Source organism: Photobacterium sp. ABD4_091, from assembly GCF_056160145.1.
The window spans coordinates 2,682,368-2,740,038 of the sequence record NZ_JBSWWQ010000001.1 but is presented as its reverse complement, the minus strand read 5'-3'; the positions used below and the strand labels follow the sequence as shown (position 1 = coordinate 2,740,038).

Annotated in this window: 53 protein-coding genes (1 of these 53 cut by a window edge); 18 read left to right on the top strand and 35 right to left on the bottom strand. The window is 49.0% G+C overall.

Annotated features, from left to right (window positions below):
• On the bottom strand, positions 1-2,280 hold the 5' portion of the coding sequence (gene ygjK / locus ACXAGQ_RS12615) for an alpha-glucosidase (protein WP_475254176.1). Its footprint begins 297 nt before the window's first position; only the first 2,280 of its 2,577 coding nucleotides appear in the window; its start codon is at positions 2,278-2,280; its stop codon lies beyond the left edge, outside the window.
• A 643-nt stretch (positions 2,281-2,923) separates the two neighbouring features.
• Positions 2,924-3,691, bottom strand: a complete 768-nt coding sequence (gene udp, locus ACXAGQ_RS12610) for a uridine phosphorylase (protein WP_107300108.1) — start codon at positions 3,689-3,691, stop codon at positions 2,924-2,926.
• 387 nt (positions 3,692-4,078) lie between these two features.
• Between udp and ACXAGQ_RS12605 the strand changes: the two genes are divergently transcribed.
• A complete protein-coding gene (locus ACXAGQ_RS12605) occupies positions 4,079-4,702 on the top strand; it encodes a LysE family translocator (RefSeq protein ID WP_475254175.1) in 624 nt (207 codons plus the stop codon).
• A 52-nt stretch (positions 4,703-4,754) separates the two neighbouring features.
• Here ACXAGQ_RS12605 and ACXAGQ_RS12600 read toward each other — a convergent pair whose 3' ends face one another.
• From ACXAGQ_RS12600 to ACXAGQ_RS12570, 7 genes are all read right to left on the bottom strand, one after another.
• Positions 4,755-5,489 carry a glucose 1-dehydrogenase gene (locus ACXAGQ_RS12600; protein WP_475254174.1) on the bottom strand — a complete coding sequence of 245 codons (735 nt, stop codon included), beginning with the start codon at positions 5,487-5,489 and terminating at the stop codon, positions 4,755-4,757.
• A gap of 48 nt (positions 5,490-5,537) precedes the next feature.
• Positions 5,538-6,308: a GNAT family N-acetyltransferase gene (locus ACXAGQ_RS12595; protein ID WP_475254173.1), complete on the bottom strand. Its 771-nt coding sequence runs from the start codon at positions 6,306-6,308 to the stop codon at positions 5,538-5,540.
• Positions 6,309-6,474: 166 nt separating this feature from the next.
• Positions 6,475-6,993 carry a CPBP family glutamic-type intramembrane protease gene (locus ACXAGQ_RS12590; RefSeq protein WP_475254172.1) on the bottom strand — a complete coding sequence of 173 codons (519 nt, stop codon included), beginning with the start codon at positions 6,991-6,993 and terminating at the stop codon, positions 6,475-6,477.
• A 70-nt stretch (positions 6,994-7,063) separates the two neighbouring features.
• A complete protein-coding gene (locus ACXAGQ_RS12585; RefSeq protein ID WP_475254171.1) occupies positions 7,064-7,366 on the bottom strand; it encodes an antibiotic biosynthesis monooxygenase family protein in 303 nt (100 codons plus the stop codon).
• 54 nt (positions 7,367-7,420) lie between these two features.
• Entirely contained in the window at positions 7,421-7,870 is a 450-nt protein-coding gene (locus ACXAGQ_RS12580; protein ID WP_475254170.1) for a methyltransferase family protein, read from the bottom strand.
• 228 nt (positions 7,871-8,098) lie between these two features.
• On the bottom strand, positions 8,099-10,222 hold the full coding sequence (locus ACXAGQ_RS12575; RefSeq protein WP_475254747.1) for a methyl-accepting chemotaxis protein: 2,124 nt from the start codon (positions 10,220-10,222) through the stop codon (positions 8,099-8,101).
• Between the two features lie 225 nt (positions 10,223-10,447).
• Positions 10,448-12,796: a zinc/cadmium/mercury/lead-transporting ATPase gene (locus ACXAGQ_RS12570; RefSeq protein ID WP_475254746.1), complete on the bottom strand. Its 2,349-nt coding sequence runs from the start codon at positions 12,794-12,796 to the stop codon at positions 10,448-10,450.
• A gap of 322 nt (positions 12,797-13,118) precedes the next feature.
• Here ACXAGQ_RS12570 and ACXAGQ_RS12565 point away from each other — a divergent pair, with 322 nt between their 5' ends.
• Positions 13,119-13,400: a hypothetical protein gene (locus ACXAGQ_RS12565; RefSeq protein WP_475254169.1), complete on the top strand. Its 282-nt coding sequence runs from the start codon at positions 13,119-13,121 to the stop codon at positions 13,398-13,400.
• Between the two features lie 114 nt (positions 13,401-13,514).
• On the opposite strand, the gene ACXAGQ_RS12560 is transcribed toward ACXAGQ_RS12565, so the two are convergent.
• The 6 genes from ACXAGQ_RS12560 to ACXAGQ_RS12535 all read right to left on the bottom strand — a co-directional run bounded on the left by ACXAGQ_RS12560 (position 13,515) and on the right by ACXAGQ_RS12535 (position 20,607).
• On the bottom strand, positions 13,515-13,988 hold the full coding sequence (locus ACXAGQ_RS12560; RefSeq protein ID WP_475254168.1) for a response regulator: 474 nt from the start codon (positions 13,986-13,988) through the stop codon (positions 13,515-13,517).
• A 10-nt stretch (positions 13,989-13,998) separates the two neighbouring features.
• Positions 13,999-15,321: an ATP-binding protein gene (locus ACXAGQ_RS12555; RefSeq protein WP_475254167.1), complete on the bottom strand. Its 1,323-nt coding sequence runs from the start codon at positions 15,319-15,321 to the stop codon at positions 13,999-14,001.
• Positions 15,322-15,344: 23 nt separating this feature from the next.
• A complete protein-coding gene (locus ACXAGQ_RS12550; RefSeq protein ID WP_475254166.1) occupies positions 15,345-16,760 on the bottom strand; it encodes an SLC13 family permease in 1,416 nt (471 codons plus the stop codon).
• 230 nt (positions 16,761-16,990) lie between these two features.
• Complete coding sequence (locus ACXAGQ_RS12545) at positions 16,991-18,394, bottom strand: MATE family efflux transporter (RefSeq protein ID WP_475254744.1); 1,404 nt, start codon at positions 18,392-18,394, stop codon at positions 16,991-16,993.
• Between the two features lie 202 nt (positions 18,395-18,596).
• Complete coding sequence (locus tag ACXAGQ_RS12540) at positions 18,597-19,013, bottom strand: CBS domain-containing protein (protein ID WP_475254165.1); 417 nt, start codon at positions 19,011-19,013, stop codon at positions 18,597-18,599.
• Positions 19,014-19,293: 280 nt separating this feature from the next.
• Positions 19,294-20,607 (bottom strand): DUF945 family protein, encoded by a 1,314-nt coding sequence (locus tag ACXAGQ_RS12535; protein ID WP_475254164.1) that lies wholly within the window; start codon positions 20,605-20,607, stop codon positions 19,294-19,296.
• 267 nt (positions 20,608-20,874) lie between these two features.
• Between ACXAGQ_RS12535 and ACXAGQ_RS12530 the strand changes: the two genes are divergently transcribed.
• The 4 genes from ACXAGQ_RS12530 to ACXAGQ_RS12515 all read left to right on the top strand — a co-directional run bounded on the left by ACXAGQ_RS12530 (position 20,875) and on the right by ACXAGQ_RS12515 (position 25,198).
• Positions 20,875-22,827: an ATP-binding protein gene (locus ACXAGQ_RS12530; protein ID WP_475254163.1), complete on the top strand. Its 1,953-nt coding sequence runs from the start codon at positions 20,875-20,877 to the stop codon at positions 22,825-22,827.
• Positions 22,824-23,330: a response regulator gene (locus ACXAGQ_RS12525; RefSeq protein ID WP_475254162.1), complete on the top strand. Its 507-nt coding sequence runs from the start codon at positions 22,824-22,826 to the stop codon at positions 23,328-23,330. Before ACXAGQ_RS12530 ends, ACXAGQ_RS12525 begins: the two co-directional genes overlap by 4 nt.
• Before the next feature lie 132 nt (positions 23,331-23,462).
• The gene (locus ACXAGQ_RS12520) at positions 23,463-24,452 is read left to right on the top strand and encodes a 2-hydroxyacid dehydrogenase (RefSeq protein WP_475254161.1); all 990 of its coding nucleotides are present in this window, start codon (positions 23,463-23,465) and stop codon (positions 24,450-24,452) included.
• Positions 24,453-24,649: 197 nt separating this feature from the next.
• On the top strand, positions 24,650-25,198 hold the full coding sequence (locus ACXAGQ_RS12515; protein WP_475254160.1) for a hypothetical protein: 549 nt from the start codon (positions 24,650-24,652) through the stop codon (positions 25,196-25,198).
• A gap of 136 nt (positions 25,199-25,334) precedes the next feature.
• Here ACXAGQ_RS12515 and dsdC read toward each other — a convergent pair whose 3' ends face one another.
• Both dsdC and ACXAGQ_RS12505 read right to left on the bottom strand, forming a co-directional pair.
• Positions 25,335-26,237, bottom strand: coding sequence for a DNA-binding transcriptional regulator DsdC (dsdC, locus tag ACXAGQ_RS12510; RefSeq protein WP_475254159.1), 903 nt, complete (start codon positions 26,235-26,237; stop codon positions 25,335-25,337).
• Positions 26,238-26,379: 142 nt separating this feature from the next.
• Positions 26,380-27,006 (bottom strand): TfoX/Sxy family DNA transformation protein, encoded by a 627-nt coding sequence (locus ACXAGQ_RS12505; protein ID WP_475254158.1) that lies wholly within the window; start codon positions 27,004-27,006, stop codon positions 26,380-26,382.
• A gap of 250 nt (positions 27,007-27,256) precedes the next feature.
• Between ACXAGQ_RS12505 and ACXAGQ_RS12500 the strand changes: the two genes are divergently transcribed.
• From ACXAGQ_RS12500 to ACXAGQ_RS12485, 4 genes are all read left to right on the top strand, one after another.
• On the top strand, positions 27,257-27,838 hold the full coding sequence (locus tag ACXAGQ_RS12500) for an LON peptidase substrate-binding domain-containing protein (RefSeq protein ID WP_475254157.1): 582 nt from the start codon (positions 27,257-27,259) through the stop codon (positions 27,836-27,838).
• Positions 27,839-27,936: 98 nt separating this feature from the next.
• Positions 27,937-28,860, top strand: a complete 924-nt coding sequence (locus ACXAGQ_RS12495) for an HDOD domain-containing protein (RefSeq protein WP_475254156.1) — start codon at positions 27,937-27,939, stop codon at positions 28,858-28,860.
• 200 nt (positions 28,861-29,060) lie between these two features.
• Complete coding sequence (locus tag ACXAGQ_RS12490) at positions 29,061-29,960, top strand: LysO family transporter (protein ID WP_475254155.1); 900 nt, start codon at positions 29,061-29,063, stop codon at positions 29,958-29,960.
• Between the two features lie 247 nt (positions 29,961-30,207).
• A complete protein-coding gene (locus ACXAGQ_RS12485; RefSeq protein WP_475254154.1) occupies positions 30,208-31,242 on the top strand; it encodes an IS110 family RNA-guided transposase in 1,035 nt (344 codons plus the stop codon).
• Between the two features lie 311 nt (positions 31,243-31,553).
• On the opposite strand, the gene ptsG is transcribed toward ACXAGQ_RS12485, so the two are convergent.
• The 14 genes from ptsG to yceD all read right to left on the bottom strand — a co-directional run bounded on the left by ptsG (position 31,554) and on the right by yceD (position 43,985).
• Positions 31,554-32,984 carry a PTS glucose transporter subunit IIBC gene (gene ptsG / locus ACXAGQ_RS12480; protein WP_475254153.1) on the bottom strand — a complete coding sequence of 477 codons (1,431 nt, stop codon included), beginning with the start codon at positions 32,982-32,984 and terminating at the stop codon, positions 31,554-31,556.
• A gap of 454 nt (positions 32,985-33,438) precedes the next feature.
• Positions 33,439-34,218 (bottom strand): TatD family hydrolase, encoded by a 780-nt coding sequence (locus tag ACXAGQ_RS12475; protein WP_475254743.1) that lies wholly within the window; start codon positions 34,216-34,218, stop codon positions 33,439-33,441.
• A 51-nt stretch (positions 34,219-34,269) separates the two neighbouring features.
• Entirely contained in the window at positions 34,270-35,247 is a 978-nt protein-coding gene (holB, locus tag ACXAGQ_RS12470; protein WP_475254152.1) for a DNA polymerase III subunit delta', read from the bottom strand.
• Between the two features lies 1 nt (position 35,248).
• On the bottom strand, positions 35,249-35,878 hold the full coding sequence (gene tmk / locus ACXAGQ_RS12465) for a dTMP kinase (protein WP_475254151.1): 630 nt from the start codon (positions 35,876-35,878) through the stop codon (positions 35,249-35,251).
• On the bottom strand, positions 35,878-36,891 hold the full coding sequence (gene mltG, locus ACXAGQ_RS12460; protein WP_475254150.1) for an endolytic transglycosylase MltG: 1,014 nt from the start codon (positions 36,889-36,891) through the stop codon (positions 35,878-35,880). Before mltG ends, tmk begins: the two co-directional genes overlap by 1 nt.
• Positions 36,885-37,694, bottom strand: a complete 810-nt coding sequence (pabC, locus tag ACXAGQ_RS12455; RefSeq protein WP_475254149.1) for an aminodeoxychorismate lyase — start codon at positions 37,692-37,694, stop codon at positions 36,885-36,887. Before pabC ends, mltG begins: the two co-directional genes overlap by 7 nt.
• 88 nt (positions 37,695-37,782) lie before the next feature.
• Positions 37,783-39,021: a beta-ketoacyl-ACP synthase II gene (gene fabF, locus ACXAGQ_RS12450; RefSeq protein ID WP_475254148.1), complete on the bottom strand. Its 1,239-nt coding sequence runs from the start codon at positions 39,019-39,021 to the stop codon at positions 37,783-37,785.
• Between the two features lie 87 nt (positions 39,022-39,108).
• Entirely contained in the window at positions 39,109-39,345 is a 237-nt protein-coding gene (gene acpP, locus ACXAGQ_RS12445; RefSeq protein ID WP_007467184.1) for an acyl carrier protein, read from the bottom strand.
• 157 nt (positions 39,346-39,502) lie between these two features.
• Positions 39,503-40,237 (bottom strand): 3-oxoacyl-ACP reductase FabG, encoded by a 735-nt coding sequence (gene fabG, locus ACXAGQ_RS12440; protein WP_475241911.1) that lies wholly within the window; start codon positions 40,235-40,237, stop codon positions 39,503-39,505.
• A 25-nt stretch (positions 40,238-40,262) separates the two neighbouring features.
• The gene (gene fabD / locus ACXAGQ_RS12435; RefSeq protein ID WP_475254147.1) at positions 40,263-41,186 is read right to left on the bottom strand and encodes an ACP S-malonyltransferase; all 924 of its coding nucleotides are present in this window, start codon (positions 41,184-41,186) and stop codon (positions 40,263-40,265) included.
• A 96-nt stretch (positions 41,187-41,282) separates the two neighbouring features.
• On the bottom strand, positions 41,283-42,239 hold the full coding sequence (locus ACXAGQ_RS12430) for a beta-ketoacyl-ACP synthase III (protein ID WP_107300142.1): 957 nt from the start codon (positions 42,237-42,239) through the stop codon (positions 41,283-41,285).
• A gap of 5 nt (positions 42,240-42,244) precedes the next feature.
• Positions 42,245-43,270 (bottom strand): phosphate acyltransferase PlsX, encoded by a 1,026-nt coding sequence (gene plsX / locus ACXAGQ_RS12425; protein WP_475254146.1) that lies wholly within the window; start codon positions 43,268-43,270, stop codon positions 42,245-42,247.
• A 9-nt stretch (positions 43,271-43,279) separates the two neighbouring features.
• Complete coding sequence (gene rpmF / locus ACXAGQ_RS12420) at positions 43,280-43,450, bottom strand: 50S ribosomal protein L32 (RefSeq protein WP_006231206.1); 171 nt, start codon at positions 43,448-43,450, stop codon at positions 43,280-43,282.
• Positions 43,451-43,469: 19 nt separating this feature from the next.
• Positions 43,470-43,985, bottom strand: a complete 516-nt coding sequence (gene yceD / locus ACXAGQ_RS12415) for a 23S rRNA accumulation protein YceD (protein ID WP_039468813.1) — start codon at positions 43,983-43,985, stop codon at positions 43,470-43,472.
• 302 nt (positions 43,986-44,287) lie between these two features.
• Here yceD and ACXAGQ_RS12410 point away from each other — a divergent pair, with 302 nt between their 5' ends.
• The gene (locus ACXAGQ_RS12410; protein ID WP_475254742.1) at positions 44,288-44,869 is read left to right on the top strand and encodes a Maf family protein; all 582 of its coding nucleotides are present in this window, start codon (positions 44,288-44,290) and stop codon (positions 44,867-44,869) included.
• Between the two features lie 87 nt (positions 44,870-44,956).
• Here the strand turns inward: ACXAGQ_RS12410 and rluC are convergent, their stop codons facing one another.
• Positions 44,957-45,907: a 23S rRNA pseudouridine(955/2504/2580) synthase RluC gene (gene rluC, locus ACXAGQ_RS12405; protein WP_475254145.1), complete on the bottom strand. Its 951-nt coding sequence runs from the start codon at positions 45,905-45,907 to the stop codon at positions 44,957-44,959.
• Between the two features lie 446 nt (positions 45,908-46,353).
• On the opposite strand from rluC, the gene rne reads away from it, so the two are divergent.
• Positions 46,354-49,713: a ribonuclease E gene (gene rne, locus ACXAGQ_RS12400; protein WP_475254741.1), complete on the top strand. Its 3,360-nt coding sequence runs from the start codon at positions 46,354-46,356 to the stop codon at positions 49,711-49,713.
• 278 nt (positions 49,714-49,991) lie between these two features.
• The gene (locus ACXAGQ_RS12395; protein WP_475254144.1) at positions 49,992-51,548 is read left to right on the top strand and encodes a SulP family inorganic anion transporter; all 1,557 of its coding nucleotides are present in this window, start codon (positions 49,992-49,994) and stop codon (positions 51,546-51,548) included.
• A gap of 79 nt (positions 51,549-51,627) precedes the next feature.
• On the opposite strand, the gene ACXAGQ_RS12390 is transcribed toward ACXAGQ_RS12395, so the two are convergent.
• Together ACXAGQ_RS12390 and ACXAGQ_RS12385 are read right to left on the bottom strand one after the other, a co-directional pair.
• A complete protein-coding gene (locus ACXAGQ_RS12390; RefSeq protein WP_475254143.1) occupies positions 51,628-52,080 on the bottom strand; it encodes a low molecular weight protein-tyrosine-phosphatase in 453 nt (150 codons plus the stop codon).
• Positions 52,081-52,109: 29 nt separating this feature from the next.
• Complete coding sequence (locus ACXAGQ_RS12385) at positions 52,110-52,793, bottom strand: DUF3313 domain-containing protein (RefSeq protein WP_475254142.1); 684 nt, start codon at positions 52,791-52,793, stop codon at positions 52,110-52,112.
• A 166-nt stretch (positions 52,794-52,959) separates the two neighbouring features.
• Here ACXAGQ_RS12385 and ACXAGQ_RS12380 point away from each other — a divergent pair, with 166 nt between their 5' ends.
• The 3 genes from ACXAGQ_RS12380 to ACXAGQ_RS12370 all read left to right on the top strand — a co-directional run bounded on the left by ACXAGQ_RS12380 (position 52,960) and on the right by ACXAGQ_RS12370 (position 54,966).
• On the top strand, positions 52,960-53,751 hold the full coding sequence (locus ACXAGQ_RS12380; protein ID WP_475254141.1) for an adenosylcobinamide-GDP ribazoletransferase: 792 nt from the start codon (positions 52,960-52,962) through the stop codon (positions 53,749-53,751).
• A gap of 11 nt (positions 53,752-53,762) precedes the next feature.
• Positions 53,763-54,368 (top strand): cob(I)yrinic acid a,c-diamide adenosyltransferase, encoded by a 606-nt coding sequence (cobO, locus tag ACXAGQ_RS12375; protein ID WP_475254140.1) that lies wholly within the window; start codon positions 53,763-53,765, stop codon positions 54,366-54,368.
• A gap of 163 nt (positions 54,369-54,531) precedes the next feature.
• Positions 54,532-54,966, top strand: coding sequence for a phosphate-starvation-inducible protein PsiE (locus ACXAGQ_RS12370; RefSeq protein ID WP_475254139.1), 435 nt, complete (start codon positions 54,532-54,534; stop codon positions 54,964-54,966).
• A 414-nt stretch (positions 54,967-55,380) separates the two neighbouring features.
• Here the strand turns inward: ACXAGQ_RS12370 and ACXAGQ_RS12365 are convergent, their stop codons facing one another.
• Positions 55,381-56,421, bottom strand: coding sequence for a metal-dependent hydrolase (locus ACXAGQ_RS12365; protein ID WP_475254138.1), 1,041 nt, complete (start codon positions 56,419-56,421; stop codon positions 55,381-55,383).
• Between the two features lie 189 nt (positions 56,422-56,610).
• On the opposite strand from ACXAGQ_RS12365, the gene ACXAGQ_RS12360 reads away from it, so the two are divergent.
• Both ACXAGQ_RS12360 and ACXAGQ_RS12355 read left to right on the top strand, forming a co-directional pair.
• On the top strand, positions 56,611-57,063 hold the full coding sequence (locus ACXAGQ_RS12360; protein WP_475254137.1) for a CBS domain-containing protein: 453 nt from the start codon (positions 56,611-56,613) through the stop codon (positions 57,061-57,063).
• A gap of 97 nt (positions 57,064-57,160) precedes the next feature.
• A complete protein-coding gene (locus tag ACXAGQ_RS12355) occupies positions 57,161-57,595 on the top strand; it encodes an ester cyclase (protein WP_475254136.1) in 435 nt (144 codons plus the stop codon).
• Positions 57,596-57,671: the final 76 nt, after the last annotated feature.

The following is a 57,671-nucleotide window of genomic DNA, read 5'->3' as shown; positions in this document are numbered from 1 at the left end:
CCCCTCACCGATATATTTCTCAGACGTATTGAACTCGTCCGGATCCATCATGGTTAGCACCACTTTGTCCGCAAGCTCCTGCGTGGCAGCGCCATTGAATAACGGCCCCCAGCCTTCAGGCCCACGTCCACGCTCAACAATCGGCTCACCGGCACAGGCAATACCGTTTTTTATCACTGGTGTTGGCTTGCCATCTTGGTCAACATTCATGTGAATGTCGTAGAAGAACTGGGTATCAGCATCGAACATACAGGTATTGATGTAGTCCTTAATTGCTACTGCGCCGTCAAGGAATTCCTGACCTCGCTGTTTACCCGGTATATTGCCTGATACCAATGTTGCCATCTCTGCCAAGTACTTGTTGTCAGAATACATGTATGACGCTTGGTCCACAGACTCCTGCAGCATAGAGAAGCCTAGCAATTCGTCATTGTTACCGCGGTTTTCAGCAAAGCGCACTTCCCAGTCTTTCTTCGCCGCTTCAATATCGCCGCTATGGTTGGCATCGGCATAATCTTTCAGCTGCTCTGATGAGATGAAGCCAAAGCGGGCAGCGTTATCCATGCCAGATTCCCAGCCTGCAGCTTCCTGGGCACCGACATGCAGCGCTTGGTAAACCACTTCATCAAGAATGGTGTTGTAGTTATCCATTCCTTTGACGGTGTACTTATCACCGTCTTGCTCGATGATATTCTCAGGCCCAAACTTGGCAACTAGATCTTCTTTGGTTGTCACCACCACATACATGTGGCCATCTTCTGTATTATGGGCAGGATCCACGGCCGCACCATACTCAGGTACTCCATTGCCATTGTGGTCACGGTTGGTCAGCCACCAATCATGATAGGCCACCAGATTCGGGTACATCTCATCGATCCACGCCTGGGCATCTGCCGGGCGGTCAAACTCGTTTTTCAATGCGTTATACACTTCCATTACCGACCAAGCCGCCAAAGAAGGTTTGGTGTTGCGCTCATTCCAGTTCTCAGAGCCTGCACCGCCACGGCTCTCTGGCAATGTGTAGGTGACAACATCAAGCAAATAGCCCTTGTCCTGCGGGCGGATCGGATCACCTTCCTTCACCTGATATTCGAATACGGTACGGATATTGTCCATCGCTACGTCTGGGTTGAAATGCGCCATCGCATAGGCTTGTTTCCAGGTATCCCATGGCCAGGTCAGGTTGCCGGAGAACCAGCGAGCGGTAACCGATGGGGTGACCGTTGATTGGTGGACATCACCCGCCGCAGATCGCCAGTTACCATTAAGGGTCATGATAGCCTTTACACCTACCCTAGCCTGCTCTTTGGTCGCTTGATCATTGACCATTCCCGATGTCAGGTAGCCTGCCCAACGCTCATCAGCAGCCAGCATGTATTGCTGAGGGTTGTTGAAGATGTCGGTTATCTTGTTCTTTTCTTGGGTAACTTCCGCACTGTTGTGTAAGTGAGAGTATGTAGTGTAAATGCTCATGGTCCCCTTTGCCGATAACGGCTGCTGGGCAACAGAGGCAAACGAAATCTCGTTTGGCATCACGTGGGTTTGGGTGCTGACAGAACGGGCAATACGGAACTCACTGTCATCATCGTTACGGATAGCCCAGTTTCCTTTCATGTCACCAAAAGTAATGCTGATACCGTTCTCTGTGGTGTGGATCTGTCGGTTGTAATCTGGGTACATTTGCTCGACCGTGAGGTTCTCGTTACCTTCTGTCGAAAGTGCTTTTTGCAGCAGCTCGCCGTCCCACAGCAACTGCAAGTCCATGTCTTGGTTAGTCAGATTGGCTAGCTTGGTTTCAACCAGTGAGGTGCGATCCGTCACAAAGCGCAATACCATCTGCACTTCTAGCTTGTCAGTCGTGAGGATTTGTACCAATGCGCCAGGTGTGCTGTACACCTCAGCATCGGCTGATGAAAGGTCAAAAACTTCGCCACTGATGCTATCAGTAATATGGAGTTTGTCGAACGCCTGGCCAGACATGAAGTGGGCGTACTCCTGGGTCACCTGCATGATACCGCCAAACGAGCCATAGCCCTGCTCGTCAGCAGGCAGCAGATGGCCATGCCAAGCTCCATTGTCGACAAAAGCGTTGTATTTCAGGTTGCTGTACTGATCATAATCACGCAGGTACTGCGGTGAGCCAGTTCGGTCTATAACATTGATAAACTCGTTATTTGGCAAACCCGCTTCTTTTTCTGTAGAGCTACTGCTGCTGTTGCACCCTGCCAATACGACGACGGAACCAATCAACACGGCTAAACACGTTTTACGAAAAGTCATTCTATTATCCCCTAATGCCACCTGATGCCATGCTCTGATGAGTCTTATTTTGCGAGCAGGTGGTGTTTGTTTACTTCAATTAACAAGCTCGTTTCTTAGCGGGAAGGAGAATAATAGGTAAAACTTTAACTAAAATAGATCGCAGTCACAGTTAAAAATTTCAGTAAAATAAATAACAATTCAAAAATGAATAACCTCAATAAACCCTTGAAATTAAATTCAATATAGAGATTTTTCATGGAATTAATATCACAGTATGAGTTTTACTTTATTTTAGTATTTTGAAAGCAGATCACTGTATGTAAATAACTTTCTTTGTTACCTGAAGAAATGGAAATAATCGCTGGATAAAGGGGCTATTGGACTCAGTATCACGGTATCTGGTTTGACCATACTAGTCATATCCCGATTTCCAAGACCAAACGTAACGCTAGCTTCTCTTATGTAACAGTAAAATCCTGTTAATATCACCTTTAATAGAGCAAAAAACAGCCTGTATAATTATTCAAATCCCATTCACCATTTTAATCCCAATTTGCAGCCTATATTGCCCTATTTTCACTACAAAAGATCCGAGTAAAAAAGCAAAAAAACCAGCTCATTTGAGCTGGCTTCTATAAATTGGTTTGGTGCTTGGTGGTAATTACTCAGCAAGCATACGGCGAGCAGCGTCTACCACAACCTTGATTGAGCGTGCTTCTGTTTCTTTCAGTGTCGCGTGGTCTGGGATCTCTTTCTGGGTACGGTTGATGATTACACCCGCCACACAGCCAGCACGTAGGCCAGAGCTTGCACACATAGTTAGCAGTGTCGCAGACTCCATTTCGAAGTTCAGCACACCCATTTCCTGCCACTCTTTCATCGAGCCTTGGAAACGGCGTACAACTCGACCAGAGAATGTGTCGTAGCGCTCTTGGCCTGGGTAGAACGTATCGCTTGATGCTGTCACACCAGTGTGTACTTTCGCACCATCGGCATCACAAGCTGCTTTCATTGCTGTTGCCACATCAAAGTCAGCAACCGCTGGGAATTCCATTGGTGCAAAGTGCAGGCTCGCACCGTCTAGGCGCACAGAGCCAGTAGAAACGATCATGTCACCCACATTGATATGTGGCTGGATAGCACCTGTTGTACCAACGCGAAGGAAAGTACGTACACCCAGCTGAGCCAATTCTTCAACGGCGATTGAAGTAGACGGGCCACCGATACCAGTAGAACAAACAACAACAGACTTACCATCCAACTTAGCGCGGTATACCGTGTATTCACGAGAGCTTGCTAGGAACTCAGGGTTATCCATTAGGTTAGCGATTTTTTCTACACGCGCTGGATCACCCGGAATAATGGCAAGTTCTGCACCGTTAAGATCTGCTTTGTTCACACCCAAATGGAATACTGCGTTGTCAGACATAATCATATCCTTTCTATTGTTGCCGCCTGATAGGGAAATTGAGGCCAGCGGCTGATTCATTTTGTTTATACCCAAATGGCTTCAATACGAAGGCTCCAGCGTTGAAGCAACTCTCTGGTAATCATTTGGGTATAAACATATTCGTGCTCGTAAAACACATAATTACGATAGCTGATTAAAAACATCATTTGAGTGATCACAGTCACACAAAGTAAAATCAAGTTAATTTCATGTTGCATAAAAAAGTGATGCAGATCACTAAAAAACGTTTGCTCGTGCGGTTTATCACACTATTTTTTCTCATTGAGTTAGCAGATAATAGCAGCCTATTTTTACCAAAAACCTGCACTGCCCAGTCAGTATAGTTAACTGCAAGGACGTTACTTGATGATCGACTTCGCCATTTTGGCTGTATTTATTCCCACTTTCTTTTTCGTCTCAGTAACACCCGGCATGTGCATGACGCTGTCGATGACGCTCGGTATGACAATTGGGGTTCGCCGAAGCCTGCCGATGATGTGGGGGGAGCTTATCGGTGTGACATTGGTATCTATTGCTTCTGTCATTGGCGTGGCAGCGATTATGCTGAATTACCCTTCGGTATTTCTGTTTTTGAAATATGCCGGGGGCGGTTATTTATTCTGGCTGGGGATCCAGATGTGGCGCTCAAGGGGTAAGTTGGCTATTCCGGATAACCTCGATGAAGAAGTGGATACATCCCCAATCGGACTAGCGATACAAGGGTTTGTTACCGCCATTGCCAACCCGAAAGGCTGGGCATTTATGATTTCGCTGCTACCTCCATTCATCAATACCGATAATGCCTTGGTGCCGCAACTATCAGTGCTGATCACTATTATCCTTATCACTGAGTTTAGCTGTTTGCTGCTTTACGCAAGTGGTGGCCGTACTTTGCGCCGGTTCCTGCAACAGCGCGGCAATGTACAGCTGCTAAACCGCATCGCGGGTTCCCTCATGATGGGAGTTGGAGTCTGGCTGGCCGCTGGGTAAATGGGCAATAGAGAAATAGAGAAATAGAGAAATAGAGAACATTCGAGGTGGGCTATCGCCCACCTGCCAAATCTATAAACGAACCAGTGACATAAGACGCCTCATCAGACAATAGCCAAGCAATCGCATTGGCGACTTCTTCCGGCGTCCCACCCCGTTGCAATGGAATATTAGGCGCCAAGCGCTCAACCCGGCCTGGCTCTCCCCCATCGGCATGCATCTCGGTATGGATAAAACCTGGCCTAACACCATTGACACGGATACCTTGACCAGCCACTTCAAGTGACAACCCTTTCGTCATTGCATCCATTGCGCCTTTGGTGGCGGCATAATCAATATATTCAAACGGCGCACCGGTTCTGGCTGCAGCAGAAGAAACATTGACGATTGCTTCGCCCTCTGTGAACCGTTTTATGGCTTCCCGGCAACAAAAAAAGCAACTGGTGACATTAGCCGTCATCATCCGATTAAACCGCTCAAAATCCATATCCACCAGCTTTGACTGTGGCTGCAATATTGCCGCGTTGTTTACCAGATAATTAACCCGACCAAACTGCTGCTCCGTTGCCTCAAACAAGGCAATAACATCTTGCTCATCGCTGACATCCGCCCTAAAAGCAAAGGCTTGGCCTCCCCTTTCCCTGATAGCGTTCACCAATTCATCTGCCCTTGCTTGGTTTACCACATAATTCACGCAAACCGAATATCCATCAGCGGCTAGCTTGATTGCTGTTGCCGCACCAATTCCCCGACTAGAGCCTGTCACAATAACGACTTTATTTTCCATCAAGCTTCCTTTTTACTGACTTGTTATTTTATTTTTCCGGCTGGTAAACTATTTTTCTGGGTGGAAAGCATAGGGCGTTGTGGTGGAAACAAACACAAAGCCATGCTTTTCAACAATCGGCCTACTCATATCAGAAGCATCAATAATTAAATATTGTTTGCCCCTCTTTTTGGCTTCATTGATTCGCTTGTTGAGCAATAACGAATAATGTCCCCTTCCACGGTATTCAGCAAGCGTACTGCCGCCCCAGATCCCCGCAAACGGGCTCTCACCGTTATACACTATCCAGGCCGAGGTGACCGGTTTGCCATCGTCATACACCACGTAGATAGAGAGTTCATCTGGGGTTTGAGTCTTCATATTGAGCAAATGAGCATATTGCCAATCGTAATTTCCACCCCAAACTTGCTCCTGAACGCTGACGGCATCACGGATCCCTTCGGCATCAGCGACTTCAACTATTCGGCTCTCATCAACCTCGCGCTCGGAAGCCGCTAAGAGATCTAGCGCCATAAATGACTCTGATTCTTCTTGCTCGAATCCATTGCTAAGTAACAGCTCACCAATCTGACTCGGCTCATCGGTAGAATAGGTTTTCCACTCAAATGGCTTACCGAGGGCACCAAAGTAAGCTATTTCTTTCTCTATCGCTGCCTGAGCGGATTGCGCTGTGAGGAAAAAATAAGAGATGTAACTCCCTTCGGGATTATCCGAAACGAATTTAATCACCCCATCTGTATTTATGGCCTTTCCACCAATAGCATTGATCACTTTCCTTTCATGCTCGTTATAAGCATGCATAACATCCATTGTATTCATGAAGTCCTTATCTCGAATAAGTACTGAAAATATATACTATTTCAATCTACGACCGTCATACCAGCCAACCGACTCTAAACGACACGCCTACCAATACAATCATTTTGACAATCATAAAGAAAACATGGTGAGCCAGGCTTCTGCTGTGGTTCTTGCTCTTAAAGTGTTAAGCCACTTCACCCAGCAAGTTCCGTCCACCGAAAACAAAGACCCAGCACACAACCGTTAGCCAGTGTATGAAAACACATGGCCAAAGTGAGTGGGTCTTGATATAGACGTAACCACAAGTTATTCCAAGCGCCATTACGATCAACAGAAAGCGTAAATCATAGAAGACAAACTGAGCCGAGGGATTAAACAGCCATGCATTGAAGGGATGCCATAACACGAAAATAACTGAGCTCACCATAATGTAGAGCCATTGCAGGCTGAAGCTGCGAGTGAACACTTTCCGAGGGATTAGCAAACCACGGAAAATGCCCTCTTCTAGTAGGGAAGGAAAGATAACCATGGTAAAAATAAGAAAATAGGCGTTAGGGTATCTCGCAGGCGATAGCGTGAATAAGCCGGATAGTAAGCCAAAGCACACGGCAAACACACTAAATCCGACCGCTGCGATAGCCGCCTGTTTAAACCCACGCCTAGGTAGAGAAACCAACCCTAAATATAAGTCCTTGATCAGCATAACCTTCGATATCCATAATTACCGCTTACTTTTCTCTTTCCTTTATGAGGCCAGCAACAATTAAGGTAAATTAAACCTTATCCCTAGCAAAGCTATACTGCCTTTTTATCTCAACCATTTGCACGGTATAAGACTGATACCATTTTTCACGCCCGAGCTGCTGGGCAACGGCATGCTTGCTATCTTGGTGCCAGCGCTGGATATCCGATTCCGTCTTCCAGTATGATATTGCTATTTCTTGCTCACCCTCTGTGACCGCAATAAAATCCAAGCAACCATATTTCTCAAATGCTAACTCACGCATCACAGCAACCATGTCTGAATACTGAGCATCTTGCTGACCCGTTTGGGCCCTGAAAATAACAGCAAACATCATCCACTCCTTGGAAATTGATATAACTTGGAAATTAATATAAATAGTTGCTAACTAAACCCAACGCCGAACCTGCTGGCAATACTGGCTGTACTCAACACCAAACAAAGCGGCTAACAGACGTTCTTCCGGCATTATTTGAAATTTGGTCAGGTAGCTCACAAAACCCATTACCACCAGCGCAGCCAAAACAACCTTGCCCACGATAAAACCAATACCGAGTAAAGCCAGTGCCATCGCTAAGTACATCGGGTTTCTTGAATAACCGAATACGCCTGATATCACCAAGGTATTCACATTCTCAAAACTGTAGGGATTGACCGTGGTCTTCGCGCGCTTGAACGTCATGGTCGCTGACAAGGCTATCGCCATCGCAGCAGCGACGAGTATGCTGCCAACCAAGAAGCCTTCATTATCCAGCCTGATGGGATACTCGGCAGGCAACAGAATGACCGCAGCGAAAATATTGAACAACAATAAAGGCGGAACCTTTAACTCAAGCACAGCTCTCTCCTTGGCCAAAAATGAAATAACTTAGGGTACCCTTACCTAACTAAGCTTTTCTAACACGTCAATGATGGCGTCTGCAAACAGATTATCTACACGCATAAAGCAAAGATAATCCCATCTGCTTTACTATCGGGCTGCCTGCTGAAAGGTTTCGTGTCATTTCAAAGTTTCCGGCTAAACGCCTAAAAAAGGCACCTGCTGGTGTCAATAGTTCACGCTAAACTAGCTTGCCGAAGAGACTTCAAACCGGTCAACGAGCTGGTGCAGTCGAATGATCGAATTTTTCACCAAGGTCGTTCTGCGCGTTAACTGCTGCGAGGACAGTTCCAGTGATGACATGCTGCTCTGCGCCTTTTCCGCGGTATCGCTATGGCGCTCACTGGTAGAGGCAATGACATTAATGGTCTGGAACATAGAGTCCACGGCTTGCTGCAACTTGTCACTGCGCTGGCTTGAATCCAATATCATCGAGCTTTGCTCGACATTGTGAACACCCTGCTCCATATAGCTGACCGCCGTTTTGGATTGGCCTCGCAATTTACTTACCGTTTCACCAATATGGTTGGCGGCGGTTGATGTTTTGGTGGCAAGGTTTCTCACCTCATCAGCCACCACCGAGAACCCTCGGCCGTGCTCACCTGCCCTTGCAGCCTCGATAGCCGCATTCAAAGCCAATAAATTAGTTTGCTCGGTAATTTCAGAAATAAGCCGGACCACCTCTTCGATATGCTTCATCTCGTCGTTAATTTCATTCACGCTATTTGCCGACGCTTTAACGATACCTTTGATTTCCTGGGTATTGCTTACCGCCTGCTGGTACTCCTCCTGCGCTGAGTCGACCATATTCTGCATCAATTCTTGCAACTGCTGGGCAGATTGCTCTGCTTTGTTGATTTCTGCTTGTTGATGGCGAGTCAAGGTTAGCAATGAGTCGATAGAGCCTGAGGTTTGAACCGTGCAATCATCAACTACGGTACAGCGGCGCAGCATTGAATTACTCACCTGTTCAACTTCATTGGAGGCAAAGATAATGCCCCCTACAACACTTTCGAGGTTATCTATAAAACTATTGATCCACCGCCCTAAATCCCCCGTCTCATCGGGATAAAACTGCTGGCTATCAAGCCGGCGCTTAAGATCCCCATCACCTTCGGCAATGGTTTTGATCACCCCTGTCATTTGTTCCAATTGCCTGACCATTGGCTTTGCAACCATATGCTTAAACACGCCGTAGCCTATCAACAATGACATGGCCATCATCAGGCTCAGTGCAGGGATCCCCAATGACATAAAATGCGCGAGCAGCAATGGGGGCACAACGGTAAACAGCCAAATCAGCGCGTACTTATTGCTCAGTTTCTTGGAAAGAGAGCGATGCCGGTAGACCTCCTCCAAATCGGCCTCGCACATCATCCCCCAGCGATCGGGTGAACCGCGAAGCTGGAATGTCACCCCCTTCCCTATCACTGGAATATGCCGATAGTCAGAATAGCCAGGGTATTCCACATACAGGTTTTTGCCTTTGGCAATTGTCTCCCTGACACCTGGATGCAGCTTCTTGGTCGCCGGATCGGTGAAGAGAATTTCAAACTCGGTATGTTTATCTATTTTGACCGCCCCCCAATCGGTCCCGACGCCCGATTTCAGATTTTCTCCATGAGAAAAAGTACTGTCTTCAAATCGCGAACGAGAAAGAGCCGTGCCAGGCTGTATTGACGGGTCAAATTTCGAGTCCACCATGAAGATGTAGTTATCGCCCGACTCACTGTAGATATGCCCGGCTTCACGCTGGATAAGATCTCCCAACACATCATTGGGAACGCGGCCACATAGACAGCCGATGAAAGTGCCTGATACTTCTATCGGCTGATAGAACATCAACGTCACTTCATCATGGAAGCTTGAACTTGAGGGACCGGGTGCCAACGTCTGCTTGTCGATGTAAGGCCCATGCAGAAATTGCTTTTTAATTCCTTTGGCTAATGCCTCATTCTGACGGTGACTTTGGCCAGTATGGGCGGGAAAGCTACTGGCTGTGACCTTTCCATCGGCATTAACAATAAACAACTCTGAAAAGTCATTATTTCGATTTAGCAATTGTGCCAACACATTTGGCTGCTCTTGCTCTGGCTTTGTCGCTAGGTAAAACATCGCATCTTGCAGGAAGTCCCATTGCGTTTCGGTCCAAGTATGGAGCAACCTTACCCGTGTGTTAGAAATGCTGTCGAATGTCTCTTCAAGGTAAGAGATTTTATCCCGGTTTAACCAGCATGCTTTGCGCATCGCCAGCTTACCGTTAGGGCCAAAAATAGGGAGCCAGTTCTTTTCTTGCTGTGAGAGCTGCATTGTATCCATCCATATACATCATCCTGTTGTTTTAAATGCAATAAAAATACCAAACTCAACAGTTTGGTATGTTATGGATTGATAGTGAAAGGTAGGGGCAAAACACTGAAATAAATGATAAAAAACTTAGTATTGCCAGCCTCAGTCAAAATTGGTGCATCACATAGGAGCAATGCACCAATTCTGGGCAAAAGAACAAGCTAAGGTTATTCCTTGTAGCTAAGCTTATTCTTTGTGGTTAAATTTCAACAAGCGAAGCGCGTTCAAGGTGACCAGCGCCGTGGCACCGCTATCGGCCATTACTGCCACCCACAAGCCTGTCATGCCCAGCAAGGTGGTGATCAAGAAAACACCTTTCAACCCCAGTGCCAAGAATACATTCTGTTTGATGTTAGCCAGCGTCGCTTTGGATAGCGCGATCATCATTGGTAGCTCAGCAACCCGGTTGTGGGTCAGTGCAGCATCGGCGGTTTCCAAGGCCACGTCGGTTCCGCCACCCATGGCAATACCAATGGATGCTGTTTTCATCGCTGGGGCATCGTTAATACCATCCCCTACCATCGCCACATTGGCGCGCTGGTTGGCCAGTTCCACATGCTTCACTTTATCTTCCGGCAACAGGCCTGCTTCAAATGCAATACCGATTTCACCGGCAATTGCAGCCGCTGCACGTGGGTTGTCACCGGTTAGCATCACTGAATGGATACCCATAGCCTTGAGCGCTTTCACGGCCTTGGCACTGTCTTCGCGCAAGTTATCACGCCAGGCAATCAACCCCACCGGTGCTAGGTTACGAAGAGCAACCACCAAGGTTTTCCCCTCACCTTCAAGCGCAAAGGCTTGTTCCGCCTGTTGTGCCGACAGCGTTACGCCCTCAGGCAAACGGTCTGCCGCCACCAGCATCAAACTATCACCTTCAGTATTGCCCTGAATGCCCCGGCCCGTTAGCGCTTGGCGTTCTTGCGCTTCTTCAACCTTCAAGCCACGCTCTTTGGCAGCGTTAACCACAGCCTGTGCCAGCGGGTGGGCTGATCCCATCTCAACCGCCGCTGATTGTCGCAGCAAGCGCTGCTCGTCACCATCCCAGCTAACGATATCTGTCATCACTGGTTTGCCTTCAGTCAGGGTACCGGTTTTATCGAAAGCAACAGTTTCAATTCGGCCTAATTGCTCAAGAGCTGCACCACCTTTGATCAGGGCTCCCCGGCGCGTTGCGGCAGCCAGACCGGAGGTAATAGCTGCCGGAATGGAAATGACCAATGCACATGGACAAGCAATCAATAGCAGTGTCAGGCCTTTGTATAGCCACTCATCCCAAGCCTGACCGAAGAGCATCGGAGGGATCACTACCACCAAAGCTGCCAGTACGATCATTGCCGGGGTGTACCAGCGACTGAAACGGTCGACAAAGCGCTCCAAGGGTGCCTTGCGGGATTCTGCATCTTCAATCAGGTGTAAGATGCGGTCGATGGCGTTTTCGCCCTGCTCTGAGGTAATCTGCAGGCGAACCACTTTATCGGCCACCAAGGCACCGGCCATCACTTGCTCGCCAGGTAAGCGTTCGACCGGAACGGACTCACCCGTTAAAGCACTTTCATCAAAACTGGCTGCCGCATCCATCAATTCGACATCAGCGGGCAAGCGGCCACCCGGTGCAACTTCAATAATGTCAGCCGGTTTAAGCTCACTGGCCGAGACCAGTTCTTTGCTACCGTCTGCCAATATACGGCTGGCTTTTTCCGGCACCAAAGCCATCAGCGCCTTCACACCGCTCCGGGCTTTCGCTGATGCATAGCCTTCAAGTTGCTCACCGATAAGGAATAACAACAGCACCATTGCCGCTTCGGCGGTTTCACCCAAATAAAGCGCACCAATCGCTGCTACGCTCATCAGGGTTTCAATCGAAAATAGCGAACCACTTTTCGCCAACGTTATAGCTTTGCGGGCGATAGGGAATAGGCCAACTAAGGTCGTTGCCGTGAAGGCGGCCAGCCCCATAACCTCAGATTGCTTGCTAACGATGAAAGAGACCACCATCATCAAAGCAATCATCAGTACAGGTAAATTTTCTTTCAATAAACTCGTTGGCTTTTCTTGTTCTGATGCACTGCCAGCCGTGTAAAGCTGGAAGCCAGATTCCCGTGTTTTCGCTACGATAGCGTCTGATATCGCTGCCGATTGACAATTGACGACCAACTTTTCAGTGGCAAACATCACTTTCGCTGAAGCAACACCATCAAGACCATTGATAGCCTTTTCTAATTTACTGGCGCAGCTTGGACAGTCCATACCACCGACTTTCCAGCTTAGGGTCGTACTATGAGGGGCAGGAGAAATATCGTCACTCAGCGTATCTTCGCTAGCTGTGTCATTACAACTACCCGAAGTGCAACATGACGACTCGGCCGCTGCCTCTGCGGAAGTGATTTTATTAACTGAAAATCCGAGGGAGGCACCGGAGGCAGGATCGTCATCGCCCGGCGAGAGATCAGATTCTTGCGAAACTGATGGCGTTGTACTTGATTGGCAGGTTCCAGTGGTACAGCAAGACTCGACACTGTTGTTTTCCACCATAACAGATGGCTGGCCTACACCGGCAGCTTTCACTGCATGTACATGTAACTTCTTATTATTGCATTGGGCACACATGGCCTTCTCCTTGTCTTTGTGAACGGTGGTTTACTCACCACAGTCTTTACTATAAACCTTGGAGTACAGTCCAAGGTCAAGGTGAGAGAAGCGATTTTACAGTGTTTTCATTCCGGCCAGATTTCTATTCACAGCCCCTTAAGCTGCAGTTCAGCGTATTTACAAAATAAAATATCTCCTTTCGAGTCATGGACAATTGTCCCAATCACTCTATAATTCCGCTCCTTGTTCCCAATAGATGCATACTATGTCTCGTAAACCCGATCGCCGCACGGCGATGCAACTAATCATCGAGCAGGTTAAACAAGAGCTGCCGCTGTATGATTCAGATACCTTTGTCTGTGGCCCTGACAACAGTTGTATCGGCTGTCCAAAAAAGCTGATGGAGTTGCTGGAGTCGGAAGTATCCTACTGGGAGTGCGCACTGGACAGGGGTGACTCGCCGGACTTTGACGATATTTCGCGCTTTGGCAAGATGTGCCGCAATATCAAACGCGGCTTGATCAGAAATAATATTGTGGCGGCCTAGATATCCCCAAGCGACTTCAAGATACAAAAAGCAGGCATAGAAGCCTGCTTTTTTGTTTTTCGTTGCCATTGGCAAAAGCCTTTAGCTAAAGCCTTAACTAAGCCTTTGGCTAAATTAACTTAGGCGCCTAAACACAACGCCGTTATCTAGGATGTCCATCCAAGGCTGGTAGTCCATCCCCATATCAAAGATGTATTCGGTGATTAAGCTTCTTGCTGTTGTCAGCAGGCTATCGGCTTTCCAAGGCTTTTCGAAATAGCTTTCGATTCGAGCCCGGTTAATAGCAGCAATAGTATCTTGGTGGGTTGCTTGCCCTGTTAACAGAACCTTTTTGGTTTTGTGAAAACGTGAATCCTGTGAGATCTCAGTCAGCAGCTCAACACCCGTTTTACCCGGCATCACATGGTCCGAGATCACCAATGCAACGAACTCGCCTTCAGCATCCAGTTCATCCATCAGCTCCAGTGCCTCATCCGCTGATTCACAGTCTTCAACATGAAAGAAGTCATTCAACGGTGACAGATCTTTCAATACGGCGCTTAGTACTTCCCTCTGATCATCTACGCAGATGATGTTTAGTTTTTCCATAACCATTCCCTTACGCGATTGGCAGTTTGATACGAAACTTTGTTTTTTCCGGGTCACTTTTCAGTGCAATGGTGCCGCCATAGCTATTGACGATCCGTTGTACTATCGAGAGGCCCAGCCCTAATCCGAACGACAACCCACCTTTCTTGGTCGTGAAGTTGGGTTGAAATACCTTTCGCCGCGTCGCTTCATCGATCATCGGCCCGTTGTTGCTGATAGTGATCAGCAAGCGATTTTTAGAATGCCGCGTAATGATTTCTATCTGTGGATCTGGGGTGTCCTCCATCGCATCACACGCATTCTTGATAATATTGACCCACACCTGCACCAGCTCCGTGGTGCTCGCCGTCATCGTCGGCAGCACCGCCGGGCGCAGCACCACATTGACCCGCCTCAAGTTGCTTTGCAGCAGCGCCAATGATTTGTGGATGGTATCGTTGACATCAACCTCCGGCTGGCGAGCATTGTCTGTGCCACCCAGCTGTTTTACCGAGCGAACAATACTGGCTGCATGCTTGGAGGCGAGCTTCATATCATGCAAATCACGCCCGATGTCCCAGTACTGTAGGGCTTCACCAAGGTTGTCCAGCCAATAAGCAGGCACTTCGCCGTCAGGCACTGCACGGGCAAGCTGCCTGGCCTGATCCCTTTCCAAACCAAGGTCTTGCTGCAGCTGCTTGGCTCGTTTGCGGGCCTGCGCCGAGGTAACGGCCTGCCCGTCACATATCCCCAAATCGAGGAACGGGCTGACTTCCGGTTTGTTTTCTTCCAGAAAACGGCAGATCCCTTCCTGCAAACCTTCGGTTTTACTGCTCAAGACACCAACAGCATTGTTAAGCTCATGGGCAATACCCGCAGCCAACTGGCCTAGCGTGGTCATCTGCTCAGCGGCATAGAGTTTTTGCAGCGCCTTCTCTTTCTCGATGGCCTGCAGCCCAGTCATCATCTGTCGCTGTGCCAATTCGTGTACCATAACAGGCATAAACTGCTCAGCTAAAGAACCATAACTTTCCGGCTCAACGGCCTGGGTTTTAAGGTCAATCCAGGCAATTTCGCTGTCTTTCTCAGCCACCACCGTGGTCGAAGCCATCAAGGTTTGGGCAAAAAAGCTATGAACCCCGAAGAACATCCCCTGCTCGACCCGAAACACTTTGGCCGTGACATCCGCTTCGTTCTTGAGGTAACCCGACAACTCACCTTTTTTCACCCAATAGAGCTTGTCGTTGTAGCCGTCCTGTATCAGCACCTGCGTGCCCGCCTTGACTGCTTCAGTTCGGGCGGGTTCACGGAAGTAGACATCAATGATCCGCTGCATAGCTTTTGGTTGATGCATGGCGACTCTCTTCTTAGACATGCTTAGATATGGTCAATCAGATGCAATAGCCAGATCATGGCAAAACTCAGTACCACACCGACTACCCCAATGATCACCCCTACCCGGGCCATTTGGTTACTCTGGACATGGCCCGTTGCATGGGCCAGTGCATTTGGTGGCGTACTGATCGGCAAAGACATACCCAGCGACGCGGCAAACGTCACCACAAGAATCAGCGTAATTTCACCTCCCAATGGCACCAGCGATACCATGGATGTCCCTAAGGCGGCCATAATTGGCATCAACAAGTTTGCCGTCGCGGTATGGGACATGAAGTTCGCCATGACCAGGCATAGCAGTGCCGAGCCACCCAATACGATGTATGGCGAGAAGCTGTCGAACGGAATGCTGTGCACCATGAGCTTTGCAAGCCCCGTCTGGTCTAATGCTAGGCCAAGGGCGATACCACCCGAGACAAGCCAAAGCACATCCCAAGAGATTTTTTTCAAATCTTCCTTGTTGATAATGCCGGTCAACGAGAACACCGCAACCGGGATCAGGGCAACAGTGTAAGAGTTCATACCGTGGGATGACCCCATCAACCACAGGATAATCGTCAGTGTGAACGTGGCATAAACAGTGACCGCCTTCGGGGTCATCAGGAACTTGCCCTTGATGGTCAGTTCGATTTTTTCTTGTTTCGCTGGGTATAGCGCATTAATGAGTACCCAGGCAAACACCAACAAAACAGCGACAAACGGCACACCAAAGAACATCCATTCACCGAAGGTGATCAGGTTATCGCCCGTCAGGTACTTCAATGCAATGGCATTCGGCGGGGTGCCGATAGGGGTACCAATACCACCAATGTTAGCGGCAACCGGAATACACAAGGCAAAGGCAATTTTGCCCGGGTCTTTAGCACCGAACAGTGCAATCACTGGCGCCAGAATAGAGAGCATCATGGCGGTGGTAGCTGTGTTTGACATGAACATCGAGAAGATGGCAGTGATCAGCATCAGCCCGAACATAACGTATTTCGGCTGGGTGCCGAATGGCTTCAACAATACCCGCGCCAAGTTAACGTCGAGGCGGTACTTGGTTGCGGCCATAGCAAGGAAGAACCCACCGAGGAACAGCATAATGATCGGGCTGGCAAAGGTCGCCATAATGTCGCTGTAGCTGAGTAGCTCACCGAAATGAGGTTGCCCCTCAGCCCCCCTGAACAGGTAAAGCCCTTTGTCAGAGAGCAACATGAGCTCCAGCACAATGATCACCACTGAGGTGGCGTAGATTGGGATCGGCTCCAGCACCCAGCACAAGGCTGCTAACAAAAAGATCGCTATAACACGCTGCTGTACAACGGTTAGCCCTTCGACAGGAAACGCTGATGCCGGCAGCAGCAGAATGATGAGTGGAATGAGAACGGGTATGATCACCCTTAGATATTGACGCATGTTTACATTATTCCCTTAAAACACAAAATCTTGTGTGCCTGCCACTACTAAAAACAGCTTTTCATCAATAAAAAGCCTGCAGCAACAGCAGCACCGGTAGCGCTTGCGTCTACCGGTAAAAATCCAGATTGGGTGATTGTGCGTCTATAGAAGGGAAATTTCACCGGAGCAGATCAATAAACCAGTGAAATATAACTATTTTTGATGATTGACTTATTAAAAAATGAGATTTACGTTTTGGTGTCTGTTGCCAAGGTCTCATCGATAACATCTTCATGTCCCATATAAGTCCTTGATGAACAAAACGGAGTCAGTGGTACGCTTGGTTCAAGGATTTCAGACTGCTCCTCTTGTTGCTCATGCTCAGAAGCCATTTTCCGGACCTGGTTAACCACCAGCATGCCGCTGAAGATACCAAACACAATGGTTCCTACCGCCTGCCCCATCAATACACCTTCCGCACCGCCTAACTTACCACCTAACCAAACAAACGGGATAGTACCCAAGGTGGCTTTTCCCATATTAAGCGCTGTTGACCACGTCGGGCGATTAAGGTTGTTAAAAGCTGCATTGGCAACAAACATGGCGCCATTAAAGATAAAAGTAATAGCGATAACAGTACAAAATACCGAGACAAGGCTTGCCGCATCCTCTTCCAAACTAAATGCCGCTATGAGCCAATCTTGCCCTAGCCATAACAACACTGATACCACCACACAGTAGCCAGTCACAAACATCAGCGCGTCAGAGAGCGAGCGAAGAATACGATCCCAACGCCCTGCACCGAAATTCTGGCCTATTATCGGGCCGATTGCCCCCGATAGCGAAAAGACCAGGGCAAAACACACGGGCATAATTCGGCCTATAACCGCATAACCGGCTACATAACTTTCACCAAACTGGGCGATATTGCTAGTCACGATAGCATTGCCTATCGGGGTCGCAGTATTGGTTAGAATTGCCGGAAACGCAATGGCAGAAATGGGCAACAAAGAAGATAAGAAAGAGCCGATATTAGGCCGGGCGACTAAATTATGATGAACAATCACTGCATGAATTGAAAAGACCATCACCGCTACTCGGGCGAAAACAGACGCCGTTGCCGCGCCTTCAACCCCCATAGAGAAGCCGAAGATAAATAAGGGATCGAGGACCGCATTCACCGCCCCGCCAATTATGGTCGCGTACATGGAGCGACGAGCATCACCAATCCCCCGAAGTGCAGCGCCTGCGGCCATCGATACTGCCACAACAGGGGCGCTTGGCATTAAGATCGTTAAATAATCCGTTGCAGCTTCAGCGACAGCACCTTTTGCCCCAATCATCGCGAGCAAGGACTGCAAATTATCGAGAACAACAGAAACCAGCACTGCACTGAAGATAACCGCGAAGATCATGACATTTACCGTCACACACCTTGCTTTTTCGCGCTGGTTCGCACCCAAAGCCCGGGAAACCAGCGCCCCCATCGCAATGGACGTACCAATAGAAGCCGAGGTGGTAAAGAAAACCAAGGTACCCGCAAAACCGATGGCCGCCGCAAGTTCGATTTCACCAAGTAAACTGATGAAGAACATATCGAGTAAGTCGACCAGGAACAATGCCATCAAGCCAACCGCTCCGGTGCCAGACATCACCACAATGTGCTTCATGGGTGAGCCGATGACAAACTTAGCGTCTTTGTCTGCCTTCAGCTGCGAGTTATTGTTCTCTTTAGTGGGTTGGGACGGCTTTGCCACTGGCTCTCCTTGCAAGCATTGAAAAACACCCGGGGTAATAGGGAATAAAAGAAAGGCGCTGAGTGCGCCTTTCTTTTATGTTGTCACATCACATCCACTAAACCGGGTGCTTGAAGCAATCACCAATTTGATTGCTGATCGCTGTCAGTACGTCTCGGCGGGTAATCACTCCCACCAACTGGTTGTTTTCTACCACTGGATAGATTTTCGGTTTTTGTCCGGCCATGGTATCGGCTAGCTCAATAATCGAATCTTCTGGAGACACTGTTAGTACATCCGAGTGCATACACTCTTCGACAGTGTGTGTATCCTGACAGTAATAGCCGACTTTCAGTAATTTATGGATCATATCCTGCTCAGACAAGAAACCGACAACCTTGCGTGTCTCATCAACTACCGGGCCACCAATTTGCTTGGCTGAAAGTAGTTTGTCCAGCGCTTTGGAAAGAGACATCTTCGGTTCGAATGTCACCGGACGCACATTCATATAATCCTTGACCTTCAACGACTCCATATATCCCCCTAATCATACTTGCTTGAACTGCCTACTACTCTGATGACAGCCCTTCGCGGTAACTTTTCAGATTGGCCCTCCTACTCCGAGGAGCACCTCCTTTTGATATAAGTGTCGTCTATTTCCTTGAAATTACTAAATTGAAAAAAACGATTTTATTAATAGGTATGACCTATTTACTGATTTCATAAAGCAAAACACCACCTTTATCTGTTTCCCCAAAACGAAAAAACCGCCGATACAGACGGCGGTTTTCATTGGCTTGACGATTAGCAACTACTTACATGAACAGCATAAACAGCATGGCAAAAGGTAGCTGATCACCATTAGATAGGATCACCTTGTCACCGTCGATCTGCATATCCAGCAAGTAATGGGTGGCATTGCGATCGACAATCGCACTTTGCTCAAGCATGTCGACCCGCTCGCTAAGCAGCGGATCAGCCTCGACCAGTTCAACTGGCAGGCTAAGGTGGATATCACCACCTAAGTTCTGAGCGATTTGACCGATGTTCTGGGAGATATTGCTGATCCCCGGGGCAATGTTCATATTCAAACGGCTTGTTACTTGGCCTTCCGGTGCCAATACACTCAGGTCACTGATCGAGAATGCCAGGCCTTTTGCCACCAAAGCATCAAGCGCAGCAGATACTTCCTGCGCTTGCTGTTCGGTTAAAGGCTCTTCCAGGTCATCCGTCATATCACCCAATAGGCTTAGCGCAGGGTAGTCGAGTTCAGAGAAAGCCATCTGGAAATTGAAATTTTGATATTCACTACCATCAAGCAATACCAGTTTGCCCACCTTTATATGGTTAGTATTAGCCAGCTGCTGCCCGGCCTTCTCTTCGCCTTCTGCCGCTTCTGGCTGGGTCAGGATATTATTCATCCCAACGTCTAGCCCTGCCATATCTAGGCTTTGCTCGGAATTCAGGTCGATAAAGCTCACCTTATCAAGGGTCAGGGCTTGGTCACCAATCCAAAACTGGCCATCCAAATAGCCTTTTCCGCCGCCTTGGAGACCGCTTAGCACCATTTCCTCATGTGCAGTCGTCGTTAGGCTCGCTGATGGAAGTTGGTACTGGAATTCCCCTGCCCCTTTCGCATTGACGGTCCCCTGCATAACAAAAGGTGCAACGGCAATACTGGTTCCGTTGAGTTCTTTCTCTTCGATAGGGTTAATCTGGAAAGTGAAGTCCGTCTTGCGGGTCAGCGCGGTACTGGTGGTAAAAGTAACCGGTGCAACGCCCTCTCCCCACAGCGCATCAGCCATTGGTTTTAGCTCATCATCGACCAATAGCTCACTGGTCGACGATACGCCCAGCAAACCATGGCTGACATGGTGTTTGACAAACCACACCGTCGGCAAGCCTTCATCTTCGAAAAGAAACTTCAGCTCATCTTTAAGCTCAATTTTAGAAACGGCTTCGGAGTTCAGGTAGCCGCGCTGGTATGTATCGTTGGTCACAGCAAGGTACGGGTTCTCGTACTGGCCCAGTGTATCCTGATAAATACGCTCGCCAATTTGGCCAGTCGCAAAAGGCCAGCACAGTGCAACCGCCACTGCGCCGCCAACGGCACCGATTTTTCCTAGCATTATTTTTATATCCCAGCTCTGAAGGTCAAAAACTCAGTCTATCATAGCTTGCTGAACAATGAATTTACCAATTCACATTGATTTACAGGGAATTTTTCCCTTCTCCTACAAATCGACTCAGTGTCACATCCTGATTCAATAACCGAAATAATCTCACGCGATTGCTAGTTGGCTCTCAATCCAATGTGATGGAATCTTATACACTTAAAGTCAAAGTAGCTAAATATAACAGCAACATAGCAGTATTTTGACGTGAAGGGTGTAACGGTGAATAGTTTTGCGATTGTCTGTTTGGACGATGAGCCGCTTGTTGTTGAAAAACTCAACCAAGATCTCGCGGCCTTTGCTGACTTGTTCGATATTTATAATGCTTATAGCATCGCCGAGGCTAATGAGGTGCTCGCTGATATTGAGCAAAAAAATCAACGGGTAGCAATGGTCATTTGCGACAACGAGCTGGGTGATGACAGGGGCGTTGACTTCTTGGTCTCCCTTGACCAGTACCCTGCAAGCAAACAGGCACGCTCGGTGCTGCTCAATGATATGCCGCAGCTGGATGCCATTATGCAGGCTGTCAATGAAGGCAGGCTACATTACTGCCTTACCAAACCTTGGAGCCCGCAAGAGCTCAAGCAAGTGCTACTCAAAGAGCTGACCCACTTTGTCTTGAAGCACCCGGACGAAGACTGGCTCAAGTATAGCCAACTGCTGGACCACCGCAGGATCCTCAATGCCCATATCGAACGGCAGATGTCACGCTTTCGATCCGGTTTTATTCAGCATAGCCACACCCTCGACGACACCAGCCTGGCCAATCAGGTTATTGATGCACTGAACGATTTCTTTGCCAGCAATGATGAAACCCGAGCCTGCCGCAGTTACAGTGCCAACCATATTCTCACCCAGGAAGGTGAACCTAATAACTTCCTGTGGTTTATCACTAGCGGCGAAGTCGCCCTGTATAAGAAGGATGAGCATGGCTGCCGCCATGAGGTAGTAAGGGCAGGTCCTGGTCACCTGGTCGGTGGGATGTCTTTCATTTCTGGCGAAACCTCCTTCTCAACCGGCGTCACCTTGTGTGGAACGGATGTTATCAAGCTAGATCGGGAGCTGTTCAACCAGGTGATGAACTCGAGGAGTGAGTTATTGCCGCTTTTTACCAACCTGCTGCTGCGTAATTTCAATCGTCGCCTCAAGGGCAGTATCCAGACTGAAATGCGACTACAGCAGACTCTAAAATCACTAGATGCCGCCTACCATCAGCTGATCGAAAAAGAAAAAATGGCCATGCTGGGCCAATTAGTCGCCGGTGTGGCGCACGAGCTCAACAATCCTGTATCGGCAATTTTGCGAGGCAGCGACACGCTCAAACAGACGATTGGCAGCATTACGAAAACCCCGTTAAGCCACGAAAACCAAGACCGCGGAAACGACATCATGCACCAAGCAATGCTCTCGCGTCCGCTGTCCACTTCCGAAGCCCGCCAGCGGGCAAAAGGCTTAACCGAAGTACTTGGCGATAGGCAACTCGCCCGGAAGGTCGTTCAGATGGGTATCGATGATGAAGTCCACATCAGGGAGTGGTTGAAACCGCAGAAAAACAACCTGCCTGAGGTCTTGGGCGAGTGGGAGAATTACTATCAGATGGGTAATTTTCTGCGCTCTATCAATGTCTGCGCCAAACGTATTGCTGATTTGGTCAAGAGCTTAAAAAGCTATGCTAGGCAGGATGATGAATCGGTGGACTCAGTCGATATCCATGAAGGACTGGAAGACACCTTGGTGATTTTCGAGAACAAACTCAAGCGTCATCTGATCACTAAGGAATACAGCCCTCTGCCACCGTTACGCTGCCAGCCGATAGCGCTTCAGCAAGTGTGGACCAACTTGATCTCCAACGCGCTGGATGCGGTGGATGAGCCGGGAAAAATAACAGTTTCTACCCGGCAGGTTGAGTTTGGCTCCCCCTCAGCTCCTGCCATAGAGGTCATGGTCGAAGACAACGGCAAGGGGATCCCCCTCGATCAGCAGGGCAAAATCTTCGAACTTAATTTTACCACCAAGCGTGAAGGCAACTTTGGTCTTGGTATCGGGTTATCTGTCTGCCAACAGATCATCCATCAACACAACGGCATCATCAGGGTGGAATCCGAACCCGGTGCATTTACCAGAATGATAGTGACTTTGCCTTTAGGCGAGGCAATTAAGGAGAGCCTATGAACAAATACCTGATCCTTTGTGTCGATGACGAACGGGAAGTACTGGACAGCGTCATCAATGATCTACGTTCGCTTGAAGAGTACTTCGTTATCGAAGCCGCCGAGTCCGTCGATGAAGCAAAAGAAGTCCTTGCCGACACCATTGCTGACCATATCCCACTGGCGTTGATCCTCTGTGACCATATCATGCCCGGTGAGACCGGTATCGACTTCCTTATCGAACTTAAACACCAGGAAGAGTCCAGCAACGCCCGCAAGGTACTGCTAACCGGGCAGGCTGGGTTGGAAGAAACTGTGCAGGCCGTCAACAATGCCAGCTTGGATTATTACATCGCCAAACCGTGGAATGGTGATCAGCTAAGGCAGATCGTCATCGATCAGCTGACAACCTTTGTAATCGACAACGAATCAGAGGCTGAGTTACTGACATGGATGCAGGTCCTTGATACCAATCGGATCATGGAGGCGCTGAGCCATCGCCGGCTATCGCTGTCGGATATATAACCCTACAAAATTAATTGTCATACAAACCTTTTCGGGTTGAGACAAAAGTGTTACCTTGATCACAAAACAATAAGATCAATTACACTACTCCAAGGCATATACCGAGGAACAGTCAACCCGAAAAGGTGGCCCATGAAAGTTGCAGTCTTCAGCACCAAAAAATACGACCAAAACTCCTTCGAGCTGATCAACCAGCATTACACTCACCAGCTTGATTTTTATGACTTCCGATTAACCCCGCAAACCGTCAAAATCGTTCAGGGCTACGATGCCGTTTGTGCTTTCGTTAACGATGATCTAAGCCGCCCGGTACTAGAAGCCCTGGCAGCGAACCAAGTAAAACTGATCGCGATGCGCTGTGCCGGATACGATAAGGTGGATATTGACGCGGCAAAATCGCTTGGCATTCAAGTTGTCCGCGTACCGGCCTATTCACCGGAAGCCATTGCAGAGCATACGCTTGGCCTGATGCTAAGCCTCAACCGCCGTATCCACCGCGCTTACCAGCGCACACGGGATGCCAATTTCTCATTAGAGGGCCTTACCGGCTTTAACTTCCATGGCAAAACAGTCGGTGTGATCGGCACCGGCAAAATAGGCATTGCGACCATCCGCATACTCAAGGGGCTAGGCATGAACATTCTTGCTTACGACCCGTACCAGAACCCGGTTGCGATTGAGCTTGGTGTGGAATACACCAGTCTGGATGACATTTACCGCCAAGCAGATGTCATTATCCTGCACTGCCCGATGACCGAGGAAAACTACCACATGCTCAATGCCGACGCGTTCGATAAAATGCGAGATGGCGTGATGATCATCAATACCAGCCGCGGTGAGCTACTCAACTCTAAAGATGCCATCGAGGCGCTCAAAAGTAGCAAAATCGGCTCTTTAGGCATAGATGTCTACGAGAACGAAAAAGATCTGTTCTTTGAGGATAAGTCGAACGATGTGATCAAAGATGACGTCTTCCGACGATTATCAGCCTGCCACAACGTGCTTTTCACCGGCCACCAAGCTTTCCTTACCGAGGAAGCCCTCGGTAATATCGCCGATACCACATTGAACAACATGGCACTGTTCGAACAAGAAAAGCGCTCAGGTAACGAGCTTATTTAATCCTCTATATCGATATATATAGCAACAACTTATGGGCAGGAGATCGCCTGCCCTTCACAAATTTTTACCAATTTTGTCGACTTTTACGCCAAAACTTATAAAAAGAAGACAGCAAAAGACTACAAAACTGCTATGAACGCTGGCTTTTGTCCATTAAAATAGTGCAATTAATTTTTAGCCCATCGGACAAATTTGTCATGCGTAAAATTCTAATTGCTTCAGGTCTTGTCCTGGCATCTGTGTCGGCTGCCCAGGCGAATGCCCAACCGACAATGAGCAACTTCAGCTACGACTACGCTGAGGCTCGTATTGGTATCAGCCCACTGACCTACGGCGCTGGTTTCAGTACATCTATCCACCCTAATGCTCACATTACCGGTACCGTTGATACTGAGTTTGAAAGTGACTGGGATTCTTCTCTAGGTGTAGGTTTCCATGCACCAGTAAACAACTGGGCAGACATCACTGGTGAACTAAAAGCGCGCTACGCAAAGAACAAAGGTGCGCTGAAGAGCTCAAGTGGCCAGTTTGGTGTAGAAGTGAACTTGGGTGTTCGCCAGTGGCTGGGTCCACAGCTAGAAGTCGGTGGTACTATCGGTCACCTTAACATTGATGAGTACGAAGAAGTGATCGGCAGTGTTTACGGTCGCTTCCACGCCACTGAGTTGTTCTCGGTAGGTTTGACAGGCCGTTTCAACGAACTTTACGGTGACCAGGTCTTGCTATCAACCCGCTTCAAGTTCTAAGCACCGGTTCTAAAAACCAGTTCTAAGAACCGACAGATAGCCTGAAAATTAAAAAACGCCCTGCATCAGCAGGGCGTTTTCTTTTGGCTCAGGGTAGGCGTTGGCAAGACGTATAAAGCTTTGTACTTATGAAGCTTTACTGCACCTCGCCAAGCCAGTCGATAAATGCCTTTACCCTTGGAGACGTTGCCATTTCCTTGCGGCAGACCAAATAATAATGCTGCGGCGAAGGCACCGGTAAAGTAAACGGGGTAACCAAGCGACCGGATTGAAGCTGTTCGGCAATAAACGATGCGCGCCCCATCGCCACCCCAATTCCCCGCTCTGCGGCCTGCAGCGCCAAGTCTGCGCGGTCAAACGTACACCCAGACTCGGGCAGCAAGACCCCATTTTGCTGAGCCCAGTACTGCCATTCATCGTTTTTACCGGCCCTTGCCCAGGGGGCGGCATCGTGCAGCAACATGCAAGATATCAATTTTGCCGGGTTACCGTACAAACCATGCTGCTCAGCATACTCATGGCTGCAAACTGGCACCATGCTCTCATCCATAAGCTTGACGACATGCAGCCCTGTATATTTGCCGTTGCCAAAGTAGATGGCACAGTCGAATGATTCCGTATGGAAGTCCACCAGCTCATTTCGGGTGCGCAAGTGGAATCGTAAAGCGGGGTATTTTTCCATAAAGCTACTGAGGCGGGGCATCAACCAGCGTTGGGCAAAGGTCGGGGGAACAGAAACATTGAGATCCCCACTCAATTCTAGCGTACGGAGATCACGCAACTCGTTGGCAATATCTCCGAAGTTAAGGGCCAACACTTCCTTGAGCCGCTTCCCTTCATCAGTCAGCGTCAGCTTCCTGGGCTGGCGAATAAACAGCTTGACCCCAAGTGAGTCTTCAAGGTTTTTAATCTTATGGCTTACCGCACTTTGTGTTAGGCATAAGATCTCTGCCGCACGGGTGAAGCTCATCTGGTCAGCAGCAATCAAGAAACAGTGAAGCCCAGACAATACAGGGCCTGTCAAACGTGGTAGTCGCATACATCTTTAGACAACATGGGTTTATCACTCCATGATATACCTAAACGCGATCAGATGCTTATCTGGGCAAGGTTATATGGATAAAGAAAAGCCACAGCTATCGGCCGTGACTTTTTTCTTTTGTTAAATTAATACCGACAACTTATTCAACATCACGTAATAAGCGCTGTTTCTGCTCTTCTTTCAGCAGTGTCCAGTGACAGCCATCGATCGCACCTGCGAACATCCACAATAGCTTCACGTCGAGATCTTTACCGTGGCTCTGACGAACCTTGCGAAAAACTTCGACGGCGCCCAGCGAAACAAAGCTGCTGACATCCGGGACACCCGCCTTTTTCACCATCCGCTCAAGAGTCAAACGCATATTTGGCAAGTCCCTGATTCTTTTGCTTTTATCAGACATCTTATAACTTTTATCCGATGTCGATGTCGCTATTGATGTTTTGACCAACTGCGAACAAGTCTCTGCATCTTCTCGATAAATCTTCGTAATATCGTAATAGTTTACGACGGCTGTGGTACTGCGTTTGATATGCCTGAACTTTTCGCAACCAAGTAACATCAGTTGCCGGTCAAGATCACTGCCTCCCCGAAGGAATAATGCTTCATCGGTAATGATGGCGTACATAGCATTCTCGATAAAAATGCCTGTACCACCGAACATGGAGCGTTTCTCAAACCCGCCAAATTCGCGCAAATAATTAAATATCTCTTCCCTGAACCCTAGCACAATTGTTCTCCCATTAAATGTTAATGGCTTATTATCCATAGGCGCCGAACTGCATAGCGTCATTAAATTGACTTTGACACAACAAAAAAAGAATCGCCAGATATGAAATAGTGAGCACTTAAAAGTGAGAATTCAGACATATTACGGAGCAAAAAATAAGCGCATTGTGGCAATTTCGACCGTATTTTTTATAGTGAAAGTTGAAGCTATATCCCAAAATATACAGTAGACACTATCTTTACTCTTAATGTCGTCTTGCAAGTATCGGGTATCCTTATTAGGCAACACCATGACAGAAATTGCCCTATATCCATCCAGTGTTCATATACTGCCAGGAGGCAGGGCTTCCTTTACCTTGATAGAAGACCGCTTCATGAGAATGCTCAAAGGGGCGCTAGCGAGCGATCCTCCTTTTGCGGTATGTATGCTCAATGAGTCAGAAGTTGACAACGAGCTCAAGCAAATCCCAGCTATCGCGACCCAGTGCACTATCGTCAATTTCGATCAGCTTGAGTCTGGCCTGCTATCGATAGTCACAGAAGGGGTTCAAAAAGTACGTATCCATGATATCCACCTCGAGGAAGATGGCTTGATGAAAGGGGACTGTACGCTATTCCCGAACTGGGCAAGTACACCGATGCGAAGCCAAGACCAACAACTGGCAGACAAGCTGAAACTCTTTTTTCAGTCAATGCCAGAAATTGGCGCCTTATACTCATCTCCGCAGTGGGATGATATGACTTGGGTCTGCCAGCGCTGGATTGAAGTACTGCCGCTTGAGGTTCATTACAAGCAGTTGCTGATCACACAAGACAGTGCCAAGCTCACCGCCCGCTTCCTGCACAAGCTATTTCACACGGCTGAATTTTAAGCAGATAAACATCCTGTATTGATTTTATGCCGTCTTTACTATCTATCACTCTTGAGTCCCGATAGAATAACCAAGTCTAGACTTTTCGTAGTACTGAAATGACTCACGTATCTTTTTTTTGGCTGAGACCTGAAAACGACAAGATAATCAAGGGATTGGAGTCAGAATTTTGCTCCCTAGTTAAATCGGCCGTCCAACAAGACCGGCTTATCCTTCCCCCAATACCGTCTGTTCTTAGCAAGCTTCAGCAGTTATGCGACGATGATGAAACCACCGTTCGGGATGTTGCCGATCTACTCATTGATGATCCTGGTATCACGGCGTACATCGTCAAAATTTCCAACACTATGATGTTCAACCGCCGTAATGTGATATGCCATGATATCTACACTGCTGTAAGCCGGTTGGGGATATTTAGGGTAAGGGACATCATTACAGCGAAAGCAATTGAAGAACTGAAGCTCAGGTATCACTTCAGCAAAGAATGCAATGATTTGCTGAAGCAAAGTGCAATCCGCTCACGGCAACTTGCCGCCACAATGGCGTTAATTAGCTATGATCTAGCTAACCATGAAGAATTCCCCAAGGCACTTGAACCTGAAAAAGCGTTGCTGGCAGGGCTGTTTGCAGATATCGGCCTGTTCAGTCTTATCCACGAATACCAAGCTTACCTTGATAGCGGTAACTTTCTTGATATCGATATCGCAAAGTATGTCTTTCAGCATAGTTGCCAGCAAGCCAGCAAGGTGATCCTAAAGCATTGGGGGTTTGATAATGATTACCTCGAAGTCGCAACCAACCAGTCTCTCCGCTACCCGTCGAGCAATGATGATACTGACTACCTAGATGTAGCTCGTATGGCTCACCACCTACTCATGTTCAAAAGCAATGACGATGCCATCGACGAACACCACGTTGAGCTTGATCTCGCGGGTGCCGAAGTGATGTATGAGCTCACCAACCTGCCTGCGCAAGAGTTCAGCCAGCGCCTAAAAACCGTCATTAGCAACAGTGGGCTCTAGGCTGGGGCTCCCTCTTTGCTGTAACCCACTTTCAGTATGTGATAAATGCATAAATTGGCAGGGAATGGATATTGACCCATTCTCGGCCAAACTGATAAGCTCGAACAGTGACCTTGATCACCTTGCTATCTACTAGCTAACTATATGCGGGTTAATGGATAATCCCGCCCAATGCCCCTCTGACATTAAAAAGGACCACCATGTTCTCTGGCATGCTCTATATTTTCCTGCCGCTGATAATCGGCTACCTCATCACCATCAATAAACCTGCGGTTTTGGATTTCATCAATACCCAAACCAGCCGTTTGGTGTTAGTGATCTTGACCCTGATGGGGCTGAGCTTAGCCGGGCTGGACAATATTGGGCAGAACCTCAACCAAATCATTACCTATACCTTGGTATTCTTTTTAATCATTAGCGGCTGCAACCTACTTGCCTTACCCTTGCTAGATAAATTAATGCCCACAGAAACCGAGCATGGCCACCAGACACTGCCGCTGCGGGATATGGTGATAGAGTCCATGAAGCTAATCTTTGTCGTGGCCGGCGGGCTAGTTGTCGGCTTGCTAGCGGGTATTGACCTCGGCTGGGTCGATCAGGCGAGTGAAGTCATTCTACTACTTCTGCTGTTCTTTATTGGGATCCAGCTGAGAAACAGCGGTATGACCCTTAAGCAAATCTTGCTCAACAAGAAAGGGATTATCATTGCGTTAACGATTATCGCTACGTCTTTGCCGGGTGGCTTAATTGCGGCATGGCTGCTCGATCTTCCCTACAACCAGGGCCTTGCCATGGCCTCGGGCTTTGGCTGGTACTCGTTGGCAGGTATTTTGATTGGTGACAGCCTTGGCCCGGTAATGGGCGGTGTCGCCTTCCTCAATGAGCTGTTACGCGAGTTGGTCGCCCTGAGCCTGATCCCTATGATGATCAGCCGCTACCCTAGCACCGCTATCGGCTATGCCGGCGCCACCGCGATGGACTTTACCCTACCGGTGATCCAAAACTGCGGCGGTATACGCTGCGTGCCTATCGCGATTGTCAGCGGGTTTATCCTCAGCTTGCTTGTACCTGTGCTGATGCTGTTCTTTTTGTCGCTTTAAGAGCGGGAGGAACAGGAGGAGCAGGTCTCTAGATCCTAGTTCCTGGAACCTAGGTAAGAGCAAAAACAAAGCGAGAGTCTGAGGCTCTCGCTTTTTTATTGATACAAAGTTCCTTGATCCTAGATGCGGGTTCCTAGAAGAGTGGCTCTGGGTAAGAGTAGATCCTAGTTCCTAGATGTATGGACTCCCTCTCCCTGAGGAGTTACGGTCTTAATCCGACGAAAGATTAGCCAAAAGGAGTCCATACATGAACGACCTTAATACATTGGCCATCGACTTAGCAAAGAATGTTTTCCAAGTTTGCAAGCGAAGCCCGCAAGGCAAAGTATTCTTCAATCGGGAAATGACCCGGGCAAAGCTCAAGGAGCTGCTTGCTAACGAGAAAGTGGCTTTAGTCGCAATGGAAGCCTGCAGTAGTTCCCATTATTGGGCAAGGTATGCTGCTGAGCTCGGGCATGAAGTAAAAGTCATCAATGCCCGAGCTGTTAAGGCTTTCCAAATCAAGCAGAAAACGGATAGGAATGATGCATTGGCAATAGCTGTTGCTGCTGCTCAAGAGCATATCCCTAGTGTCCGTGTCCAATCGGCCGATGAACAGGCACTGCAATCCTTAGAGCGAGCCCGCCAATTAGCAACCTCCCATCAAATTGCACAAAGTAATCAAATTCGAGGGCTATTAGCCGAGTTTGGTATCGTCGTTCCAAAAGGGCTCAAAAGCTTGAGAGAGCAAATACCCTATATCCTTGAAGATGGGGATAACCGGTTACCTGGTAGTTTTAGGGAAATGTTACACCGGTTATGGGATCACCTCCTTGCCCAGATTGAGCATACCGAATCCTTAGAAAAGCAGCTTGAAGCAGCGGTAAAGTCGAACGATGTTTGCCAGAAGTTGATGAAGCTGGAAGGCGTCGGACCGATAAGTGCGATAGGCTTGGCAGTAAAACTAGGACGAGGAGAGAACTTTGCAAACGGCAGACAGGCTTCTGCCAAGATAGGTCTCACCCCGAAGCAACATAGTTCTGGAGGCCAAGAACGGATAGGTAATATTTCAAAGTACAGTGCAGACAAGCGACTTCGTTCAACACTTTTTCAAGGAGCGCTTTCAGTCATTACTCAAATAATGAAACGCCCAGCAAGAACGCATAAAGAGCAATGGCTCCAAGCATTAGTCATGAGAAGGGGACAGAAGATAGCTGCTGTAGCCCTCGCCAATAAGACAGTGCGTACAGCATATGCGATATTAAAAAATGGCTCAGTGTACCAGCCTGTTGGATTGGCTTAGTACACTGGTCATAATCAACAAAGAGCGATGTAAAACAGGTAAGACCGACCAGTAAAAGCTAGATGGTTCCTGAGGTGCTTAGATACCGCTTTCTAGGGTTAGCTTACTGGTGCGACTACATTTTAGGGCGGGGTAGCTCCCCAAAGAAGCCCGTATATAAGTGCGCATCTATACCTTGTTTTGATTTTGTTCCTTTGTTGATTTCTCAAGGGAGTCCATATAAGGAACTAGGTTCTAGGATCTAGCACCTGCTCCAACAAAACAAAAAGGGAGCCGAAGCTCCCTTTTGGATTTTGAATCAGTAATTCGTATTAGTTGTTACGAATCCACTCATCCATGTCAGATTTCAGGTTGTCAGACTTAGTACCGAAGATAGCCTGAACACCGCCACCAGCTACAACAACACCTGCTGCACCTAGTTTCTTCAGACGGTCCTGGTCAACGTTGTCAACGCTTGCTACTGCAACACGTAGACGTGTGATACATGCGTCTAGACCTGTGATGTTGTCTTTACCACCGAATGCCATTACTAGGTCTTTCGCTAGCTCAGAACCTTCAGCTGCAGCGCCTGCAGAAGTATCTTCATCTTCACGGCCAGGAGTCTTAAGATCCATTGCCTTGATTACAGTGCGGAATACTACGTAGTAGATTGCAGCGTAAACTAGGCCAACACCAATCATCAGACCCATCTTCTGAGCGTTACCAGACAGAACTAGGAAGTCGATTAGACCGTGTGAGAACGAAGTACCGTGTACAAAGCCTAGGATGTTAGCAACAACGTATGCAGAGCCCGCTAGTAGTGCGTGAATTCCGTATAGTACTGGAGCAACGAATAGGAAAGAGAATTCGATTGGCTCAGTGATACCTGTTAGGAATGAAGTCAAAGCAGCAGATGCCATGATACCCATTACCTTAACGCGGTTTTCAGGCTTAGCACTGTGAGCAATTGCGATTGCAGCAGCTGGCAGACCAAACATCTTGAACATGTAACCGCCCGCTAGCTGACCAAAGCCGTTACCAGCGATACGAGAAGCTTCATCAGCAACTAGGTAACAAGTTAGAACACCGTTCTGAGTTGCGCCATTAGCGTCAACACAAGTACCCGCTTCGAAGAAGAAAGGAACGTTCCAAACGTGGTGTAGACCGAATGGGATCAGAGAACGCTCAACGATACCGTAGATACCAAATGCAACTGTTGGGTTCTGCTCAGCAGCCCAGTGTGAGAATGCACCGATAGCAGCACCAACTGGTGGCCATACGATAGATAGTACGATACCAAGGCCGATAGCAGAGAAGCCAGTGATGATTGGCACTGCACGCTTACCAGCGAAGAAACCTAGGTATTCAGGAAGCTGGATACGGAAGAAGCGGTTGAATGCCCAAGCCGCAACACCACCGACTAGGATACCACCTAGTACACCAGTGTCGATTGACTCAACACCCATCACACCAGCCATTACGCTTAGCGTAGCGGTCATGATGCCGTAACCAACGATAGCTGCAAGACCTGCAACACCGTCGTTGTTAGTAAAGCCTAGTGCTACACCAACTGCAAATAGAAGGGCCATCTGGCCGAATACCGAACCACCTGCTTGTTCCATCAGGTTAGAAACGATGTCTGGAATGAAGCCAAGGTTAGCTGCACCAACACCAAGTAGGATACCGGCAACCGGTAGTACTGATACTGGAAGCATCAGCGACTTACCGACTTTTTGCAGGTTCGCAAAAAGGTTCTTAAACATAATGTGCTCCTGAGTGAGTGTTTTATTTAGATTTTCAGTCTTTATTGGCGGCCTACCCCCGTAGCCATCTGCCAATAAGACCGTCATTTTTAATACATGGTAAGTATAAAATGTGGTGCTAAATATAACTTGATGGCCGTCAAAATTACCAATACGTCATGAAATATAATTTCAAAACTCAATATAGATCACAGTTAAAATTTCGACCACAAAAGACACAAATTAAATTTAAATTATTGATAATTAACACAAAAAACCCACAAACAACCACCTACACCAACCTGTAATTATCTTTCAGTAGTGTAAGCTGTGTTACTTTACGTTACGAAGTTAAAAATCAATTTTAATTAATGTTTTTGGATTTTATTTGCAGGTTTTGTTGAGGTTTTTTGAACATTGAATAAATGAGAAACAAAAAGTATAAAAAAAAGGAGCCCAAGCTCCTTTTTTGCCTTTAGCTTCGTTTCGCTCGCGAAAAAAGCGTAAAGAAGTTATCTGTGGTTACCCGCTCGACTTCTTCCACCGACACCCCTTTCAGCAGGCCAATATACTCAGCAACCTCACGGACATAAGCTGGCTGGTTTTGCTTGCCACGGTATGGGATCGGCGCTAGGTATGGTGAATCCGTTTCAACAAGCAGGCGCTCTAGTGGCAGCTGATTAACAACATTCTTGAGCTCGGAGGCTTTGTTAAAGGTAACAATGCCCGAAATTGAGATATAGAAGCCCAGTTCAATCGCTGCTTGTGCCATCTCGAGGCTTTCAGTAAAGCAATGCAATACACCACCGCACTTCTCTGCCCCTTCCTCACGTAAAATCTGCAAGGTATCTTCACGTGCCATACGAGTATGGATGATAAGGGGCTTGTCCAGTTCAACGGCCAAGCGCACATGCTGGCGGAAAATCTCTTTCTGCTGCTCTGCAAGCTCTGGCTGGTAGTGGTAGTCAAGGCCGGTTTCGCCGATAGCGACCACCCGCTCATGCTGGGCGTACTCTTTTAGCTTGTCGTAATCAAAGCCAGCCTCGATATCCAGCGGGTGGACACCACATGATGCGAAGACGTTGTCATGCGGTTCAATCATCTCCATCATGGTCGGGAAGCTTTCCAGCGTTACCCCAACAGACAGGCAGTAATCAATGCCACGGGCTTTGGCCTTGGCCAACACATCATCAATCCCTGTATGAAGTTGCTCGTAATCCAATTTATCCAGGTGACAATGCGAATCAACTAGCACGGTTCTTTCCTCTGTATTCTTTCGTTTCATTATGCTTCTTTAACTAAAGCATCAATGTTGGCCCATAAAGCCAGTTAACCATTCGACAATCAGCAGCTCAGCATTTAGCCCTGGATGCCGTTCAAGCTTTTGGTAAAGGCTATTCGCCTCACGGGTTTGATCCAGCAGGGTCATTGGGGCAATAGCACCTGCCGCCTGCTCGACCAAAGGCAGTGACTCACTGTGCACCAAGTGCGCAGTGGCGCCCTGTTGCCACTTCAGGCAGTCAACCAAGAAGTAACTCAGCCATTTAAGACTATGGTGGCCTTCCTGAGTGCACAAGCCTGCGACATCATACAAGCCGATAAATGGTGGCCGCAAAAACTCGGCAAAGGCCGCCAGCAGTTTGGCATAGCGGATGTCATGACCTTGTTCGATGAATTGCTGGGTCGCGATCGGCGCAGAACCATTAAGCCTAACGGTTTCCAGCTTGATAGTCTGCATCAACTGCTTCTCTACCCAGCGCTTGGTATCCTGCTCATTTGGCATCGCCAGGCGCCATTTGTTACAACGGCTATTGATGGTTGGCAGCAGGTTATCAAGCGAAGACGCCAGCAATATGAACTGGCAACCTGATGGTGGCTCTTCCAGGGTTTTCAGCAGCGCATTGGCTGCCGCTTCGCCCATGGCATCTGCACCATCAATCAAGATAATTCGCTCACCGCCAAGCTGGGAGGTCTCGACAGCCCAACGGTTACATTGCCTCACCGCATCGACCCCAATCTGCTTACCCTCTTGCAGCGGGGCAATAACATGGAAGTCAGGATGGGTGCCTGCTTTGAACAGCTTGCAGCCGTGGCAAACACCGCAAGGTTCACCACCAGCGCCTGCTGCCCCATTCTGGCACAGCACCGTTTTTGCAAGATGGTGAGCCAATGCTTCGCGGCCGCTACCATGGGGGGCAATGAGAAGGATCGCGTGGTGCATCCTGCCCTGTGCAAGCAATTGCTGCCAGCCTTGCCATACACTTTCCTGCCAAGGGTATAGCATCTTACTGCTGCTCCAACCAGTGCCTAACAGCCTGGCGAATATCCGCCGTCACCGCTTCCAATGCCTGGCTCGCATCAATAATCACCACGCTCGGATCAGCTTCAGACAATTCTAGGAAACGGGCACGGGCACGGTGGAAAAAATCGATATTCATCTTTTCGATACGGTCCAGCTCACCGCGGCCGCGGGCGCGCTCAAGGCCAAGTACCGGGTCAATATCCATATAGATAGTAAAGTCAGGACGGAAATCACCCAATACAGTGTCGCGAAGACGCTCCATCACGGCACGGTCAAAACCGCGGCCGCCGCCCTGGTAAGCTTGCGATGACATGTCATGGCGGTCACCCACCACCCACTGGCCTTGATTCAAGGCTGGCTTGATAACATTTTCAACCAACTGAGAACGGGCAGCATAAAGCAGCAGCAATTCAGCCATGTCTGTCAGCGGTTCGTCAGGGTGACCTTCCTTGACCAAGGCACGCATTTGCTCAGCCAACGGGGTACCGCCCGGCTCACGGGTTGAAGTCACCTCTTCAATACCCTGCTCAGCCAATACTTGGGTCACCTGCTGGATGGCAGTGCTTTTCCCTGCACCTTCCAGCCCTTCAATTACGATAAATTTACCAGTCATTATTTTTGTCTTAGGGTTCTTAAATATTCACGTACAGCACGATTGTGTTCTGACAGTGTTCTCGAGAATTTATGGCCGCCTTTGCCATCAGCCACAAAGTAGTAATAAGTGCTGTCATCCGGGTTGACCGCGGCGAGTACCGACGCCTCGCTTGGCATTGCAATCGGGGTCGGCGGCAGGCCGAACATGGTATAGGTGTTATATGGTGTCGGTGTTTGCAGATCGCGTTTGCGGATCCTGCCTTCGTACTTATCACCCATGCCGTAGATCACGGTTGGATCCGTCTGCAAGCGCATACCTTTATGCAGACGGTTCATGAATACTGAGGACACCAAGCCGCGTTCATCATCCACCGCCGTTTCTTTCTCGATGATTGATGCCATGATCAAGGCTTCATACGGGGTTTTCAGTGGAATTTCAGCATCACGCTCATCCCATGCCGTGCCCAGCAAGTTCTGCATGTCACGGTAAGCACGGCGCAGCAGTTCCAAATCTGACGTACCGGCGGTGTAATGGTAGGTTTCAGGTAGCAGATAACCTTCCAGCTTTTCGACATCCGCACCCAGAGCTTCAGCGATATCCGCTTCGCTCATCCCGTCTGTTGCATGGGTGACGTGCGGGGCTTGTTGGAGCTGTGCCAACCAATCGACAAAACGCTCGCCTTCCACCAACGTGATGGCGAACTGTTGCTCACGGCCAGACGCAACCAGTGCCAGAACCTCTTTCAGGCTCATTGCTGGGTCAATCTGGTACGAACCTGATTTCAAGTTTGCCAGTTGTGGCTCAAGCCTTGGGATCCAGCGCGTCCATGGCGACTCGGCAAAAAGATCTTCTCGAACCAGCTGGTTAAGCAGGCCACGGTATGATGTACCGCCCCTAACAGTCAACAAGACTTCCTGCTGGTTTTCTGCCTGCATATCCAACGATGATTTCACTTGCTGATACGACCAACCCAGTCCACCAGCAGCCACTAGGCCCAGCAGGATCACAGCTATTGCCAACTTCTTTAGCACGTGTACAACCTCTTGTTCAGTTCACCCAGCAAGGTACGCTGGGTAAATGTTATTCCATTGATTTCATTAACTGGCACTAACGCCATAAGGGCATTAGTAATAAAGACTTCATCAGCACAAAGCAAGCTATCGAGCGGCGAATTGACAATTTCTAAACAATAATCCAATTCGGTTACCAACTGTAATACATGCCGTCGCATAACCCCCCTCACACCAGAAAGCTCTAGGCTTGGGGTATATACGGTGTTGCCCTTGCGCCAAAATATATTCGAGGCAATGGATTCCACCACATTGCCGGCAACATCCATGACCACGGCATCCAGCCACTGGTGCTGCTCCGCTTCCCGCTTGAGCATCACTTGCTCAAGCCGGTTGAGATGCTTATAACCCGCAAGCATCGGTGAATGTGACAAACGCTGCTGACATACACCCAGCTCGATACCGTCTTGCTGCCAAAGCTCATAATGTGCAGGCCATGCAAACTCAGACACCACAACTAGCGTATCCTCGCAGCCTGAGCCACTGTAGCCACGACCACCACAGCCTCGGCTGATCAACACCTTGAGCCCGCCTTTATCTGGGTAGTTTGCAGCCAGGTTGCTGACAGTCTTCGTTAAATCAGCCCAATCAGGCTCGGAGATAGCCAACAAAGCAAGCGTTTCCTTTAACCGCTCAAGATGAAAAGGCCAAAGCCGGATCGTGCCGTTTTCTACCAGCATAGTCGTAAAACAGCCATCGCCGTACTGCATCGCCCTGTCTGTTACCGCAACCTGGTTGCCAGGTTTCCCGTTGATCAGGATCATCTTGCCGCCTGCCGAAAGTTCCAAATTCGATAGATAAAAAAACGGCCCGGTGCATAACACCGGGCCGCTCTATGATAACAGGTTCTCGTTAGATTTTCTTGAACAGCAGCGAGCCGTTTGTACCACCGAAACCAAACGAGTTACACAGTGCGTACTCAAGATTTGCCTGACGCGCTTCGCATGGTACGTAGTCCAGATCACAGCCTTCATCAGGGTTTTCTAGGTTGATTGTTGGCGGAACAGCCTGATCAACCAGGGCCATCGCTGTGATGATAGCTTCAACAGAGCCAGCAGCACCTAGTAGGTGACCGGTCATAGACTTGGTAGAAGACACCATAACCTTGTCTACTGCTGCGCCCATTGCACGCTTGATACCTAGCGTTTCAGCAACGTCACCCGCAGGGGTAGAAGTACCGTGAGCATTCACGTAACCAATTTGGTCTGCATTAATGCCAGCGTCACGGATAGCCGCTTCCATTGCCAATGCACCGCCAGAACCGTCTGCACTTGGTGATGTCATGTGGTAAGCATCGCCACTCATACCAAAGCCAACAAGCTCAGCATAGATTTTTGCACCACGCGCTTTAGCGTGTTCGTACTCTTCAAGCACCATCATACCGGCGCCGTCGCCCAGTACGAAACCGTCACGGTCTTTGTCCCATGGGCGAGATGCACCTTGAGGGTCGTCGTTACGGGTAGAAAGAGCTTTAGCAGCTGCGAAGCCGCCCATACCTAGCGGGGTCGATGCTTTTTCTGCACCACCAGCTAGCATCGCATCAGCATCACCGTATGCGATCATGCGTGCAGCATGGCCAATGTTGTGAAGGCCAGTTGTACACGCGGTAGAGATTGCAATGTTTGGACCACGAAGACCGTGCATGATAGACATGTGGCCAGCAATCATATTTACAATTGTTGATGGAACAAAGAACGGGCTGATCTTACGCGGGCCCTTTTCCATCAATGATTGATGGTTAGCTTCAATCAAGCCAAGACCACCAATACCAGAACCGATAGCAACACCAATACGGGCTGCGTTTTCTTCAGTGACTTCAATGCCAGAGTCTTTTAATGCTTGTACGCCAGCTGCAATGCCGTATTGGATGAACAGATCCATTTTACGGGCATCTTTCTTCGACATGTATTCTTCACAGTTGAAGTCTTTGACCATACCAGCAAAACGAGTAGCGAATGCGCTAGCATCAAAATGTTCAATAGTGCTGATACCGCTAGTACCGGCTAGAAGTGCTTTCCAAGATGATTCAACAGAATTACCTACCGGTGATAGCATACCCATGCCAGTAACAACTACGCGACGCTTAGACACGATTTAATTCTCCGGGAATTGAGGATAAAACAGGGTTTCAAAAGAAAATCAGGCGGTCATGGTGACCGCCTGGAGGGAGTTCTTTAATTACTCAGAAGCGCCAACAACGTAGTCGATTGCAGCTTGAACTGTAGTAATTTTTTCAGCTTCTTCGTCTGGAATCTCAGTGTCGAATTCTTCTTCAAGAGCCATTACTAGTTCAACAGTGTCTAGAGAGTCAGCGCCTAGATCGTCAACGAAAGATGCTTCGTTCTTAACTTCAGCTTCGTCTACACCTAGTTGCTCAACGATGATTTTTTTTACGCGTTCTTCGATGTTGCTCATTAATCTATTTCCTTAAAACAAGAATTCGCTAATGCGATTTGCTGTAGTTTATTCAATACTGCAAAAGTTGCAATACTCAAGATGCTGGTCAAACCACGATTTTCGGTGAAAACTAGTTGAGTTTGACTTGCATCATCAAGTTATGCAACTTTTTTGATTAAATCATGTACATGCCGCCATTGACGTGCAAAGTTTCACCGGTCACATAACCAGCATCTTCAGAAGCCAGGAAGGCCACTGCTGCTGCAATTTCACGCGGATCACCCAGACGACCTGCAGGTACACCAGCCAGCGTGGCAGCACGTTGCTCGTCATTGAGGGCTTTTGTCATGTCGGTTTCAATGAAACCCGGTGCTACAGCGTTCACCGTAATGCCACGAGAAGCCACTTCACGTGCCATAGATTTGGTAAAGCCGATCAGGCCCGCTTTAGCTGCTGCATAGTTAGTCTGGCCAGCGTTACCCATGGTACCGACTACAGAACCGATGCTGATAATACGGCCGTGGCGCTTTTTCATCATTGCACGCAGTACCGCTTTAGACAGACGGAAGATAGACGTCAGGTTGGTATCCATGATGTCCTGCCACTCGTCATCTTTCATACGCATCAGTAGGTTATCACGGGTAATACCAGCGTTGTTAACCAGAATGTCAACATCACCGAACTCTTCTTTGATCTGCTTAAGCACAGCTTCAATTGATTCTGGTGAAGTGACATTCAGCGCCAAGCCTTTACCGTTGTCACCCAGATAAGCGCTGATCGCTTCTGCGCCATTCTCAGAGGTTGCAGTACCGATTACGGTTGCGCCGCGCTCAACTAGAATCTCGGCAATCGCACGGCCGATACCACGGCTCGCACCTGTTACCAGCGCAATTTTTCCTTCCAGGCTCATTGTTAATCCTCTTTGATGAAATGAGTTACTTAGCAGCGTCAAGGCTAGCGGTGTCATTAACCGCTGCGCCGCTCAGTGAACGGTTGATTCGTTTTGTTAGGCCAGTCAATACCTTGCCTGGGCCAAATTCAAGCAGAGACTCAATACCCTCAGACGCCATACGCTCAACAGACTCAGTCCAGCGAACCGGGCTGTGAAGCTGTTTAACAAGCGCACACTTGATGGCTGCAGGGTCAGCCTCGGTCGCTACGTCAGCATTGTTGATCACAGGCAGTGCTGGCGCAGAGAAAGTGATGCTCTCTAGGGCTTCAGCTAGCTTGTCTGCTGCTGGTTGCATCAGTGCACAGTGAGAAGGTACAGAGACAGGTAGTGGCATTGCACGCTTAGCACCCGCTTCCTTACAAAGCACGTTGGCACGCTCTACTGCTTCTTTATTACCAGCGATTACCACTTGGCCAGGAGAGTTGAAGTTGACCGGTGAGCATACCTGGTCTTGTGCAGCTTCTGCACAGGCTTTAGCAATCGCGTCGTTGTCCAGGCCAATGATGGCAGACATTGCACCAACGCCAGCAGGTACTGCCGCTTGCATTAATTGGCCACGTAGCTCAACCAGCTTAACGGCATCTTTGAAATCAATCACACCCGCACATACCAGTGCCGAGTACTCACCCAGGCTGTGGCCAGCAACAACTTCTGGTTGAGCACCGCCGATTTCTTGCCATACACGCCAGATAGCAACTGAAGATGTCAGAAGCGCAGGCTGAGTACGGTGAGTTTGGTTCAGGTCTTCAGCTGGGCCGTTTTGTACCAGTGCCCACAGGTCGTAACCCAATACTTCTGAGGCTTCAGCAAAAGTTTGCTTAACTACATCGTACTGCTCGGCCAAATCTGCCAGCATACCTACGGTTTGAGAACCTTGACCTGGAAATACAATCGCGAACTTAGACATTCGAGAATCCTTAATCTATGTAACTGAAAACTCAGTTTTGCTAAATCGGGCGAGGAGGCAATCCTGCCCCACCCAAACTAAAAATAAAGAAGGTGCTTAGAATTTCACCAGTGCAGAGCCCCAGGTGAAACCACCGCCGAAGGCTTCAAGCAGCAACGTCTGGCCACGCTGGATACGGCCATCACGCACCGCTTCGTCCAGCGCCGTCGGCACGGTCGCTGCCGAGGTATTGCCGTGACGGTCAAGTGTGACAACGACCTGGTCCATCGACATCGACAGCTTCTTCGCTGTCGCCTTGATGATGCGCAGGTTCGCCTGGTGCGGTACCAGCCAATCCAGCTCTGACTTATCCATGTTATTGGCAGCCAGGGTATCTTTCACCAAGTTAGACAACTGGGTTACGGCAACTTTGAATACTTCGTTACCCGCCATGTAAAGCCATTTGTCATCGCTGAATGCCTGCCCGTGCTCTGGCGTTGCCAAGCTCAGTAGGCCACCAAAATGGCCATCCGCATGAAGATGAGTGGAGATAATCCCCGGCTCTTCGCTAGCACCGATAACCACCGCGCCGGCACCGTCGCCAAACAGGATGATCGTCGAGCGATCCTCTGGATCACACTTGTGAGAAAGCGCATCAGCACCGATCACCAAGACATTTTTCGCCATGCCTGTTTTGATGTGCTGATCAGCAACACTCAAGGCATAAACGAAGCCTGAACAGGCCGCTGCAATATCAAACGCCGGACAGCCTTTGATATCCAACATGCCCTGTACCTGACAAGCTGCCGATGGGAAAGCGTGGCTCGCACTGGTCGTTGCCACGATGATCAGGTCAATGTCATCTTTTTCAATGCCTGCCATTTCAATGGCATTCAATGAAGCCTGATAACCCATTACCGCGACAGTTTCATCTTCGGCGGCAATACGGCGCTCTCGAATACCGGTACGAGCAACAATCCACTCATCACTGGTTTCAACCATTTGTTCTAAGTCGGCATTAGAACGTACTTGCTCCGGCAGATAGCTGCCAGTACCTAAAATTTTGCTATACATGAAGACTAATAATGCCTCTCGAGTAAGACTTCTTCCAAACGGTCACTGATTTTTGTCGGTATTTGCCGTTTGACCTCGTGTACCGCTTCACCAATCGCATTAGTCAAAGCGGTTGTATCAGCACTTCCGTGGCTTTTCACCACAATACCGCGCAATCCTAACAGACTCGCGCCGTTATACTGGTCGGGGTTCAACTGTTTCAGGCTGTTAAATAGGTCACTAAACAGCCACCTAGCCACCAGCTGCTTGAACGGATTCCCGTAAATAGCACGTTTAATCGCACCAATAAATAGGTTCGCCACCCCTTCACTGGTTTTCAGGCTAACATTGCCTACAAAACCATCACAAACAATGACATCAGCCTGGCCACTGTATAACTGATCACCTTCAAGATAACCAATGTAATTGATATCCGGCGACTCAGTCAGCATTTCCGCACAGCGCTTGACGAGATCATTACCTTTGATCTCCTCTTCGCCGATATTAAGCAAAGCTACCCGAGGCTGACCCGCATTGCCTTGCTCGGCCAAAACGGCCCCCATCACGGCAAACTGGAACAAAGTATCGGCATCACAGGACACATTAGCCCCTAAGTCTAGCAGCCATGTTTTGGTTTCATTCCGAGTCGGGATAGCAGATACCAGCGCAGGGCGATCAACACCGGGCAACTGTTTGAGGATATAACGAGAAAGGGCCATCAAAGCACCGGTATTGCCTGCGCTAACACAAGCATCGGCAGAACCTTCGGAAACGGCTTCTAGGGCCGCACGCATCGATGAGCCTTTGCTACGGCGCAGTGCCTGTGACGGACGGGTATCGTTTGCTATAACGTGGTCGCAGTGAACAATGCGAAGACGAGGGTGATTCGTTTGGTTCAGGAGAGATAGTTGGGCAGTGATCGCACTTTGATCACCAAATAATATGACTTTGAGCTCTGGGAATTGCAACAGTGCCTGCACGGAGGCAGGCACTGTTACTTGAGGACCGAAATCCCCGCCCATTGCATCAAGTGCAACGGTTAGACCACTCAAGGCTCAACCTTACTTGTTGATAACCTTACGGCCACGGTAGAAACCGTCAGCTGTCACGTGGTGACGTAGGTGAGTTTCACCACTTGCAGAATCTACAGATACAGCTGCAGTTGTTAGTGCATCGTGTGAACGACGCATACCACGTGCTGCACGTGATTTTTTGCTCTTTTGTACGGCCATTAACCCTACTCCTGTTAAATTACTTACTTAGATTTTTCAATACTGCAAACGGATTCGGACGCTCATCAGCAACGGGGATCTCACCAAAAGTCATGTTTCCGCTGGCTTTGCAGTCAGCTTCCTCATGCATAGCGACTTGAGGTAATTCCAGAATCAATTCGTCTTCGACGATTTGAATCAGGTTGATCTCACCATTTTCGTCGACATCAGCCGGCTCATAAGCTTCCGGTAAATCATCTGCTGCCTCTGGTTTGAGGAGCGGACTGTAACAGAACTCAACACGATATTCGTGTTTGAACCCTTCCTGACATCGCTGACAGGTCAGCATCACTTCGATATCTGCGCTACCGCGCATAAATGCGATTCGACGCTGGTCCAAGTCAAATGACAAGGTGACGTTTGCATCACGTGTTACGCTCTGCGTTGACTCGGCCAATCGCTCAAGAAGTTCGGCTTTGATGATGCCATCATAGTCGAGTTTTTTTTGAGCAGCGCGAACCGGATCAACCGTAAGCGGCAATTTTACCTTTTGCATAGGGCGCGAATATTAGCCTTGTAATCAGTTTGAGTCAAAGGAAATGTGCGCGAATTAACAGCATTTAGCCAATTCGTATGTTCGATGCCAGATACGAGCACTCCAGCACTGCCACTTCCACCATTTTGTCTGTTATCTGCCTATCCACCAATAACTTGTACGGCAGCACCCGTCAGCTCAAATAACACACAAAAACTGGTGAAAACCCAACCAGCAAGCCCACTTTACTTACCATTATAACGTAGCCTTAATAAAGCAAGATGCGTAGACTAACACAACCTAGCAATAACCCGGTAATCGTCATGCACCAACCACTACTTTTGGCTTCAACCTCCCCCTTCCGCCAATCTCTCCTGCAAAAACTTGGCCTGCCTTTCACCACAGCCAAGCCTGATGCCGATGAGACCCCTTTAGCAGGAGAGCAAGCCGAGCAGCTGGTAACCCGGCTCGCCGAAGCGAAAGCAAGAGCCTGTGCAACTGAGCATGAAACGCACCTGATTATAGGCTCAGACCAGGTTTGTGTGATTGATGGCCAGATCATTGGCAAGCCCCATACTGTTGAAAATGCTTACCGCCAGCTCAAGGCAGCCAGTGGTAAAACTATCACCTTTTATACCGGTCTGTGCCTGCACAACGCCCAAACGGGTGTAAGCGAAGTGGTCTGTGAGCCCTTCCATGTCCATTTCCGTCAGCTCACCGATAGCGAGATCCGCAATTATGTCGAACGAGAGCAACCTTTAAATTGCGCAGGCAGCTTCAAAAGCGAAGGTTTAGGTATTGCGCTGTTCGACAAGCTAGAAGGGCGTGATCCAAACACCTTGGTCGGCCTTCCACTGATCGCTCTACGCGAAATGCTCGCGAAACAAGGTGTCAATGTGCTTTAGCAAATTGACTGCAAGCGTTTCAAAACGACAATAAAAAAACGGCAGTGTGTACACTGCCGTTTTTTATATATGTAGCAACAAGAAATGCTACGACACCTTGCGGCGCAGTTTTTCCACTGCCCGCTGCAGCTTCTTCTCCATCGGCGCGCTGATGTCCATCTGCTCTTCATTACCCGGGTGGGTAAACTTGATGTTCGCCGCATGCAGGAACAAGCGGTCTAACCCTGCCTTTTTGGTAAAAGCATCAAAACGCGGGTCACCATAACGGTCATCCCAAGCAATTGGATGGCCGGTATACTGGCAATGCACACGGATCTGGTGGGTGCGGCCTGTTACCGGGCTGGCCTGAACCAAAGTCGCTTGGTCCAGCCTTTCAAGTACTTTGAAACGGGTATCTGACGGCTTGCCGTTCGGATTGACCCGCACAATACTGTTGACCTCATTTTTGAGCAACGGCGCGGTGACTTTCTTGCAACTCGCCTTCCACTCGCCCATTACCAAGGCAAAGTAATACTTCTGTACTGTCTTATTGCGGAACTGCTCCTGCAGCTTGCGCAATGCAGAACGCTTCTTCGCTACCAGCAAGATGCCTGAAGTATCACGGTCGATACGATGTACCAGCTCGAGGAAGCGCGCATCCGGACGTAAAGCCCTAAGTGCTTCGATAGCCCCGAACTTCAAGCCGCTGCCGCCGTGAACCGCTGTACCGGACGGTTTGTTGAGGATCAGCATGTGGTCATCTTCATAGATAATGCATGCTTCAAGCTCAGCAACCTTGTCCAGCTTAGTGCTGATCGGTGCTTGGTCTTCTTTTTCCGGTACCTTTACCGGAGGAACCCGAACAAGATCACCGTCCTGCAATTTGTATTCTGGTTTTATACGTTTTTTGTTCACTCGCACTTCGCCTTTGCGCAAAATGCGGTAAATCATACTTTTTGGTACATTTTTTAGCCGTGCGCGAAGGAAATTATCGATTCGCTGGCCTGCAAAGTCATCAGATATTTCGATGAACTGCACTTTTGGTTTATCATCTTTCATGGGTTTCATTCTAACATGTATGCAAAGCAGATTGCCGCAAAAAAGTCACCCTGCTATCATTGGCGTGCAGAGGCAGGAAAATTTGCCTACTTTGCCAACAGGGTGAACAGAATAACACCCGACTGATGACTATATATACCGCTCTGATGAAAAACGCAGCATGTGGCGTAAGACGTTTAATTCTTCGGAGTGTTTTTTTAGTGTCCTTTAATGACGAATTATTTATTGGTGTGACAGATACCGCCGTAACCATCGGTGAACCAGCTGTGCATTTTCAGATCTAAACATCTTGGTACAGTTGGATGATACGTGTTGCCACATAGCACCCCTGAATTCCAGCCGTGAGGTTGCATTTAAGATCAGACTTGGGGTCCGGCACCACCAGTAAAGACACGTTGCAAAGTGCACTAGCACATGAAAAAAACGAGTACAATATAATGAAAAGAATGTTGATTAACGCAACTCAGAAGGAAGAGTTGCGCGTCGCATTAGTTGATGGGCAGAAGCTGTTCGACCTTGATATCGAGAGCCCTGGCCACGAATCTAAAAAAGCAAATATCTACAAAGGACGCATCACACGTATCGAGCCAAGCCTGGAAGCAGCGTTCGTTGACTACGGTGCAGAACGCCACGGTTTCCTCCCTCTTAAAGAAATCGCCCGCGATTACTTCCCTGCTGACTACTCTTACCAAGGCCGCCCTAACATCAAGGAAGTGCTTAAAGAAGGTCAGGAAGTCATCGTTCAGGTTGACAAAGAAGAGCGAGGCAACAAAGGCGCCGCCCTTACCACCTTTATCTCACTTGCAGGTAGCTACCTGGTTCTGATGCCAAATAACCCACGTGCTGGCGGTATTTCCCGTCGTATCGAGGGTGAAGAGCGTACTCAGTTGAAAGCGGCACTAAGCACGCTTGAACTGCCTCAGGGCATGGGGCTGATTGTACGTACTGCTGGTGTTGGTAAGTCAGCTGAAGATCTGGAATACGATCTGAACTACCTGCTAAACCACTGGGAACGTGTTAAAGACGCTGCCGATTCGGCTCCTGCGCCTTTCCTGATCCACCAGGAAAGTAACGTTATTGCCCGCGCTATTCGTGACTACCTACGCCGTGACATCGGTGAGATTGTTATCGACAGCAAGAAAATCTTTGACCGTGCCCGCGATCACATCCAGCAGGTTCGCCCAGACTTCCTGTCTCGAGTGAAGCTATACGAAAACAGCGAAACACCGCTGTTCAACCATTACCAGATTGAAAACCAGATCGAATCCGCGTTCCAGCGCGAAGTTCGCCTGCCTTCTGGTGGCTCGATTGTTATCGACCCGACTGAAGCACTGACCTCTATCGATATCAACTCTGCCCGTGCAACCAAGGGTGGCGATATCGAAGAAACGGCGCTTCAGACTAACCTCGAAGCAGCAGACGAGATTGCTCGCCAGCTGCGCCTACGTGACCTTGGTGGCCTGGTTGTTATCGACTTCATCGATATGACTCCGGTACGCCACCAGCGTGAAGTAGAAAACCGCCTGCGTGAAGCGGTACGTATGGACCGTGCGCGCGTTCAGATCGGCCGTATTTCGCGTTTTGGACTGTTGGAAATGTCCCGCCAGCGCTTGAGCCCGTCACTGGCTGAAGCTAGCCACCATGTGTGTCCTCGCTGTAGCGGTACTGGTGTGATCCGCGACAGTGAATCACTATCACTTTCTATTCTTCGCCTGATCGAAGAAGAAGCACTGAAAGACAACACTTCGCAGGTATTGGCCATTGTGCCGGTGGCGATTGCCTCCTACCTACTCAACGAAAAACGTCGCTCGGTGCAGTACATTGAGAAATCTCACAATGTACGCGTTATCATCGTGCCAAACGCCAACATGGAAACCCCTCACTTCGAAGTGGTTCGTGTCCGTTCTGGTGATGAGCACGATACGTTGTCATACAACTTGCCAGGCACCCTGGAAGCGCTGCGTGAAGCAGAAGCGGCAGAGTCAGCAACCCCGCAAGAGCGTGTAACTAAGAAGCGTGAAGAACCTGTTCTCCAGGGCTTCAGTGCACCAGCACAAACGCCTTCGGCACCGAAAGCCAAGCCTCAGCCTACTAAGAAAGCAGCGGCTCCAGCAAAAACTGCCGAAGAGAAACCTGGTTTCTTTAGCCGTATCTTCACTGCAATTGCAAGTTTCTTCTCAGGCCCTGAGCAAGAAGAGCAGCCTAAAGAGAAGAAAGAGCCTGCCAAGCGCAACCGTCGTGACCGCAAAGACAACCGCCGCAGCCAAGACGGTCGTCGTGGTGAGCGTCAGGAAGGTCGTCGCGGTGAACGCCAGCAAGACAACCGTCGTGGTGGCAAAGACAACCGCCGTGGCCGTCAGGATCGCCAAGAGCGTACTGACCGCCAGGAAGCGGATAGCAACAAGAAGCAGCAGGTAGCTGAACAGCGTGAACAGCGCCAGGCTCGTCGTCGCAACGAAAAAGCGAAAGACAAGCAGGAGCAAGGCGCCGAGAAGCCAACCCAGCAGCAGCGTAAAGACAAAGATCAGAAACGCCAGCGTCGTGACCGTGATGATGCCCAGGCTCAAAAACCTCGTCGCGAGCGCGATCAGGAGCAGAAAGCCAAAGCAGATAAGCCGGTTGTTGAAGAGCAGCGTCAAGAGCAAGAAAAAACCGTCAAGGTTAAACAGCGTCGCCAGCGTCGTGAGATGCGTAAGAAAGTGCGTATTACTGATGAAGCTGAAGTGAAAGCAGTTGGAACCGCGAAGCCTGAAATCGCTGAAACGCCAGTTGCCAAATCTGAGCTTCAAGAGATGGGCACAGCTATGGCCCAGGAAGCGAAAGCAGTAACAGAGTCTTCTGAAGAGAAGAACGGTGAACAAGAAGGCCAGCGTCGTAACCGTCGCTCTCCTCGTCACCTGCGCGCTAGTGGCCAGCGTCGCCGCCGTATCCGTGACACCCGCCCAGAGAAAGGCGAAGACATGGATAAAATGGTAACTGATGCTGTCGGTCATGCGGTTGAAGAAGTCACCGATACTTTGAACGATATCGAGAATGTGGTTTCTATCGTTGAGAAACGCAAACCAACAGTTCGTCTGAAGAGCGGTGTTGCTTCGCCTGAAATGGCTATGGGTAAAGTCTGGCCTGCCGCGGGCAAGCCAGCGGTAGCTGCTATTGAAGCTGAAGCGCCTGCACAGGTTGAAGAAGCCGTTGCTGAGAAATCTGCCCCAGCCCTTGGTGGTGTCGCTATGCCTGAGCTAGCCATGGGCAAAGCGTTCCCACTTCGTTCTGACGCCGTTGACGCACCTGTTGCTGAAGAAGCTGTAGCTCAAGAAACTGCTGTTGAAGAGACAGTTGTTGAAGCACCCGCGGCTGAAGAGCAAACGGTAGAAGCAACTGTTGCAGAAGAGACTGTTTCTGAAGAAGCTGTTACTCAAGAGCCTAAAGCAGAAGCTGAATCAGACGTAGCTGCAGCTATCGCTGCTGCACAGGCGGCAATGCTAGGTATGCATGCCCAGCAGCCTTTGGAAGAAGCACCTGTTGCTGAAGAGCCTGTAGCAGAAGCTCAGGAAGAAGCGAAAGCGCCTGAAGCGACTGTTGTGAGCGTAGAAACGGCACCAACACAGGTTTGTGCCACGTCTCCACGCGGCCATCATGCAACTGCAGCCATGGCGAAAGCACCCGCTCCGGCAGGCGCTGTTGACGCTGAGGTTGTTGCTATTGCACCGCTACGTGAAGCACGCTTCGCGGCTCGCCAGGCAGGTAGCCAAACGGCCACCAGCCACGCTGCATCGGGCGCCCAGTCAACGATGCCAAAAGCCGAGTAAGCTAACGCTTGCAATCTGATAAAAAAGCCATGCATAATTGCATGGCTTTTTTTTGTCTGCTCTCTAGCCCTTGATGGGTGCCTCTCCTTGCAATCAGTGCAACTTTTCACTAATAACATTACTGACACCAAACTTTCTTACACTAAGTAACAAGCACCGTGAATAATTCAGCTTGAAAGTTGAACTAAATCACAGATTTCTGTAGGATCCGCGGCTTTGTAGCCTCAATCTCAAAGCTACTCCAATCAACCACCAGAGTCAGATCAAAACCTATAAGCATGTTTGAATTCCCACAATTTTCACGACAATCCGTCAAGAATGACGTTCTTTCGGGGCTCACTGTTGCCCTTGCCCTTGTACCTGAAGCGGTTGCATTTGCCTTCGTGGCGGGTGTTGATCCAATGGTTGGCCTGTACGCTGCCTTTATCGTCGGCTTGGTAACGGCTGTACTGGGCGGTCGTCCGGGTATGATCTCTGGTGCTACCGGCGCCATGGCCGTTGTAATGGTCAGCCTAGTCGCAGAACACGGTATTCAGTACCTTTTTGCCGCCATTATGCTAGCCGGTGTCCTGCAAATCCTAGCCGGCGTCTTCAAGCTCGGTAAATTTATCCGCATGGTACCGCACCCGGTCATGATCGGTTTCGTTAACGGTCTGGCAATTGTGATCTTCTTAGCTCAGCTGGGCCAGTTCAAAGTACCAGATGCCAGCGGTGCCCTACAGTGGATGCAAGGCTCTCAGCTTTATATCATGCTTGGCTTGGTCGCCCTGACCATGTTTATCATCCACTTCCTGCCGAAGCTCACTAAAGCCGTACCTTCTTCACTGGTTGCGATTATTACAGTAACCGTACTGGTTCACGGCCTTGGCCTTGATACCCGTACCGTAGTCGATTTTGTTCGCACTATGAGCGGCGATGCCAACGCCACGCTTGCTGGTTCACTGCCGACATTCGCTATCCCGGAAGTGGGTTTCAACATGGAAACCCTGCGCATTATCCTGCCATATTCTTTGATTCTGGCAGCTGTTGGCCTGATTGAGTCGCTACTGACCCTGACAGTAATCGATGAGATGACAGGCACCCGTGGCCAAGGTAACCGAGAGTGTGTTGGCCAGGGCGTAGCGAACGTGACGTGTTCTGTATTCGGCGCAATGGGCGGCTGTGCGATGATCGGCCAGTCGATGATTAACATCAACTCTGGTGGCCGTGGACGCCTATCTGGCATCACTGGTGCGGTTGGCCTTCTGTTGTTTATCCTGTTCGGTTCTTCGCTGATCGAAATCATCCCTCTGGCTGCGCTGGTTGGTGTGATGTTCATGGTTGTTATCGGCACCTTTGAATGGGCAAGCTTCAAGATGGCCCGCAAAGTGCCTAAGCACGATTTCTTCGCCATCATTCTGGTAACCGGTGTTACCGTTGCGTTTGACCTGGCATTGGCTGTTATCGTTGGTGTGATTTACTCTGCGCTAGTCTTTGCCTGGAAACACGCCAAGCACATCTACGCATCAAGCTATGTTGATGACAATGGCTCGAAAGTCTATGCACTAGACGGTCCGCTATTCTTCGGTTCAGTCGCTAACTTCCTTGAGTTGTTTGATGCCAAGAACGATCCTACCGATGTGATCATTGACTTCGCCAAGTCACGTGTTGCAGATCACTCCGCTATCGAAGCTATTGATACCATTGCCGATCGCTACGCCAACCAAGGCAAAACGTTGCACATCCGCCACTTGAGCCCTGAATGCCGCTCGCTGCTGAAAAAAGCAGGTAACTTGGTGGAAGTGAACCTGATGGAAGACCCAACCTACAAGGTTGCAACCGATACGCTTGGTTAATTCCATTGGTTGAATAGATAAAAACGCCCGCATTGATGCGGGCGTTTTTTATGGGTAAACATTAATCAACAAGAGCTAACTAAAGCTTATCGAGCAAACCATCGGACGCTTCTTCGACCAAATCAAGAACATAGTCAAAGCCACGTTGTCCACCATAGTAAGGGTCAGGTATTTCTTCGACATCAGGCCGGCCATATTCAAGAAAGAGCGCCAGCTTACGGTGCAGGTGGGTTGGGCAACTACGTTTTAAATCACGCAAATTATCATTATCGGCGGCCAGGATCAGATCAAATACGTCGAAGTCATCTTCAAGCACCTGCCTGGCACGGATCCCCTCGAAGCTATATCCCCTCGCTTCACCAGCAGCACGTGCACGGTGATCCGGCAACTCGCCCTGGTGGTAGCCTATTGTACCGGCTGAATCCACCTCGATATCTAGCCCCCGTTCTGCAATCTTTGCACGCAGCACGGCCTCAGCCGTCGGTGAACGACAGATATTCCCCATACATACCACCAAAATCCGCTGTGTCATTGTCACTCCTTAACCGCATCTCATCGCTGTTAGCTTGGTTCGTTGTTCTTCGCAGTATAAGCGCTCAACCGGATAAAATGGACAATGTCTTGGGTAAAACGGTCAACTGTTTGTTGGATTTGCTCGAAACGTAACATTTCGCTGTTATTTTCCAGTACATCTTTGGCCAGTAATACACTGACACGCTCAGCCAAAATCTCCTCTGTCTGGCTATCAAGCAGCTGAGATTCCACCAAAATACGGACATTCCTATCCCTTGTGCCGAGCAAGGCCTTAGCCCCCCCAATCAGTGCGCCATAAGGCAAGATTTCCGTTATTTTCAGATCCTCCATATCGGTGCTGGCGCGGCTTATCTCTACACGTAATATCGCCGTTTTGTCTCCCGGCATTTCAACGATAGGAACCCCAGCTGAAAGCTCCTCTTCCAGCAACTGCTGAAGCCTCACTGAAACCTGCTCCAATACGACTGGCGGTATTTGGTGCACCGTTTGGGTACGCTGATGAAGGCCCACAGGCTCAATGATCAACTGTTGATAGTCTGATAGCGCTACTTGCGGTGAAACCCATTGCAAGCCATTGGCGTCTTCAATGTAGTTAACCTCCTCGAGTTGATGACTATTGGTCGCCTTTATCACTGCCTTCTCATCTTCCGTGGGTAAACGGCTTGAACACCCAACCGACACCAAACAACACAAAACCACTATCCAACGCATGACCATTCCCCCGCAGATGTAATTTACAGTATGATATGCGCATTAGTGTCGATTTTCTAGTCATCAAAGTAACATTTAGCACTTTTTTGCCCCTGCGTATTACTGGTATATCAACAGAGGTTAAAGTAACGTATGAGCCTTCGTTATTTCAGCAAGGCCGCTAACCATGTCGTTCACTCTTCCGGCGTTAAAGCAACAAGGGCATATTTTCCTGATCGCACTCGCTTTCTTTACCCGTATCCCCATTCCGGCAGATACCCCCTATTCCCCGGAGCTCCTGAACAAGGCCAACCGCTATTTCGCCTTGGTTGGGCTAATAGTCGGCCTGGTAAGCGCGGTCAGTTTCTGGCTGGCACACCTCATATTACCCGCCTCTGTTGCAGTGACCATTGCCATGGCTGCAAGCCTGCTGCTGACCGGGGCATTTCACGAAGATGGCCTAGCCGATGTGTTTGACGGGTTTGGCGGCGGCTGGCGACCAGAGCAAAAACTGGAAATCATGAAAGACTCTAGGCTCGGTACCTATGGCGCTGCTGCGCTGTTTATTGTCCTTGCGATGAAGTGGGCAAGCCTGACTGCTTTAGCCGAGGCATCACCCACCTTCACCGCACTGGCACTATTTTGCCTCCACGGCCTAAGCCGTGCTATTGCCGCTAGCCTTATCTTCAGCTATCCCTATGTTCGCCTTGATGAACAAAGCAAGATCAAGCCGCTAGCCAATGAGCAAAGCCAACAAGATTTGTGGGTTTTAATTATCACCAGTTTCTTTATATTACTGTTTTTGCCACTGCCAACGGCACTGATGCTTACCGCCGCCCTGCTACTGGTGCGCTATGCCTGTGGCCGCTGGTTTACCAAGCAATTAGGGGGCTATACTGGAGATTGTCTTGGCGCATGTCAGCAACTTGCTGAATTAACAGGTTATCTGATCATATTGGCAATGTTAGCTCAACAATAAAAAGGAACATCATGGTAGATCAAACCCAGAAAGACAGCCGCTATAAGGCTCGTCAGCAAAAAGTCAAAGCGGAAATAGACGCCAAAGTCGCCTCTGCGCAAGAAGAAAAGGGCTTATTCCTGATCATTACCGGTAATGGCAAAGGAAAGTCTACTTCGGGCTTTGGTACTATCGCCCGTGCAGTAGGGCATAGCCAGAAATGTGGGGTCGGCCAGTTTATCAAAGGCACCTGGGACTGTGGTGAGCGTGCACTGCTCGAACAGCACGATGTTGATTTTGCCGTGATGGCAACTGGGTTCACTTGGGAAACCCAGAATAAAGAAGCAGATACAGCCGCAGCCCAAGCTACCTGGGCGGAGTGTAAAAAAATGTTGGGAAGTGATCACTATGATGTCATTCTTCTCGACGAACTGACCTATATGGTGACCTATGGTTACATCGAGCTGGCTGAGGTCATTGATGCCATCAATAACCGCCCCGAATCACAGTCTGTTATCGTCACAGGCCGAGGGGCTCACCGGGAACTCATTGATTTAGCAGATACAGTCTCGGAAGTCCGCAACGTGAAGCATGCCTTCGAAAGCGGAGTAAAAGCCCGAAAAGGGGTTGATTGGTAACCCGCCTTTTCCCGACAAGTAGCCACTCTCCCCCTCCTGTGGCTACTTTTTATTCTCGACCTTTGTCACATTTTTTACTTGACCCTTGGCAAGAAAAAGCCAATATTTGGCTCATAACAGGTCTATTTTTCAAGACCAATTACAAGCCTGACAAGGGACAACAATGCCTTCACATTTACCAAAGAAATTCAGTGAGATATTTCTAAAACTGTTCCATATCCTCGAAGCTATCTTGCTAGTTGGTATCACCCTGGCCACATTGGCAGCAATGATCAATGAGTTCATCGTGATCTATACCAACCGTCAAATAGCACTGACTGATATCCTGCTGATGTTCATTTACCTAGAAGTTCTGGCTATGGTTCAGCAGTTCGTCACCAACGGCAAGATCCCTGTCCGTTACCCTATCTACATTGCTATTATGGCGATAGCCCGTTACATCACCCTCGGCATGAAAGAGCTTGATGGCGTGTATATTGTCTGGCTATCGGTTGCCGCCTTCATTTTAGCCGCAGCGACCATGTTGATTCGTGTTGGTCACCATTATTGGCCTTACGAAGATGCCGAGGAGCCGGGCTACCGCAACTCGCACGACTAAAAATAGAAAAGGGAGTGATAATTCACTCCCTTTTTCAGATATACGCTTATTCTTGGTTCGACTGGGGTTTCTTGGGTTTACCGAGCTTGTTTCTGTAGTAATCCTCAGCTTTTTTGACAACTTTGTTGTGCATTTTTGCCCGGAGGGACTCAAAGTCAGTCACCTTCAACACCCGCTTTAAACTATTAATGTTTACCTCAACTATTTCCAAGTCAGCTTAGCCGCCAAGTACCAGTAACTTACGGGCTTATCACTTTTAAACACCGTAAGTTACATTTTAGTCAATTATATACTCTAACAGTTGCTTAGTTGTACTTTTTTTACTCTGCTTTACGCAATTTTGATATCAAAGCCGCTAACCACTCTGTTCCCTCTCCTGACTATCAATATGACGTATTCGGTATTCATCATTAACTAGCGGCTTGCCAGCGGTACGCTAGACTTCGGGCACTCAGAGACATGGCATAAATTGGCATCGATATCTTGGTTACCGAGCAACCTCAACCATAAGTTAGGGATCTGGGCCAGCCTGCCCCTTGGGCTTTCAACCCTCACAGGATCAATACTTGTCCACTCGCCATCCTTTTCCGCCAATGCGAACTGGAAAGCTAACTGCTCCCCCATCCCCAACCGTAAATCTGACGCTACCAAGTTTGACTGGCGCAGCTCATACTTAATAAAGCCACCCGTGAAGTGCTCAAGCATTTGTTGGTGGTCTGAAGCAAGCTCTTGCGGCCAAGCTCCCAAAGGCTTTTGCAGAAAATCTATCTCTGTATCGCCGTCCAGTACCGAGGATAAGCCTTCGTAATAATTGTCTTGGCCTTTCACCACCACTCGCCACAACACAGTGTTAAATGGTGTCGGGGTAATAAAGACTGGCTGTCCGGCAAGTGGCGTGCCCTCTAGCTGCTGCTCTACCCGACTATCAATGACATTCATCGCACTGACCGACCAAACGATATATAGCGTAGACAATGCAAGCCCTGCGCGACAAAGCTTAGCAATACGATCTCGCCACAACAGGCTCGCCAAAATGACAAGCAATAGCGGGATAGTGTAAAGCGGATCGATGATAAACAAGCTCGGCACGGCAATCGGTACATTGATCGGCCAGAACAACTGGGTACCATACGCCGTCATTGCGTCAAGCAGAGGGTGGGTTACCAGGCAAGCCGCAACCAGTAGCCAAAGGTGATTGAAACTAAAACGGGTTGGCCGCCATTTTTGCCATAACCAGCTAAGTAGAAAAGAAAACAGCAGAAGCACAAACAACGAGTGGCTGAAGCCACGGTGCTTCACCATATCCGATACAGGATCACCATAGCTGATCAGCACATCAAGATCCGGCAGCGTGCCCAGAGCCGCACCTGCCAACAAAATCTTCGGGGAACACTTCCTGCCTGCAACTGCACCGGCGACCACCGCCCCCAGCGCCGCTTGTGTTACTGAATCCACAATCATTCCTTATTCTTTTTGTGAGCCGCCACCTTAACAGAGCTATTAGTCGCTACGCAACAAGTTACAAAATTGTTTACATATGAATAAATTGTTGCGTTAAAACTGGGGATGGCTCGCAGATCGACAACGTAATATTCGCTACGGTAAATCAGGCAACACCCATCAACTTTGAAAAAGGAAGATGCAATGCCAACGAAAGTCTCGGAATACATGACACGCAAAGTTATCACTACCTCGCCTGAAACCGGCCTAAGAGAAGCCTTCTTTTTGATGCGCGATGAAAATATCCGCCACCTTCCCGTTGTTAATGATGACGGACAACTGGTCGGGATTGTGAGTGACAGAGAGCTTCGCCGCCCAGGCTGGGTCGATGAGTCACCTGAAATCGGCCATGAATACCACCTGACGGATGAGTGGCACATTAGCGATGTGATGATCCGGGATATCGTCCATGTCCGCACTTACGACACCCTGACCAAAGCCATCAGTACCGTGCTGGACTTCCATGTCGGCGCCGCCCCAGTGCTGGACAAAACGGGACAACTGGTCGGCATGCTGTCGGCTATTGATCTGTTAAAAGCCTTCCAGGATATTCTGGAAAGCCAGAAATCGGCCAAGAAGAAAAAGCAACTCGCATAGCCAATAAAACCGAGCCCTACATGGCTGTAGGGCTTGATAACTCCCTCCTTCCTTCTGCCTAGCAAACCAGACTCAAATATATCGTCTATCTTTACCTGTGAACTCTATCATTGAGTATGTAGCGATGACTCTAGCAATCACTGAATATGAACGGATATGGATCGATGGGCTGAATCAAGGAACGGTATCGGGCGCAGACCAAGCTTTTGCGGCGACAGGCCTCATTCACATAGCAGGCGCTCCATCCCCCAGCCTGTCGGTTTCAGAATTCAAAAATCTAGTCCAAGGATTGATAACCGCGTTTCCGGATTTACACTTAACGGTCGATGACCAAATAGTCTCAGGTGACAAAGTCGCCACAAGGTGGACGGCCGTTGGTACCCATACCGGACCTTTTGGGGATACCGCCCCGACAGGGCAACCGGTCAAATTTGAAGGCCTAATATTAGACCGAGTCGTTGATGGCCGGGTCGTAGAGCGCTGGGAGCAATGGGATCAAATGGGTATGCTCCAACAAATAGGTGTCGTCTGATCCCCCAATCAATACACTGCAATTTCCAGTACTTAAAGCAGTACAAAAAAACAAGGAGAGCAACGGCTCTCCTTGG

What these genes read in the sequence shown, in the direction of transcription:
- udp (WP_107300108.1), bottom strand. Translation starts at nt 3,691, where the DNA reads ATGTCTGACAACGCAGTATTCCATTTGGGTGTGAACAAAGCAGATCTT.
- ACXAGQ_RS12605 (WP_475254175.1), top strand. Translation starts at nt 4,079, where the DNA reads ATGATCGACTTCGCCATTTTGGCTGTATTTATTCCCACTTTCTTTTTC.
- ACXAGQ_RS12600 (WP_475254174.1), bottom strand. Translation starts at nt 5,489, where the DNA reads ATGGAAAATAAAGTCGTTATTGTGACAGGCTCTAGTCGGGGAATTGGT.
- ACXAGQ_RS12595 (WP_475254173.1), bottom strand. Translation starts at nt 6,308, where the DNA reads ATGAATACAATGGATGTTATGCATGCTTATAACGAGCATGAAAGGAAA.
- ACXAGQ_RS12590 (WP_475254172.1), bottom strand. Translation starts at nt 6,993, where the DNA reads ATGCTGATCAAGGACTTATATTTAGGGTTGGTTTCTCTACCTAGGCGT.
- ACXAGQ_RS12585 (WP_475254171.1), bottom strand. Translation starts at nt 7,366, where the DNA reads ATGTTTGCTGTTATTTTCAGGGCCCAAACGGGTCAGCAAGATGCTCAG.
- ACXAGQ_RS12575 (WP_475254747.1), bottom strand. Translation starts at nt 10,222, where the DNA reads ATGCAGCTCTCACAGCAAGAAAAGAACTGGCTCCCTATTTTTGGCCCT.
- ACXAGQ_RS12570 (WP_475254746.1), bottom strand. Translation starts at nt 12,796, where the DNA reads ATGGTGGAAAACAACAGTGTCGAGTCTTGCTGTACCACTGGAACCTGC.
- ACXAGQ_RS12565 (WP_475254169.1), top strand. Translation starts at nt 13,119, where the DNA reads ATGTCTCGTAAACCCGATCGCCGCACGGCGATGCAACTAATCATCGAG.
- ACXAGQ_RS12560 (WP_475254168.1), bottom strand. Translation starts at nt 13,988, where the DNA reads ATGGAAAAACTAAACATCATCTGCGTAGATGATCAGAGGGAAGTACTA.
- ACXAGQ_RS12555 (WP_475254167.1), bottom strand. Translation starts at nt 15,321, where the DNA reads ATGCATCAACCAAAAGCTATGCAGCGGATCATTGATGTCTACTTCCGT.
- ACXAGQ_RS12550 (WP_475254166.1), bottom strand. Translation starts at nt 16,760, where the DNA reads ATGCGTCAATATCTAAGGGTGATCATACCCGTTCTCATTCCACTCATC.
- ACXAGQ_RS12545 (WP_475254744.1), bottom strand. Translation starts at nt 18,394, where the DNA reads ATGTCTGGCACCGGAGCGGTTGGCTTGATGGCATTGTTCCTGGTCGAC.
- ACXAGQ_RS12540 (WP_475254165.1), bottom strand. Translation starts at nt 19,013, where the DNA reads ATGGAGTCGTTGAAGGTCAAGGATTATATGAATGTGCGTCCGGTGACA.
- ACXAGQ_RS12535 (WP_475254164.1), bottom strand. Translation starts at nt 20,607, where the DNA reads ATGCTAGGAAAAATCGGTGCCGTTGGCGGCGCAGTGGCGGTTGCACTG.
- ACXAGQ_RS12525 (WP_475254162.1), top strand. Translation starts at nt 22,824, where the DNA reads ATGAACAAATACCTGATCCTTTGTGTCGATGACGAACGGGAAGTACTG.
- ACXAGQ_RS12520 (WP_475254161.1), top strand. Translation starts at nt 23,463, where the DNA reads ATGAAAGTTGCAGTCTTCAGCACCAAAAAATACGACCAAAACTCCTTC.
- ACXAGQ_RS12515 (WP_475254160.1), top strand. Translation starts at nt 24,650, where the DNA reads ATGCGTAAAATTCTAATTGCTTCAGGTCTTGTCCTGGCATCTGTGTCG.
- dsdC (WP_475254159.1), bottom strand. Translation starts at nt 26,237, where the DNA reads ATGCGACTACCACGTTTGACAGGCCCTGTATTGTCTGGGCTTCACTGT.
- ACXAGQ_RS12505 (WP_475254158.1), bottom strand. Translation starts at nt 27,006, where the DNA reads ATGGATAATAAGCCATTAACATTTAATGGGAGAACAATTGTGCTAGGG.
- ACXAGQ_RS12500 (WP_475254157.1), top strand. Translation starts at nt 27,257, where the DNA reads ATGACAGAAATTGCCCTATATCCATCCAGTGTTCATATACTGCCAGGA.
- ACXAGQ_RS12495 (WP_475254156.1), top strand. Translation starts at nt 27,937, where the DNA reads ATGACTCACGTATCTTTTTTTTGGCTGAGACCTGAAAACGACAAGATA.
- ACXAGQ_RS12490 (WP_475254155.1), top strand. Translation starts at nt 29,061, where the DNA reads ATGTTCTCTGGCATGCTCTATATTTTCCTGCCGCTGATAATCGGCTAC.
- ACXAGQ_RS12485 (WP_475254154.1), top strand. Translation starts at nt 30,208, where the DNA reads ATGAACGACCTTAATACATTGGCCATCGACTTAGCAAAGAATGTTTTC.
- ptsG (WP_475254153.1), bottom strand. Translation starts at nt 32,984, where the DNA reads ATGTTTAAGAACCTTTTTGCGAACCTGCAAAAAGTCGGTAAGTCGCTG.
- holB (WP_475254152.1), bottom strand. Translation starts at nt 35,247, where the DNA reads ATGCTATACCCTTGGCAGGAAAGTGTATGGCAAGGCTGGCAGCAATTG.
- tmk (WP_475254151.1), bottom strand. Translation starts at nt 35,878, where the DNA reads ATGACTGGTAAATTTATCGTAATTGAAGGGCTGGAAGGTGCAGGGAAA.
- pabC (WP_475254149.1), bottom strand. Translation starts at nt 37,694, where the DNA reads ATGATCCTGATCAACGGGAAACCTGGCAACCAGGTTGCGGTAACAGAC.
- acpP (WP_007467184.1), bottom strand. Translation starts at nt 39,345, where the DNA reads ATGAGCAACATCGAAGAACGCGTAAAAAAAATCATCGTTGAGCAACTA.
- fabG (WP_475241911.1), bottom strand. Translation starts at nt 40,237, where the DNA reads ATGAGCCTGGAAGGAAAAATTGCGCTGGTAACAGGTGCGAGCCGTGGT.
- fabD (WP_475254147.1), bottom strand. Translation starts at nt 41,186, where the DNA reads ATGTCTAAGTTCGCGATTGTATTTCCAGGTCAAGGTTCTCAAACCGTA.
- ACXAGQ_RS12430 (WP_107300142.1), bottom strand. Translation starts at nt 42,239, where the DNA reads ATGTATAGCAAAATTTTAGGTACTGGCAGCTATCTGCCGGAGCAAGTA.
- rpmF (WP_006231206.1), bottom strand. Translation starts at nt 43,450, where the DNA reads ATGGCCGTACAAAAGAGCAAAAAATCACGTGCAGCACGTGGTATGCGT.
- yceD (WP_039468813.1), bottom strand. Translation starts at nt 43,985, where the DNA reads ATGCAAAAGGTAAAATTGCCGCTTACGGTTGATCCGGTTCGCGCTGCT.
- ACXAGQ_RS12410 (WP_475254742.1), top strand. Translation starts at nt 44,288, where the DNA reads ATGCACCAACCACTACTTTTGGCTTCAACCTCCCCCTTCCGCCAATCT.
- rluC (WP_475254145.1), bottom strand. Translation starts at nt 45,907, where the DNA reads ATGAAAGATGATAAACCAAAAGTGCAGTTCATCGAAATATCTGATGAC.
- rne (WP_475254741.1), top strand. Translation starts at nt 46,354, where the DNA reads ATGTTGATTAACGCAACTCAGAAGGAAGAGTTGCGCGTCGCATTAGTT.
- ACXAGQ_RS12395 (WP_475254144.1), top strand. Translation starts at nt 49,992, where the DNA reads ATGTTTGAATTCCCACAATTTTCACGACAATCCGTCAAGAATGACGTT.
- ACXAGQ_RS12390 (WP_475254143.1), bottom strand. Translation starts at nt 52,080, where the DNA reads ATGACACAGCGGATTTTGGTGGTATGTATGGGGAATATCTGTCGTTCA.
- ACXAGQ_RS12385 (WP_475254142.1), bottom strand. Translation starts at nt 52,793, where the DNA reads ATGCGTTGGATAGTGGTTTTGTGTTGTTTGGTGTCGGTTGGGTGTTCA.
- ACXAGQ_RS12380 (WP_475254141.1), top strand. Translation starts at nt 52,960, where the DNA reads ATGTCGTTCACTCTTCCGGCGTTAAAGCAACAAGGGCATATTTTCCTG.
- cobO (WP_475254140.1), top strand. Translation starts at nt 53,763, where the DNA reads ATGGTAGATCAAACCCAGAAAGACAGCCGCTATAAGGCTCGTCAGCAA.
- ACXAGQ_RS12370 (WP_475254139.1), top strand. Translation starts at nt 54,532, where the DNA reads ATGCCTTCACATTTACCAAAGAAATTCAGTGAGATATTTCTAAAACTG.
- ACXAGQ_RS12360 (WP_475254137.1), top strand. Translation starts at nt 56,611, where the DNA reads ATGCCAACGAAAGTCTCGGAATACATGACACGCAAAGTTATCACTACC.